The organism is Sphingomonas caeni, from assembly GCF_026013415.1.
In the GTDB taxonomy this organism is placed as follows: domain Bacteria; phylum Pseudomonadota; class Alphaproteobacteria; order Sphingomonadales; family Sphingomonadaceae; genus Sphingomonas; species Sphingomonas caeni.
The window spans coordinates 1-54,425 of record NZ_JAPDOK010000011.1 but is presented as its reverse complement, the minus strand read 5'-3'; the positions used below and the strand labels follow the sequence as shown (position 1 = coordinate 54,425).

Sequence of the window (54,425 nt, the reverse complement as noted above, 5' to 3'; positions counted from 1 at the left end):
GCATCGCCAGCGTATTCCGGATCGGCGGAATCGTCGCCTCGCCCACACCGATGATCGGTATCTCGGGCGATTCGATCAGCGTGATGCGCACGCCCCCGCCATGCCCCAGCCCCCATTGCAGGCGATGGTTGAGATGCGCCGCGGTCAGCCAGCCGGTGGTCCCGCCGCCGACGATGACGATGTCCCTGATCGGTGCGCCCATGAAGCTCCCCCGCGCCCCCCAATGCCCCGGATCAGGCGCCGGGGCGCTTCTGCAACGCGTCGCGGATTTCGCGCAACAGGGTAATGTCGGCGGGCTCGGCGGCGGGAGCCTCGGGCGCCTTGGGCATGGCGCGATTCATCGCGCGCACGATCAGGAAGATGACGAAGGCGATGATCGCGAAATTGACCGCCGCGGTCACGAACGCACCATAGCCGAACAGCGGCACGCCCGCCGCCTTGAGCGCGGCATAATCGGTCGATCCGGCGAGCTTGTCGGGGATCGGCCCCAGCGCGATGAAGTAGCTCGAAAAGTCGAGCCCGCCGAAAATCCAGCCGATCAGCGGCATCAGCAGATCCTCAGTCAGCGAGGTGACGATCTTGCCGAATGCCGCGCCGATGATCACCGCGACCGCGAGATCGAGGACATTGCCGCGCGCGATGAAGGTCTTGAATTCCTGGATCATGCCGCACCCCTATGCTTGGCGGGATCAAAGCACGAACATGCGCCGCGGCGACCGTCCCGTCAACAAAAGGCGGGCCTCATGCGTTCACGCCGAATGGATAGCGCCGCACGCCAGAGCGTATTGCACAGGCAACACACACTCCCCACATCGCCTGGCATGAAGGCCGCGCGACGCCGCAAGAACCCGCTGATCCGCTATGCGCTGATCGCCGCCGGGCTGTTCCTGATCGCGCTGACCCCGATCGTCGGGCCGATCCCGGGCCCCGGCGGCGTCTTCGTCTTTGCGGGCGGGCTGGTGCTGATCCTCCGGAATTCCGAATGGGCGCGGAAGCGGTTCGCCAGATTCAAGCGCCGCTGGCCGCGTTTCGGCCACTATGCCGATATGGCGCTGCGCCGCCGCAGCTTCCGCCGCCGCCAGGCGCGCGCCAAGGAAATGGCGCTCGCGGCCGCCGAAGCCGAGGCCATGGGTTTTGGCGGTCCCCCGCGTTGAGTTGGGGAGCGTTGACTTGGGATTGGGGCTTCTCTATGGGCACCCCACACAAGGCCGTCCGCGTGGCGGCCCTTTTACGTTCTAGACACTCGAGGATGAGCGATGAAGCGGACCTTTCAGCCGAGCAACCTGGTGCGTGCGCGCCGGCACGGCTTCCGCGCCCGGATGGCGACGCCCGGCGGCCGCAACGTGATCCGCGCGCGCCGCGCCCGCGGCCGCAACAAGCTGTCGGCGTAATTCCGGCAGCGGTTGCGCGGCTCACGCAGCGCAAGGACTATCTCGCGGCGAACGCCGGCAAGCGGGCCCCGATGCCGGGTTTCGTTCTGCTGCTTCGCGCGCGCGACGATGCCGATCCGGTCATGCGGGTCGGCATTACCGTCTCGAAGAAGGTCGGCAACGCCGTCACCCGCAACCGGATGAAGCGCCGCTTCCGCGCCCTGGTGCGCGAGGTGCTGCCCGAATCGGGGCTGCCCGGCGCCGATCATGTGCTGATCGGCCGGAACGGCGGGATCGAGCGCCCCTATGCCGATCTCAAGGCCGAACTGGCCAAGGCCTGCGCGAAGCTGAGCAAATGATCGCCAGGCTCCTCATCCTGATCGCGCGCGGCTGGCAATTGGGGCCGTCGCTGATCCTGCCGCCCAGCTGCCGCTACCAGCCCAGCTGTTCGGCCTATGCAATCGAGGCGCTTCGCCGCTATGGCGCGGCCAAAGGCAGCTGGCTCGCCATCCGGCGAATCGGGCGCTGCCATCCATGGGGCGGCCACGGCTACGATCCGGTGCCGTGAGCCAAAGAGAGTTTCCGGGGAAATTTCGGTGAAAGAAGACCAGAAGAATATCCTTATCTTCGCGCTGATCGCCGCGTTCGCGCTGTTCGCGTGGACGCCGATCATGAACTATTTCTTCCCGCCCGCGAATCCGCCGGTCACCAAGGTGGAGAATGGGAAGAGCGTTCCGCTGCCCGCCGGCCCCGGCACCGCGCCCACCGCGAACGCGCCCAAGGCGAATCGCGACCGTGCGATCGTGCTCCAGGAAACCCGGCGCGTCCTGATCGAGACCCCGCGCCTCAAGGGCTCGATCAACCTCCAGGGCGCGCGGTTCGACGATCTCGAGCTCAAGGACTATGCCGAGACGGTCAAGAAGGACTCGCCGCCGATCCGCCTGCTCTCGCCCGAGGGCGCGGCCGGCAGCTATTTCGCGCAATTCAACTGGAGCCGCGTCCAGGGCGACCAGCGCGTGCTGCTCGCCCCCGCCAATCTCGTCTGGCAGGCGAGCGCGCCGAAGCTGACCCCCGCCACCCCCGTCACGCTCACCGCGGTCAATGGCAGCCAGCGCTACACGATCGAGCTGTCGGTCGATGCCAACTACATGTTCACGGTGAAGCAGAGCATCGCCAATCTGGGCAGCGGCCCGATCGAAGCGGCGCCCTATGCCCAGATCGTCCGTTCGGAGAAATCGACCGATCTCGATCAGTTCGCGGCCAATGTCGGCCCGATGGTGGTCTCGGGCGGCAGCGCCGCCTATCTCAACTATGGCGATATCGAAAAGGCGCCCGCCAAGTTCGAGACCCGCGGCGGCTGGGCCGGCTTCACCGACCATTACTGGCTCACCTCGGTCATCCCGGCACAGGGTTCGGACGTCACGCTCACCCAGCTCCAAACGCCGAACAAGGCCTTCCTCGCCGATTACACGCTCAAGCCGCGCATCGTCGAAGCCGGCACCCAGATGACCTATACCAGCCACTTCTTCGCGGGCGCGAAGGAAGTGAAGGTGCTCGACGCCTATGAGAAGAATCTCGGCATCGTCCAGTTCGACCGGGCGATCGACTGGGGCTGGTTCGGACTGATCGAGGAACCGATCTTCTGGTATCTCGACCTGCTGTTCCACACCGTTGGCAATTTCGGCGTGGCGATCATCCTGCTGACCTTCACGATCCGCCTGCTGCTGTTCCCGATCGCCCAGCGCCAGTTCGCCTCGATGGCGAACATGCGCGCGATCCAGCCCAAGATGAAGGCGCTGCAGGAACGCTACAAGGACGACAAGCAGAAGCAGCAGACCGAGATCATGAAGCTCTACAAGGAGGAAAAGGTGAACCCGCTCGCGGGCTGCCTGCCGCTCCTGCTCCAGATCCCGATCATGTTCGCGCTCTACAAGGTGCTGCTGCTGACGATCGAGATGCGGCACCAGCCCTTCGCGCTGTGGATCCACGATCTTTCCGCGCCCGATCCGGCGACGATCATCAACCTGTTCGGCTATCTCCAGTTCACCCCGCCCTCGTTCCTGGCGATCGGGGTGATCCCGGTGCTGCTCGGCATCTCGATGTATTTCCAGATCCGCCTCAACCCGGCGCCGATGGACGAGATGCAGAAGCAGATATTCCAGATCATGCCGTGGATGCTGATGTTCGTGATGGCGCCGTTCGCGGTGGGCCTCCAGATCTACTGGATCACCTCGAACATCATCACCATCCTCCAGCAGACCTGGCTCTATTCGAAGCATCCGGCACTCAAGGAACCGGTGAAGAAGGACGTACCCGCCAAGTGAGCGACGAACCCGCCTTCGACGCGGAGACGATCGAGGCGGCGCGGAAGACCTTCGCCGGCCCGGTGACCTTCCTCAAGTCCGCCCCCGCGCTCGAGCATCTGCCGGAGCCGGACGTGCCCGAGGTCGCGTTCGCGGGCCGATCGAACGTCGGCAAATCGTCGCTGCTCAACGCGCTCACCGGGCGCAACAGCCTCGCGCGCACCTCGGTCACGCCGGGGCGCACGCAGGAGCTCAACTTCTTCGACGTGGGCGAGCCGCTCAGGTTCCGCCTCGTCGACATGCCCGGCTATGGCTTCGCCAAGGCGCCCAAGGACATGGTCCGCAAGTGGCGCTACCTGGTGAACGATTTCCTGCGCGGCCGCGACGTGCTCAAGCGCGTGCTCGTGCTGATCGACAGCCGCCACGGCATCAAGGAGGTCGACCGCGAGATCCTCGACATGCTCGATGGCGCCGCGGTCAGCTATCGCATCGTCCTCACCAAGACCGACAAGATCAAGGCCACCGAGCTCGCCGAGGTGTTCGCCCGCACCGAGGCGGAGGCCCGCAAGCGCCCCGCCGCACACCCCGACATCCTCGCCACCTCGAGCGAAAAGGGCGGCGGCATTCCCGAACTGCGCGCTGCGGTGATCGAAGCGGTCGGGTGAGCGCGCCCGTCCTGATCTTCTCCTACGGCACGCTCCAGATGCCCCGCGTCCAGCAAGAGCTGTTCGGGCGGCAGGTCGAGATGAAGGACGACGCGCTGCTCGGTTTCGAAACCGTCCCCGTCGAGATCGACCATCCCGACGTGATCGAGTTCAGCGGCAGTTCGACCCATCTCGGCCTCGTCCCCGGCGCACCCGATGCGCGGATCGCGGGCAAATTGCTCCATGTCACCGAAGCCGATCTCCCCGCGCTCGACGACTATGAGGGCCACGAGTATCGCCGGATCGAGGTCACCCTCGCCTCGGGCACGCGCGCCTGGGTCTATGTAAAGGCTTAGGGAAAAGCACCTAGTTAACGGTCTGTTAGGCATGATTGCCTAGGTCTTGCGCTGAACGGTCCCGAGAAGATCATGCGTCCAGTGCTTGAAAACCCGATTGCTGCGCTCAAGGCCCGCTGGGAGAAGATGTCCCCCGAGCTGACGCGCGAGCGCGTCAGGGCCGCCTCGCAAAACTATCCCCAGACGGTCATCGTGGTCGCCTTTGTCAGCACGGCGCTGCTGTTCCAGCTGAGCGACAGCCATGTCCATAAATGGATGGTCGCCGCCTATGCGCTCCACATGGCGATCTCGTTCGGCGTCCTGATCCATTGGCGCCGCCGCCGCGCAAGCGACTGGCGCGTGACGAATCCGGTGACGGCGATGCTCGCCGCGGTCGCCGAAGCGGTCGCGATCTCGTTCGGCTGGTTCACCTTTCTCTCACTCGGCGTCGCCGGTGCGGATCCCGCCGAACAGGTGGTCGTCGCGACGGTGATCACCGGCGTGCTCGCGGTCGGCGCGATGCGCTTCGCGCCGGTCCCCGTCGCGAGCATTGCGTGGCTCGTGACCGCGCTCGTCGTGCTCGTCGCGCTTTCGGCCTTCTCGCCGCTGCCGATGGGCGTGTTCGTTTTCCTCGGGGTGTTCATGCTGATGCTGGGCCGCGCCGTGCTCGGCCAATCGGCGATGATCGCCAAGCAGTTCAAGTCGGGCCGCCAGCTCGCCCAGGCCGCAGGCGAGCGCGATCTGCTGCTCGCCAACGCCCAGCGCGAGGAAGCCCAGCGCCTCGCCGCCTCCTCGCAGGAAGCCGCGCGCGTCCAGGCCGCCGGAGTCCAGGGCCGCCGCGAGGAAATCGACCGCGTCGCGCGCGATTTCGAAACCCATTTCGTCCAGACGATCCACCGCCTCGCCGAGGCCGCCGACCGCACCCGCGGCGCCGCCGACCGGCTCGTCTCGACCACGCTGACCACACACAACGAGATCGGCAGCGTCGCCGCCAGCGCCAACCAGGCCGATATGGGCGCGACCCAGCTTCTCGACGAATCGGCGCAGCTCGGCCGCAGCCTCGCGCTGGTCGAATCGCGCATCGCCGAACAGGAAACCATCACCCGCCGGATGCGCGAACTCTCGCGCCTCGCCGACGAGCGCTTCTCCAACCTCGTCACCTACGCCACCGGGATCGACGGCATCGCCGAGACGATCGGCGACGTCGCCGCGCGCACCAAATTGCTCGCGCTCAACGCCAGCATCGAGGCCGCGCGCGCGGGCGAGGCCGGCCGCGGCTTCTCGGTCGTCGCTTCCGAGGTCAAGGGCCTCGCCGCCCAGACCGCGAGCGCCACCGGCAGCATCCGCGAGCAATTGAGCGAGATCACCAAGGCCGTCACCTCGACCGCCTCGCTCGTCGCCGACATGCGCGCCAGCTTCGACCGGATCGGCGAGGTCGCGGGCGCGGTCGAGCAGGCCGTCTCCAGCCAGGGCGACGTGATCGGATCGATCCAGCGCTATGCCGGGGTCGCCGCCTCGCTCACCACCGATCTCCACGGCAGCGTCGCCAATGCCGGCGAAGCCTCGAACGCCGCCGCGCGCGTGACCGAGGAACTGGGCCGCTCCACCACCGATCTGGTCGCGCAGACCCAGGGGCTGATGAAGGAAACGCTCCACTTCCTGGGGAATTTGAAGGCCGCCTGACAACGCTCGGGATTTATCCCACCAGCGTGCTCCAAATTTCTCCGTCATGCTGAACTTGTTTCAGCATCCACCGTGCAACAAGCGACGACATCGCCCGTGGAGGGTTGGACCCTGAAACAAGTTGGCGCTTATCCCTTTCGGACATGTAAGTCCATATATGGGGTTTAGCGCCATCTTGTTCAGGAATGACAGATGGTTTGGATTATTGCTGTAGCGCTCGCGCTAGGTGGCGGTGCCAGCGAAGTGCTGCTTGTCGGCGAGCTTGACCGCTCGCAGGTCGTCACGGAAGTGAACCACGTCATCGGTGCGATGGTGTGTGTCTCGCATATCGAAAACGCGCACGGTAAAGTGGTCAATGTCGCTGAACGGCGATCGGTATCTCGCCGCGATCACCAGAACGGGACTACGCGTGGTGCATTCCTCCACCACAATAGCTCCCACCTTGCGCTCCCATTCATCGCCTTGGAAAAGGGTCTTGTCGCGCCAATCCTCTCCATCGACATCGAACCATCCCGCAACCTGGCTCAGCAGATGCTCCCGGTTCAATTCGCTGAAGACAATCGACGCACAATAGGAGAGCCCAATCGCCGGACTGTTGCCGATATTCTTGAAGGTCACGTCCGTTACGACGTCGTAACCGCCACCATCAATCTTCGTTATCCGGCCCCAAAGCGAGCCATCGATGGTGAATCTAATCCATGGCCGCAATTCGCCCTGAACCGCATCGCGGGCAATGGTGTTCGCCTCGCGCGTCGCCCGGAAAGTGGTCCAGACCAGCGCAACGCCCACCGCGCTCAGGAACATCCCAATCAGGGCGGCGACGCCCATAATGCTAGTCCACAGGGCGGACGTGCGTTGCGCGGCGAGATCCTCATACTCGCGCTGATTGTCGCGGGTCTTGAGGCGCTGTTCTGCGGCACCGTTCTCAAGGCATTTCGCCTGTTCGAGGCGGGTGCCGATGAGACAGGACTGGGCTATCTCGTCGGCGGACTTGCGGGCGTAATCGGCACTCCAGTACTTGGCTTCTTGCTCATATCGGGATTGCTCAGATAATCCGTATCCGATCCCACCGACCAAAGCGGCTAGGCCTCCGACGACTGCACAGATAACGCGCCAATTGATTTTAGGCATTTGACTGCCGCCCCGAATTTACCCCGGCTGATCTTGTCCACGAGATTTCAGGGCGAGTCCATGCTAAGGACCTGACATGACCGACGATACTAACGCCCGCTTTGACCGCCTCTTGAAGGCGATGGCGTCAGGCGAACCGCCTACCGCACGAAAGAGTAAAGCAGGCGGTCGAGCATCAGGTGCGGGGCCTGACGCATGTTCCAGCGAAACTCAAACTCGCCAAGGTACTTCGAAAGGTGCTGCGGGCTGACGTGAATGTGAGTGCCGTTGATCCCGCGCTTTAGCTGAGCCCAGAAGCCTTCAATCGCGTTGACGCCAGCGCCCGCCTTGGTCGCATAGACCTTGTTTGCGTGGTTCACGGTGACGTGACGGTAGCCGTTCTTGCTCAGGTCCTTGTAGCCGCCAAACTCATCGGTGTTGATCGTGGTGCCGGGAAGGACGTGCTCGTTGATGAGGGCGTGCATGGCGATCTTGTGGCGGGCGGGAGCAACGCGGGTGATGAGTTCGCCGCCACGCTCCAACATGCCGACAACGCAGGTCTTGTTGCCCTTGTAGCCCGAGCCCATGCCCGACACCGAACCGCCGATCAGCGTCTCATCGACTTCGACAGTTTCGCCGGGGCCGCCCAAGGGATCGTCGCTGTCGAGCGAGCCCATGTACTTCCGGATTTCGTGGCACATGCGCCAAGCGGTTTTGTAGGTCACGCCAAGCTGACGCTCGACTTCCTTGGCGGCCACACCGTTCCGGCTCGCGCAGAACTGGAACATCACAAAGAACCAGTCGCGCAGGCTGGTGCGGGTGCGCTCGAACGGCGTCCCGGCAGTCGGGTAGAGCTGGTTCGCGCACCAGTTGCACTGATACGAGCGCCGGGCCTTCACCCGCGAGTATTTCGCTGGGCGGTTGCACTTCGGGCAATCGAAGTTCGAGCCGTACCGAACCTGAAACAGGTGATCGAGGCAGCTTTCCTCAGTCGGGAAGCGGTCCTGAAACTGGCGAAGCGTGGGGGCTTTCGTGCTCATACATATTGTATAGCACTAACCCTTACATGTCGCAAGGGGATAAATGCCAAACAAGTTCAGGGTGACGCCAGCTTTGGGAAGGCCGTTGCCCCTTCCTCCCCCCATCGCTATCCCCCGCGCCCATGAAGCTCATCATCGGCAACAAGGCCTATTCGTCCTGGTCGCTCCGCGGCTGGCTCGCCTGCAAGCAATCGGGGCTGTCCTTCGAGGAAGTCGTCGTCCCCCTCTACGATGCCGAATGGGACAAGCGCCGCGAGGGCGACGAGTTCGCCCCCTCCTCGGGCAAGGTGCCGATCCTGTGGGACGGCGACGCGGTGGTGTGGGACAGCCTCGCCATCGTCGAATATCTGAACGACAAGACCGGCAACGAGAAATTCTGGCCCACCGATCCCGCCGCGCGCGCGATGGCGCGGTCGATGGCGGCGGAGATGCACTCCAGCTTCGCGGCGCTCAGGCGCAAGCACAGCATGAACATCCGTCAGGTCTATCCCCCCAAGACCCCCGACGCGGACGTCCTCCAGGACCTCGCCCGGCTCATGGAGCTATGGATGCAGGCCCGTGCCCGCTATGGCGGCGAGGGCGATTTCCTGTTCGGCGAATTCGGCGCGGCGGACATCATGTTCGCGCCGGTGGTGACGCGCCTCGTCACCTACTCCCTCCCCGTCCCCCGCTTCGCCCCGGCCTATATGCAGGCGGTGCTCCAGCATCCCTTCATGCAGGACTGGATCGCCGGCGCGCAGGAAGAGGATTGGGTGATCGAGCAGTTCGAGACGCCTGCGGGCACCTGACGCCTATTTCACACTGACGCCCATCGGCATCACGTCCGACCAGCAGGGTTTGAGTGCCTGGGTCAGGTCATGCGCCCAGCGCGCCAGATCGGTACCGACATTGCTTTCAATGCGGACCGGCCCGACCGATTGATCCCCCAGCACGCCCATCTGTACATTGAGCGTGTACCAGGTGCCATCGAGCACGCTGCCGCCCCAGGGCCGTCCGCCCTCCAGTGGAATGCGTGGGCTCGGCCCCGAGAGCATTTCAACGCGTTGCAGGACCGGCACGGCCGCCGGGCAGCGACGCCCATCGGTCCAGCGCCGCTTGGTATCCCCCGGATCGGCGCCTGAGAAATCAGCCGCGAACCAGATCAGGGACGCGTCCGGCAACCTGCCGACCTTTTCCGGCGGACGCTCGCGCAGCCCCACGTGCAACACCATGTTGGCGTGGGTTAGCGAAGGCATCACGCTGAGCGAAAGGAACTGGCCGGAGATCTCGGGCTCGGCCTGCTGTGCAACCGCACTCCCGCCCGAACCCGCCACAAGCACCAGAGCAAGAATCCCCTCGCGCATCAAAACTCGCTCCCGTCCTTCCGCCGAAACCCGACCCCCTCGAACAAATGCATGTCGATATCGGGATAGTGGCAGTCGGTCGCGCTCGGCTTGCCCACCGCGATGAACACGCAGTCCGCCTCGCTGCGGTTCACCAGCACATGCCCGTTGCCGTCCCCCTTCGGAAAGGCGGCCACATCGCCCGGCAGCATCGCGTGCTCGCCGTCATTATCGATCAGCACCGCCTCGCCCGCCAGCATCACCACGAACTCGTCCTCGCCGTCATGCCAGTGTCGCTGCGCGGACCAAGCGCCGGGCTTGAGCGTCACATGGCTATAGCCGAAATCGGTGATCCCGCTCGCGGGCGCCATGCGGCGATACCAGCGGCCCTGGACCTTGTCGGCATATTCGGGCGGATAGCCGGTGGTGTTGACCTGGGGGATCGCGGACAGATCGAGCTTGGGCATTCTAGTCCCTCCGGTCGCGGCACGCCTCGCCCGCGGCGACGACATCGTTCCATGCCATTGCATCGACTGTGGCGTTGCGGGCCGCATTGCCTGGATAGCGGGCGCGGATCGCTCTGGCGAGCACCTGCGCAGTGCGTACCTGCCCCACGCGCCGCAGGAATGCAGCGTCGCGCGCCGCCTGTGGCTCTGACGCATAATGCGTCTCGAGCTTGGTAACGGCGATGCGGCTGGTACGCTCGATCCGCAGCGCGATCGACCGGCACCGGCCGGCCACGTCCTGCGGAGGGGCCGCCATCAGGATCGCAATCGTCAATCCGATCATCGGCCGTCCTCGACGCGGGGAGCGGACATGCTATGGCCGGGCGCGGAGATTGGGAACCCCGGGATGAAACGCGGATGGACGTCGTCGAGCTCACCAAGGCGCTGATCGCCGCCGAAAGCGTCACCCCAGCGACGGGCAAGGTGTTCGACGTGCTCGAAGCCGCGCTGCTGCCGCTCGGCTTCGCGGTCGAGCGCTTCGTCGCAGGCGAGGCGCCCGACGGCCCGGTCGAGAATCTGCTCGCGGTGCGCGGCAGCGGCGGGCGGCACTTCGCCTTTGCCGGCCATCTCGACGTGGTGCCCCCCGGCAAGGGCTGGGCTAGCGATCCGTTCGGGCCCGAAATACGCGGCGACCTGCTCTACGGGCGCGGCGCAGTCGATATGAAGGGCTCGATCGCGGCTTTCGTCGAAGCGGCGGGCCGTATCGAGACCGACGGCACCGTCAGCCTGATCATCACCGGCGACGAGGAAGGTCCCGCCACCTACGGCACCCAAAAGCTGATCGAGCGGATGCGCGAACGCAGCCTGATCCCCGATCTCTGCCTCGTCGGCGAGCCCAGCTCGGCCAACCGGCTCGGCGACACGATCAAGATCGGGCGCCGGGGCTCGACGGTGATCTGGATCGACGTGCCCGGCAAGCAGGGCCATGTCGCCTATCCCCATCTCGCCGACAATCCGATCCCGCGCCTCGTGGGCGCGCTGGCGGAGATCGACGCGATCGTGCTCGACCAGGGCACCGACTGGTTCCAGCCCTCGAACATCGAGCCGATCGACCTGACCGTCGGCAACCCGGCGAGCAATGTCATCCCCGGCCATGCCTCGGCGCGGCTCTCGATTCGCTTCAACGACCGCCACAAGGGCGCCGATCTGGTCGCGCGGATCACCGAAATCGTGCAGCGCCACGCGCCGGCCGCGAGCGTGAAGGGCACCGTCTATGGCGAGGCCTTCCTCACCGAGCCCGGCGCGCTCTCGACGCTCGTCCAGGACGCCGCCGAGGCGCGGCTGGGCATCCGGCCCGAGCTGTCCACGACGGGCGGGACCTCCGACGCGCGCTTCCTCTCGAAGCTCTGCCCGGTGGTCGAATTCGGGCTGGTCAATGCGACGATGCACAAGCTCGACGAAGCGGTCGCGATCGCCGATCTCGAGGCATTGACGGGGGTTTACGAGGAAGTGCTGAGGCGGGTCTTCGAGTGATCGTCGGTGACCCGGAGTCGTTCGCGATCGAAAGCGCGATCACGATGGCAATCGCGGACACCTCCCAACGCGCACTGGGCTTCTTTATCGTTCACATCCGAGGAAGCGTCTTCGGCGTGAGAACGCCGGACGCATCGATGCTGGCATGTTCGTTCGACGAAGTGAAACGGCGTCTCGATGGGCGCGGAACGCATCGAATGCCGAACCTTTCGGGCATCGACGCCCCGCTTGTCGCCGAAGCTGTTCTGGACGCGATCTACGGGAATAGCGGGCGAAGCAGCTATTTCGGCATGACGTCATCCGAGTTCACCGACGCGATTTACGGCAACCGCCTGATATGGGCGCCGGATGGCGACGAGGCATTTGATGACGGATCGCATATCCTGCAATTCGACGTCGAAGACCGTGTCCGCCTGCTCGCATTCCGAAATCTGGATTGCCGCACCGATGCCATCAACTCCCTCCGGGAAGCATGGATCGAGGGAGACGCATTCTACCGCGTTCTTGCCGATTGGAGCGCGCTGTTCGCCGAAGAATGGACCGGCACATTACGTGAGGCGAATACCACCGGCCCGCACTGATCGATCACGCCCGCAGCCGGTCGGACCGGAGGCTTACCCCGCCGCCTGCTCGCGCCCTTCATCGCGCGCCCAGCCGAGGAACGCATCCTCGTCCATCGGCGCCGCGATCGAATAGCCCTGGAGCACGTCGCAGCCGATCACGCGCAGCACGGTCGCCTGCGCCTCGGTCTCGATCCCTTCGGCCACCGCCTCGCAGCCAAGGCCGTGCACCAGCGCGATCACCGCCTGGGCGATCGTCCTGGCCTCGGCCTGTTCGGCGACATGCTCGATCAGGCTGCGGTCGAGCTTGACGCGGTCGACCGGCAGATGCCGCAGCCGCGCGATGTTCGAATAGCCCGTCCCGAAATCGTCGATCGCGATCGTCGCCCCGTCGGCCCGCAGCGCCGCGATCGCGTCGATCACATCCTCGGAGCAATGCATCGCCAGCGTCTCGGTGATCTCGAGCTCGAGCAGCCGCGCCGGCGCCTTGGCCGCCAGCATCGCCTCCCGCAGCCGCCGGAAGAAACTCGCATGATCGAGCTGGCGCGGACTGATGTTCACCGCCAGCCGCTGCTGGATGCCCAGCCGGCCCCAGCGCGAGATCGTCTCGGCGACATTCTGCACCACCCATTCGCCGATCTCGACGATCAGCCCGGTCTCCTCGGCGCGCTGGATGAAGTTGGCGGGCAGGCGCACGCCCTCGGGGTGCCGCCAGCGCAACAGCGCCTCGGCCCCGACGATCGCGCCGTCCTGCGCGCGCACCTGCGGCTGGAAGGCGAGCGTGAACTCGTCCTTGTCGATCGCCTCGCGCAGGTCGCTCTCCAGCTTGGCGCGCTCGGCGATCTCGTTGGCCAGCGCCTCGGTGAAATGCTCGGTCCGCCCGCGGCCCTGCGCCTTGGCATGGTACATGGCGGCATCGGCGGCGCGCATCAGCTCGTGCAGCGTCGTACCATGCTCGGGACGCAGCGCAATGCCGATCGAGGCGCCGATCGACACTTCCTGATCGGCCAGGTCGAACGGCTCGGACAGCGCATAGAGCACCCCGCGCCCGATCCGCTCGGCGTCACGCAAACTCTTGAGTTCGGGGAAGAACATGGTGAACTCGTCACCCGCGAGCCGGCCGATCAGCGGCCGCCCCGCGCCTTCCGCCGCGAACCGGTCCGCGACCGCGCGCAGGCGGTTGGCAACCATGCCGAGCAGCACGTCGCCGGTCGCATGACCCATCGTGTCGTTGACATGCTTGAACCGGTCGAGATCGATGAAATAGAGGACCGCCTCGGCGCCCGGGGGCAACTCGGCGAGCATCCGCTCACAGGTGCGGCGGAAATTGGTGCGATTGGGCAGCCCGGTCACCGAATCGAACATGGCGAGCCGCTGGACGCTCTCCAGATTGGCATGGAGCTGGCGGAACAGCCCGTCCATGGCGTCGGCGAGCGGCGGCACGCATTCGTGCACCTCGAGCGGGATCTCGCTCTCCAGATCGCCATTGGCGGCGCGGCTGAGGCGGGCGATGGCGGCGTCGATCGCGCCCGCGGTCGAGGCGATGGTGCGCTCGGCCGAGGCCCAGCACATCGCGCCGCAGACGATCGCGGCGATCAGCGCGCGGGCGGCCCCGTCCATGGTGACGCTGCCATGCGACGTGGCGGCGAGCGCCAGGATGAACGCTACCGCCCCGGCGCACATCGCGAACGCGATGGCACGGCTCTTTAGCGAGAATCCTTCCACTGGCCCGCGCGATCCCCCGCACTGTCCAGGGCAAAACCTGCCCTGCTCCGAGCAACAATGTTGCAGCCAGAGGTTAAGATTTCGGTTTCGGAACGATCGATTTTGCGCGCCGCAGCACGATATAGAGTGCACCTGTCCCACCGTGACGCGGATGCGCCGCACGGACGGCGGCAATGCGGGAGGAATGCCGCGACGCCGCCAGCCAATCCCCCACCGCCGCCCGGATCGCGCCGCGCGCATAGGGGCGCTCGGAGGTCGGCCGCGGCGGCTTGCCGGTGACGAGGAGCAGGACGCGGTCGCCCCGCGCGATCGCTTCGGCAAGGCCGCGGTCGAGGCGGTCATATGCGCCCGCGAGGGTGAGCCCGTGGAGGTCGACCGAGCTTTCGGGGGAGATCAGGCCTCGGGAGAGGTTCTTGTCCCAGGAGCCATCGAGGGTGTTCCCGGGCGACTTGGTCGGCACGGGCTTCGGTGCTGCCCCGGCCGTTCCCCGGCGAAAACCGGGGTCCGGTTTCGGAGCGCTTGCAACTGGGCCCCGGCCTTCGCCGGGGAACGCTTTGGGTTCCGCGGCGGGCACCGCCACAGGCTTCGCCATCGGCGTCACCGTCGCGATCACGCGTTCCCACAGCGCCGCTTCCTCGGGCGCCAGCTTTCGGCGGGTCACCCCCACTCTCCCCGTTCGTGCTGAGCTTGTCGAAGCACCGTTCTTCTTCTCTGCCGAAGAGAAAAAGGCAGCCCCCTTCGACGCCGCCTGCGGCGTCGCTCAGGACAGGCTTCGACAAGCTCAGGGCGAACGGAATTTTGGAAGATCACTGGACCGGCGTCGCCGTGAGCCGATCGACCGTCCCCAGCGGCAGCAACAGCCACGCCGTCCCCCGCGCCGACATGCCCCCCGCGATCGCGCGCGCATCGTCGCCCGCGCCCCAGAAGGTGTCGAACCGGTTGGCGCCCTTGATCGCCCCCCCGGTATCCTGCGCCACCCACAGCCCCGTCGCATCGGTCCGGTCCATCGAGAGGAACACCGGCGCGCCCAGCGGCACGAACGCCGGATCGGCCGCCGCGCTCACCCAGCCGACTACCGGATGCCCCAGCGCGCCCAGCGGCCCCGCCCCGCGAAGCTCGCTGAAGAACACGAAGCTCTTATTCTCGCGCATGATCGCGCGGCCCTCGTCGGGATGGTCGCGCAGCCAGCCCATGATCCCCTGCATCGAGGCCTGGCCGGGGGCGAGCAGCCCGCGGTCGCGCATCAGCTTGCCGATGCCGGTATAGTCGCGGCCATTCTGCCCCGCATAGCCGATCCGCATCACCCCGCCGTCGGGCAGCCGCAGCCGCCCCGAACCCTGGACCTGGAGGAAGAACATCTCGACCGGATCGGCCGCCCAGGCGATCACCGGGGCGCGGCCGTGCAGCGCGCCTTCCTCGATCGCGGCGCGGTCATAATAGGGGACGAACGCCTGCCCCTCGACGCGCCCGCGGATGCGCTTCCCCTTGAGCGCGTCGGAAAAGAGCCCGAGATCGACTTCGACCAGATCGTCGGGCTTGCCGTAGATCGGCACCTCATAGCCCGGCCGCCGCTCGCGCGATCCGGCGATCTCGGGCTCGTAATAGCCGGTCGCGAAGGCCTTGCCGTCGCCGATCTGCACCGCCTCGAAATAGTGCGCGAAGAATGCGGGGGCGTCGCGCGCGGGCCAGCTCTGCGCGGCGGCGCACGATTCGGCCCAGTCGCTTCCGCGCGTCAGCCCCGACGCATCGGTCCGCCGCTGGAGCGTGCCGCAACTCAGCCGGTAGGCGGTCAGCGCGCGTTCGGCATTGGCCTGGTTGATCGGCAGGCTGTCGACCGGCGGTCCGGCGATCACCCCCGCCTTGGCGGCGCTCGCCGTTCCCGCCGCGACCGGCGGCGCGGTGACCGGCGCGAGCGGCACCGCCGGAGTCGGCTGGCGCGCGGGCAGATCGTTGGCGGGAATATCGGTGGAACGCTGAACCGGCGGCGCGCCGCGCTCGACATAGGGCGGCACCACGGTGCCGGCGCATCCGCTCAGCAGGACCCCCAGCGCGATCAAGCCCCAGACGCGCATAACTTCCTCCCGAACCGCCAGCCTCGCTTTGCCTATACCCGATCGTCATCCCGGCGAAAGCGCACTCGTGCTCCGGCGAAGGCCGGAGCGTTGGGTTGCGCGTAAGCCGGTTGCGGCCAGGGCTCCGGCCTTCGCCGGAGCACGGTGATTATCCGGGAGTGGAGAAGCCGAAGCCTCAGGCCTCGTCGGTCTCGACCAGCTTCCAGTTGGGATCGTCGCTCTTCAGGTGGCGCGCGAAGGTCCAGGCGTCGTGCGCCTCGACCGCGTCGGTCATCGAGCCGGCGACCAGATTGCCCTCCTGATCGCGCGTCACCGAAGCGATATCGGCGTCGAAGCGCACCGTGATCCGCGCCACCTTGCCCTCGACCGAGGCCTCGGCGATCAGCGCGCGCTCGATCACGATCAGGCGGTTCTCGAGGACATGACCCTGCGCCTCGCGCTCGGCGATCGCCTCGGAGAAGCCCTCGCGGACATCCTCCTCGACCAGCCAGGTCAGCGTCTCGACATCGCCCTTCCAAAAGGCTTCGAGGATCATGCGATAGGCGGCCTTGGCGCCATCGACGAACTGGGCGACGTCGAAGCTCGGATCGGCGGCGATCACCGCGCGCAGGCCGGTCTCGGCGCCCGATTCGATCGTGCGGCCGCCGGTCTCGCGGACCTCCGGGACCACGTCGATCGTGCGCGGCAATGGCGGCACCATGCGCTCGTCCGCGGGCTTGGGCAGGGGCTGCTCGTGACCGGTGCGCTTGCCGAGCACCGCGTAGAGACGCAGCGCCAGGAAACCGGCCACCATCGCGAACAGAACAATGTAAATCACCGGACCTCCAACGCTACGCGGGCACTATACATAGGGCTAAGCGCATATGGTTTCAAATAGCCTTGACCCAACACCTTTAACCGCCCGTTGAAACCCTGCCGCACCCCTGCTAGGCGCGGCGCTCGCACGAACGCGCGGGAAGCGCGAATTATCCGTAAACGAAGGACGAATTACGATGGCCGACGAGACCGCTGCCGAGCCCTATGCCAATGGCGAAGATACCGCCCCGGCGGTCGGCGTTATCACGCAATATGTGAAGGATTTCTCGTTCGAGAACCCGAACGCGCCCGCCATCTATCAGACCCAGATCACCCCGAAGGTGGACGTGCAGTTCAACATTGCTTCGGCCCAGGTCGGCGAGGAAGTGTTCGAGGTGGTCCTCAAGATCGAGGTCAAGGCCGAGCATGAGGGTCAGGTCGCCTTCCTGGTCGATCTCTCCTATGCCGGGCTTTTCGGGCTGCGCAACGTGCCCGCCGAGGCGATCGAACCCTTCCTGCTCTCGGAAGGCCCGCGCATCCTCTTCCCCTTCGCGCGCCGCGTCCTCGCCGACGCCGTCCGCGACGGCAGCTTCCCGCCGCTGATGCTCGAGCCGCTCGATTTCAACGGCATCTATCAGGCGCAGCTCGAGCAGCGCGCCGCCGCCGAGGCCGCCGGGGCCGAAGGCACGGCCTGAAACGGATGGGGGGAGTATCCGTCATGCGGGCCTCCCCCCCAACCGTTCGCCCTGAGCTTGTCGAAGGGCGGTTCTCCACGGGCGAAACCCTCGCGAGCGGAGGGGCGGGCTTCGACAAGCTCAGCCCGAACGGGGTTTGAGTTGAGCACCACGCCATGAAACTCGTCCGCACGCTTGGATCGGTTGGCGGGCTCACGCTCGCCAGCCGTTTGCTCGCTTTGGTCCGCGATTCGCTCCAGGCGCGCTATGTCGGGGCGAATTTCGCGTCGGACGCGTTCACCGTCGCCTTCCGCCTGCCCAACATGTTCCGCGCCCTCTTCGCGGAGGGCGCCTTCTCCGCCGCCTTCATCCCGATGTTCAACCGCAAGGTGAACGAGGACGGTGGCCTCCCCGCCGGCCTCGCCTTTGCCGAGCAGGCGCTGGCGGTGCTGTTCGTGATCCTGCTGGTGCTGACCGCGGTGATGCTCGCCGCGGCCTGGCCGCTCACCTGGGCGATCTCGGGCGGCTTCACCAAGCAGCACCCCACCCCGGACCAGTTCGCCTTCGCGGTCCAGCTGTCGCGGATCACCATCCCCTATCTGATGCTGATCAGCCTCGCCTCGCTGCTCGGCGGGATCCTCAATTCGCTCGACAAATTCTGGGTGAATGCCGCCGCGCCGGTGCTGCTCAACATCGCGATGGTCACTGCCCTCATCTTCTTCAACGGCGACCCGTATGAAACCGCGCGCGCCCAGGCGATCGCGATTCCCGTGGGCGGCGCGATGCAGCTCGCCTGGCTCGCCTGGGCCTGCCGCGGCACCGGCATTTCGCTCCGCCCGCGCCGCCCGCGCCTCAATCCCGAGGTCAGGAGCCTGATGAAGCAGATCCTCCCCGCCGCGGCGGGCGCGGGCGCGTCGCAGATCAACCTGCTGATCTCGAGCGCGCTCGCGGGCTATCTGCTGACCGCGGGCTCGCTCAGCTACATCTATTATGCCGACCGGGTGAACCAGCTCCCGCTGGGCATGATCGGCATCGGGCTCGGCACCATCCTGCTCCCCACCGTCTCGCGCCTGCTCACCACGGGCCGCGAGGCCGAGGCGATGGAGACGCAGAATCGCGGGATCGAGCTCGCGCTGTTCTTGACGCTCCCCGCGATGGTCGCGCTGATCGTCGCCGCCGAGCCGATCGTGCGCGGCCTGTTCCAGTACGGCCAGTTCGATGCCGAGGACGCGCGCCTCTGCTCGCTCGCGCTCGCGGGCTTCTCGCTCGGCCTGCCCTCCTATGTCATGGTGAAGGTCCTCACCCCCGGTTACTACGCGCGCCACGATACCCGTACGCCGGTGCGCTACGCGATCTGGTCGGTCGGGGTGAACATCGCGGCCAATGCGATCCTCATCCCCACCATCGGCCATGTCGGCCCGCCGCTCGCGACCGCGCTCTCATCGTCGGTCAATGTCTGGATGCTGTACGTCACGCTGGTGAAGCGCGGCCATTTCAAGGCCGATGCGCAGCTCCGCCGCCGCCTCCCCCGCCTCGCGCTCGCGGCGCTGCTGATGGGCGGCGCGGTCTGGGGCTTCGACCGGCTGCTCGATCCGTGGCTGTCGGGCATGATGTGGCAGCGCTACGCCGCTTTGGCGGCGCTGGTATCGGGCGGCGTCGCCATCTATGGCGTCGCCTGCTTCGTCACCCGCGCCTTCCTGATCAGCGACATCACCGCGCTGATCAGGCGTCGCAAACCCAGCGATGGGATACAGGAATAAGCATGCGAGTCGTTTCAGGCATCCAGACCACCGGCAATCTGCATCTCGGCAACTATCTGGGGGCGATCAAGAACTGGGTGGCGATGCAGGACCAGGGGGAATGCCTGTTCTTCCTGGCCGATCTCCATGCGCTGACCGGCACCGTCAGCCCGCAGGAACTCGCCAATTCGACGATCGAGATGGCAGCGACCCTGCTCGCCGCCGGCATCGACGACCGCTCGATCCTGTTCAACCAGGCGCGCGTCCCCGCGCATGCCGAATTGTGCTGGATCCTCAACGGCACCGCCCGGATGGGCTGGCTGAGCCGCATGACGCAGTGGAAGGACAAGGCCGGCAAGAACCGCGAGGGCGCGAGCGTCGCCCTGTTCGACTATCCGGTGCTCCAGGCCGCCGACGTGCTCGTCTACAAGGCGACCCATGTGCCGGTGGGCGAGGACCAGCGCCAGCATCTCGAGCTCGCGCGCGACATCGCCACCAAGTTCAACCTCGACTTCAATGTCGATCTCTTCCCGCTGCCCGACGCGCTGATCAGCAAGGCCGCGCCCAGGATCATGAGCCTGCGCGACGGCAGCGCGAAGATGTCCAAGTCCGACCCGTCGGACCTGTCGCGCGTCAACCTCAGCGACGATGACGACACGATCGCCGCCAAGTTCCGCAAGGCCAAGTCGGACCCCGACGTCCTCCCCGACAGCTTCGACGCGCTCGAAGGCCGCCCCGAGGCGAAGAACCTCGTGACGATCTTCGCCGCGCTATCGGACCGCGAGCCGCAATCGGTGGTCGAGGAGTTCGCCGGCAAGGGCTTCGGCGCGCTCAAGCCCGCATTGGCGGACCTCGCCATCTCGGTGCTGGGGCCGATCCGCGATCGGCTGGTGCGCATGCACAATGACCGGGCGCACGTCGGCGCGGAGCTCGCCAAGGGGGCGGCAAAGGCCCAAACGCTCGCCGCCCCAACCCTCCGCGCCGCGCAGGAGGCGGTCGGGCTGCAGGTCTGAATAACGTTCGTCATCCCGGCGAAAGCCGGGATGACGACATTTGGAACCATCACCAGCCCCAAGCGCTTCATCGCATCGAGAGTATCGATGCGTAAACTCGTCCCCCTGCTGCTTGCCTCCTTCGCCGTCGCGTGCAGCGGCGGGAGCGGTTCTCTCGAGAGCGGCGGCGGCGGAGGTGGCGTGATCGTCACCCCGACGCCCACCCCCACGCCGACCCCGGGCGCAACCCCGACCCCAACGCCCTCCTCGACCGAGCCCGCCAACGGGTCCGAATTCTTCGGCTCGATCGCGACGCTCTATTCGGTCCAGCCCGATCTCTCGATCTGCCGCGCGGGCATCCTCAAGCCCGAGGTCGGCCAGCGGGTGCTCGCGGTGCTCAACAATATCCGCGCCTTTCACCGCCTGCCCCCGGTCGCCTACGCCACCGCCGAGGAGGCCGACGAGATGCAGTCGGCGCTGATGCAGGCCGCAAATGGCGCGCTCAGCCACACGCCCCCGACCAGCTGGAACTGCTACACCGCCGCCGGCGCCAACGCCTCGGCGCAGAGCAACCTCTATATCGGGCTCGGCTCGGGCCTGTCCTACACGCGCAACGACGATATCGTGATCGGCTGGCTGACCGACGTCGATAATCTCGTCCTCAACAGCGTCGGCCACAGGCGGTGGCTGCTCTATCCGTTCCTGAGCACTATCGCCTATGGCCGCGTCGCCGGGCGCTACCAGCTCTCGAACAAGGCCGACGCCTCCGCGCTCAAGGTGATCAACACCAGCCAGGCCACCCCCGCGAGCCTGCCCGACTTCGTCGCCTATCCCTATGAGGACTACCCGGCGCGCTATTTCGCCAACGGCGCGCTCTTCTCCTTCGGCGTCCTCGCCAACAAGAACAGCGCCTTCGGCACCAACGCCACCGTCAACTTCTCCGCCGCCACGATCACCGTCCGCGAACGCGGCGCCGGCACGCTCGCGGTCAGCCAGATCGCCTTCGACAATGACGGCTTCGGCCTGCCCAACAATCTCCAGTGGAAGGTGACGGGGCTCAAGACCAACACCTTCTACGACGTGACGATCGCGAACGTCGGCGTGAACGGGTCCGCGCGCAGCTACACCTATTTCTTCCGGATCATTCCCTGAGGCCAAGGGGCGCGGTTGCGTCGAGATTCAGGTCAGGGCGAGTCGAAAATGGTGGTTGGCCGTGACCCGGAGCGCAGCGTGCTCAAGCACGTGAGCACCGGAAGCGCGGACAACCGCCATTTGCAGGCCGCCCTGGGCTGAATATCGATGCAACCGGCAGCGGGGTGGAGGCGTGACCCTAGCGTTGCCCCGCTCTCGTCTCCTCCACCCCGCCCCCACCCCCGGAGGGGCAGGAAGGCAGTCGGCGCCTCAGGCGCTCTCGAGCTGCCGCATCAGCGTGCGCACCGCGCTGTCGATCTCGCTGTCCTTGCCGCGCAGATCCTCGATCCGGCGGACGGCATGGATCACCGTCGAATGGTCGCGGTTGCCGAACTTGCGCCCGATCTCGGGAAGTGAGCGAGTCGTCAGCCGCTTCGCCAGATACATCGCAATCTGGCGCGGGCGCGCGATCGCAACGGCGCGGCGTTCCGAAATCAGGTCGATCTGCTTGACCGCGAAATGGGCGGAGACCGCGCGCTGGATCTCGTCGATGGTGATGCGGCGCTGAACGCTGCGCAGCACCTCGCCCAGCGTCACCGTCGCAAAGTCGATCGTGATCGCCTCGCTGTTGAGCTGGGCATAGGCGACGAGCCGGTTGAGCGCGCCTTCGAGTTCGCGGACATTGGTGGTGATCCGCGCGGCGAGCAGCTCGATCACTTCCGCCGGCATCGCGACCCGCGGCATGTCCTCGAGCTTGCGCTGCACGATCGCGCGGCGCAGGTCGAGCTCGGGCACCTTGATGTCGGCGACCAGCCCCGAGCCCAGCCGGCCCGCGAGCCGCGTCTCGAAACCCTCGAGCGCCTGGGGCGCGCGGTCCGCGGCGATCACCAGACGCTTGCCCGAGTTCATGAACTCATTGACCGTGTGGAAGAATTCCTCCTGCGTCGAATCCTTGCCGCCGATGAACTGGAGGTCGTCGATCATCAGCAGATCGACCCCGCGAAGCCGCGTCTTGAAAGCATGCGTGTCCTTCGCGCGCAGCGCCTGGACGAACTCGAACATGAAGCGCTCGGCGGGCATGTAGATCGCGGTCGCCATCGGATTGGCGGCGAGGAACTCGTGCCCGATCGCGTGCATCAGATGGGTCTTGCCCTGCCCGGTACCCGAATGGAGATAGAGCGGGCTGAACACCGGATCGCCCGCGCCGGCGAGCGAACGCGCGGCGTTGAACGCCACCCGGTTCGAGGCGTCGGTCACGAACCGGTCGAAGGTGAAGCGCGGATCGAAGACCGGACGCTCGGCGGGCGGCGCGAGCGGGATCGCGGGCCGGTCCTCGGCGGTCACCACGCGCTTCGGCTCGTCCGAGATCGTGTCGATCGACACGGCGGTCACCGACGGCAGCACCGCCTTGAATTCGAGCAGCAGCCGCTCGGCATAATGGTTGCGCACCCACTGCGTCAGGAAGGCGGACGGCAGGCCGAGGCGAATCGAGTCGATGGTGCTCGATTCGACCAGCACCACCGGCTTGAGCCACTGGTCGAACAGCCGCTGGCCCGCCGAGCGGCGCAGATTCGCGCGCACATGCGTCCAGGCCTTCGATACCGCCGTCACTTCACCCGCTTCCAAGACCCGCGCTTCCGCCATTTGCCGATTCACCCCTCCTTATCCGCGGAAACCATTGCCCCTTCCGCGCGCCTGTTTCGTTGCGACAAAGCTCCCTCACGCGGGAATCACGAGACCCGCGGGGCGCTGCCACACATCGATTGACCCCGGCGAGACTGCGTGCCGGGGAGGGGCATTTAGAAAGCGAAATCTGAGTCGGGCAAGAGCGCGGGGCGTAAAAAAATTGAAATAGTTTTGTTGACTCAATGCAATCAAAGGAAATGCGTGGGGCATTCTTTCATCGCATTGAAATCATGGGGTTAATCTTGGTTAACGCAGCTGCGAACCCCGCGACTCGCGGGATTCCGTCATGTCCCCGATTCGTTCTAGGCTAGCCCTTCGCACACGCGAAAAACCCCGCCGAAGCAGCTCCGGCGGGGTGATCGTTACGAAAAAGTGACGCTTATGCGAGCGCTTCGAGACGCTTGTTGAGACGCGAATATTTCCGCGACGCGGTATTCTTGTGCAGCACGCCCTTGGCGACGCCGCGCGCCAACTCGGGCTGGACGACCGCGAGCGCGGCGGAGGCCGCGGCCTTGTCGCCGGCTTCCAGCGCGGCTTCCGCCTTCTTCACATAGGTGCGGATGCGGCTGACCCGCGCACCATTGATCTCGGCGCGGCGCTCGTTGCGCCGGATACGCTTCTTCGCTTGCGGCGTATTCGCCATGCGTCTGTCGTCCTGCTCAAAATAGAAAGGCGTGGAAGCGGGTCCACGCCGGAAAGAGGGGCCCCTTAGCGGCAGAGGTGAGTCGGGTCAACCATTAGCGCTGGCATTTGGGGCACCAGAAGGTCGAGCGCCCGCCATCGGCGCGCCGCGCCACCTTCTCCCCGCATTCGCACGGCTCACCCTCGCGCCCATAAACCCGCCACTGCTTGGCGAAATAGCCGAGCTCGCCATCGGGCCGGGCATAGTCGCGCAGGGTCGATCCCCCCGCCTCGATCGCCGCGGCCAATACCTCGCGAATCGCATCAACCAGCTTCACCAGCCGCGCCCTGGCCACCTGGCCCGAGGGCCGGGTCGGCGCGATCCCCGCCATGAACAGCGCCTCGCACACATAGATATTGCCCAGCCCCGCCACGACGCGCTGATCGAGCAGCAGCGCCTTCACCGGCGCCACGCGATCCTCGAAGGCCCGCGCCAGATAGGCGGCGTCGAATTCCGGACCCAGCGGCTCCGGCCCAAGCGCCGCGAAGGCGGGCCACGCCGCCAGCGCCTCGGTCGGCACCAGATCGACCGACCCGAATCGCCGCGCATCGTTGAGCGCCAGCCGGTGCGCCGCGGTCTCGATCAGCAGGTGATCGTGCGTCAGCAGCTCCCCCGGATCGATTCGCCACCGCCCCGACATGCCGAGATGGAAGATCATCGTGTCGCCGCGATCGGTGTCGATCAGCCCATATTTTGCGCGCCGCCCCAGGCTCGTCACCCGCGCGCCGGTCAGCCTTTGCCCCAGCCCCGCGGGAAAGGGCCGCCTCAGATCGGGGCGGCGCAGCGTCACCCGCGCGATCACCTGCCCCTCGAGCACGGGGGCCAGGCCGCGAACGGTGGTTTCGACTTCGGGAAGCTCGGGCATGTATTAAATCCGATCCGTATCCAAGCCCGCTACCTTCAGGCGCTCGACGATCTTGCGCATCTTGACGAACTCGGTGCCCCACGCAGGAGTGAGTCCGACATTCTCAGAGAATTCCCGCCCCGAAATCCCCTCCAGAACATCAGCGTATTTGATGCACTGCAGATGGAGTTCTGCCACATAAGCATTTCTGGGAGCGCGATCGATGGCGCGCTTGATCCGCTCGTAAGCCTCTTTCTTCGTCATTACCGCCTCCAATCCGCCCCTCAATGCCACCCGCATATCAGATAAAAAGCAAAATGCAATATTATTTATGCATAATGCTAGGCGGAGGTCACTAGCCTTGTTCTTGGGGTGGCGCTACAGCCCCTCGCATGCCCGATACCGTCTCCTTCGGCTACGAAGACGTCGCCCCCGAGGAGAAGACCGCCCGCGTCCGCGGGGTCTTCTCGAACGTCGCCGCCAAATACGACCTGATGAACGACGCCATGTCGGGCGGGCTCCACCGCGTCTGGAAGGACGCATTCGTCCGCCGCGTGAAGCCGCGCGCGGGCGAGCACATCCTCGACATGGCCGGCGGCACCGGCGACATCGCCTTCCGCATGGCCGAATCGGGCGCGAGCATCACCGTCGCCGACATCAACCCCGAGATGCTCGCCGTCGGCATCGAGCGCGCCGCCGAGCGCGGGCGAGCCAACGGGCGCAAGCCCGATATCGGGAGCCTGGTGTGGAGCGAGGCCAATGCCGAGACGCTCCAATGGCCCGACAGATTCTTCGACGCCTACACCATCGCCTTCGGCATCCGGAACGTGACCGACATCCCCGCGGCGCTCCGCGAGGCGCACCGCGTGCTCAAGCGCGGCGGCCGCTTCTTCTGCCTCGAATTCTCGACCAATGTCTGGCCCGGCTTCGCGCAGGTCTATGACGCCTATTCGCACCATGTCGTGCCCAAGCTCGGCAAGCTCCTCGCGAACGACGAGGACAGCTATCGCTACCTGATCGAATCGATCCGCCGCTTCCCCGACATGCCCAGCTTCCAGCGGATGATCGGCGAGGCCGGCTTCGTCCAGACCCGGGTCGAGCCGATGCTCGGCGGGCTCGTCGCGATCCACAGCGGCTGGAAGGTCTGACGCCCAAGTGACCGCCCCCGCGATCCACCTGTTCCGCCTGCTCAAATGGGGCCGCATCCTCGCGCGCCACGGCGCCTTGCGCGGTATCGAGCGCGATCCGAATACGCCGAAACCCGTTCGCCGCCTCGCGCGCATCGCCCGGTTCGGCGCGCGCGTGCCAGCCGTGCCTACCTACGCCACCGCCTTCCAGGAAATCGGCCCCGCCGCGATCAAGCTCGGCCAGACGCTCGCCACGCGCCCCGACCTGGTCGGCGAGGAGGCCGCGCACGACCTGCTCCGCCTCCAGGACGCGCTGCCCCCCGTCCCCTTCGAGACGATCCGCGCCCGGATCGAGGCGAGCCTTGGCCGCCCGATCGAGAGTTTCTTCGCCTCGATCGACCCCGAGCCGATCGGCGCCGCCTCGATCGCGCAGGTCCATGGCGCGATGACCACCGACGGCCGCCATGTCGCCATCAAGGTGCTCCGCCCCGGCATCGAGACCGAGTTCGCCAAGGCGATCGACACCTATGAATGGGCCGCCGCGCAGATCGAGGCGATGGGCGGCGAGGCCGCGCGGCTGCGCCCCCGCCTCGTCATCGAAACCTTCAAGCGCTGGACCGCGCGCGAACTCGATCTGCGCCGCGAGGCCGCCTCGGCCTCCGAGCTCGCCGAGCATATGGCCGCCGAGCCCAATTACTATGTCCCCGCGATCGACTGGCAGCGCACCACCGGCAAGGTCCTGACCCTCGAATGGCTCGATGGCATCAAGCTCTCCAAGCGCGAGAAGCTGATCGAAGCTGGCCACGATCCGCGCCAGCTCGCCGAGACGATGATCCGCGCCTTCCTCCGTCAGGCGATCTCGGACGGCTTCTTCCACGCCGATATGCACCAGGGGAATCTCTTCGCGCTCCCCGATGGCCGCGTCGCCGCGATCGATTTCGGCATCATGGGCCGGATCGATCGCCGCGCGAGGGTCTGGCTCGCCGAGATCCTCTATGGCCTGATCACCGGCAATTATGCCCGCGTCGCCGAAATCCACTTCGAGGCGGGATACGTGCCCCCGCACCATAATGTCGCCGAGTTCGCGACCGCGCTGCGTGCGGTGGGCGAGCCGATGCGCGGCCAGCCGGTCAAGGACATGTCGATGGGCGCGATGCTCGACGGCCTCTTCTCGATCACCCGCGATTTCGACATGCAGACCCAGCCGCATTTGCTGCTGCTGCAAAAGACGATGGTGATGGTCGAGGGCGTCGCGCGCACGCTCGATCCCGACATCAATTTGTGGGACGTCTCCGCCCCGTTCGTGCGCGAATGGATCCGCACCGAGCTGGGGCCCGAAGCCAAGATCGCCGACCGCCTCGTCGAGGATTTCCGCACCCTCGCCCGCCTGCCCCAGCTGATCCGCAACATCGAGGCGCGCTTCCCCACCCCGGGCGGCGCCCCCCCCGCTCCGCCGCTCAAGGAGATCGAGAGGATCACCGTCGTCGGCGGCTGGCGCTATGTCGCGGTCGCGGTGCTCAGCGCCGCGGTGACCGCCGCCGCGACGGTGTGGCTCCTGGGCTGAGCCCCGGTCAATCGGCGCCCACCGGCCGCCACCATTGATTGTCCCCGCCGTTCCAGGGGAATGCGTTGATCAGCGCACCCTGACTGATGTCGCTCTCGAACACATCGACGACATGGTCGCGGTCGTAATTGTTCAGCGCGATCCAGGGATCGGGGTCCAGCGGATCGGCCCAGAAACGCGTAAACCCGGTGAGGTTAGGCGCCACCCTGTAATCACCATAACTGTCCCATGACAGGGTCAGGATTTGGGGCTGGAGCGGAGTAGGCTGAGTCAGGAACAGTCCGAAGGAACCGTCGTCGTTCGTCTGCACCTCGAAAACCGTCGCCTCGGGAGCAGGCCCGTTCGCAAGGCGATGGACGTAGCAGCAGATATCCGATGGACCGGGTTGCGGGGTGAAGTCGGTGTACTTGCCCAGAGTGGCCGCGAGCACGACATCGGTGCCGAGCTTTGAAAAGAAGCGAAAACGCTGCCCGTCCTGCGGTATCCAGACCATGTCAGACTTCCTTGTGCGCGAACCCCACCCAGCCCGGCCCCGGGACCCCGAGATCGCCGCCAGTGTTCTGGAGGAACCCCTGCTGGATCGAATCGAGCGTGTCGAACTCCTCGGGCGGGACGATCAGGTTCCAGCCACCCTCCTGCGCCATCTGGACGACGTTATCCGAGGTAGGGCCATAGAAAACGCAGCAGATGTGCATGGTATTTCCTCCCGAATCGCCTGCGGCACGATCTCATCGCGAGCGCGTAACCCCAACCGGATTCCGCGGCACTAGCCCCGGTATCGGCGCCCCAACCCAACCCATCTCGACTTGAGGGCCGCGCCCCCTATAGCTGACCCCATGGCCGATCGCACGACCTTCTGGACCGCCGCCCCGACGCGCTTCGCCGCGCTGCGCAGCGGCCGCGCGCGGCTGGGGCTGGTGCTGCTCATCGCCCTGCTCGCCGCGTGCATGCTCGCTTTGTTCGTCCCCGAGCCGCCCGCGCTGGGCGCCGCGGCGGAGGGGGCGCGGCCGCAGACTGACCTGATGCTCTACGAGACGATCGTCGCGGGGGTGCGCGGCGGCGGCAATTATTATCAGGTCGCCGCCGATGCCCTGCGCGCCGGCGGCTATCCGCTGCGGCCCTTCCTCACCTTCCGGATGCCGGGACTCGCGGTGATCCTCGCCGCTTTGCCCGAGGGCTGGCCCGCCAAGGCGCTGCTCGCTTTGGTCCTGCTCGGCATGGCGTGGAGCTGGGCCAAGCGGCTGCGCGAGGCGCTCTCGGGGCGGATCGCGCTGCTTGCGGCGGCGATCCTCGGCGCGGGCTCGATCCTCGCCTTCATCCAGGGCGACCTGATCGCATTCCACGAAATCTGGGCGGGGCCGCTGATCGCCTGGTCGCTCGCGCTCAGGCGCCCCGGCCGCTGGGTCGAGGCCGTGGCGATCGCGCTCGCGGCGATGCTGATCCGCGAGACCGCCGCGCTCTATGTCGTCCTCATGGCGATCTTCGCCTGGCTCGAGGGCGAGCGGAAGGAAGCGCTGGGCTGGGGCGTCGCGCTCGCGCTGTTCGGCGCCGCGCTCGGCGTCCATGCCTGGGCCGTCGCAGGCGTCACCGGCCCGCTCGATCCGATGTCGCCCGGCTGGGCCGGGCTCCAGGGCTTCGGCCTGTTCGTCAAATCGATGACGCTCGCGACCGGCCTCCAGCTCTTCCCGCTCGCCGCCGGTGCGCTGCTCGTCGGGCTCGCCCTGTTCGGCTGGGCGGCATGGGACGATCCGCTGGCGCTGCGCATGGTCACGATCCTCGCCGCCTATGCCGCTGCGATCGGCCTGTTCGCGCGGCTCGACACCTTCTACTGGGGCCTGATGGCCGCGCCGGTGTTCCTCGTCGGACTGGTTTTCGTCCCCGATGCCTTACGCGACCTGATCCGCCAGTCGCTCGACAAGCGCCGGATCACCGTGACAAGAGTAGCGCGATGAGCGAAGCGCCTTCCCTGCCCGCGCCGCGCCCCTTGCTCCTCGCCGTGCTGGCGGGTGGGCTCGCGGCCCATCTGCTCGGCGCGATGCTGATCGAGAGCTGGATGTCCGCGGCGAACGCGGCCACCTTGCCCCAGCCGGCCTGGACCCTTGCGGGTTATGCGTCGAGCGTCTCGATCGTCCTGACGCAACTCGCCTTTGTCGGCATCCCCTGCGTGGTCCTGTTCGCCATCGCCATGGCGATCGCCGAGCGCCGCGAGGCCAAGCCCCTTCCGGCCTGGCTGCTCGCCGGCCTCTTCGCGACCTCGCCTTTCGCCCTGGTCCTATGGATCGCAATGCACATGGGCGACTGCTTCGGCAAATGCGCGCCCGTAACGGCGGCCGCCTATCTGGTGCCGCTGCTGTGGATTTACGGCGTCGGCCTGCTGGGCGCGACGATCGCCTATGGCGTGCGCCACTGGCGGTGGCGATGACCCGGCGCATCCTCCTGATCGTCGGCGGCGGGATCGCCGCGTACAAGGCGTGCGAGCTGATCCGCCTGTGCCGCAAGGCCGGCATCGCGGTGAAATGCGTCCTCACCGGCGGCGGCAGCCATTTCGTCACCCCGATGACCCTCGCCGCGCTCTCGGAAAACCAGGTCCACACCACACTCTGGGACCTCAAGGACGAGGCCGAGATGGGGCATATCCAGCTCAGCCGCGAGGCCGACCTCGTCGTTGTCGCCCCCGCCACCGCCGATCTGCTGGCGAAAATGGCCGCAGGTATCGCCGACGATCTCGCCACCACCCTCCTGCTCGCCACCGACAAGCCCGTCCTTGCCGCCCCGGCGATGAACGTCCGCATGTGGCAGCACGCCGCCACGCGCCGCAACGTCGCCCGGCTGCGCGGCGACGGCGTCACCGTGCTCGAGCCCGACGAGGGCCCGATGGCGTGCGGCGAGTACGGCCCCGGCCGCCTCCCCGAACCCGAGGCGATCCTCGTCGCGATCGAGCGCGCGCTGGGCGGTCCCCCCGATCGCGGCCGCCTCGCTGGCAAGCACATCCTCGTCACCGCCGGCCCCACCCACGAGCCGATCGACCCGGTCCGCTACATCGCCAACCGCTCCTCGGGCCGCCAGGGCTTCGCCATCGCCGAGGCGCTCGCCGCCTTGGGTGCCCGCGTCACCCTCGTCGCCGGCCCGGTTTCGATCCCAACCCCGGCCGGGGTCATCCGAATCGATGTCGAGACCGCGCGCGAGATGGCCGAGGCGGTCGCCGCCGCGCTTCCCGCCGACGCCGCGGTGATGGTCGCCGCGGTCGCCGACTGGCGCGCCGAGGCCGCCGCCGGACAGAAGATCAAGAAGGGCGAAGGCGGTCCGCCGTCGCTCACCCTCTCCGAAAACCCCGATATCCTCGCCGCCCTCGCCGCCTCGCCCAAACGTCCCAGGCTGGTGATCGGCTTCGCGGCCGAAACCGAGCGCGTCGTCGAACACGCCACCGCCAAGCGCCAGCGCAAGAATGCCGACTGGATCGTCGCCAACGACGTTTCCGGGGACGTGATGGGGGGCGAGGCCAACACTGTCCATCTCGTCACCGCCGAGGGCGTCGAGCATTGGGAACGCCTCCCCAAGAGCGAAGTCGCCGCGCGTCTGGCTGCACGGATCGCCGATGCGCTTTAGGCCCCTCATCCTCGCGCTCGCGCTCGCCGCCTGCACCGCGACGCCGCGCCCCAATGTCTCGGGCCATGACGATCCGCCGCTCTATGCCGAAACCCATGGCCGGATCACGCAGGAGCCGCCCGCGACGCTGATCCTGGTCATCCACGACGATGGCGATCCCGGCACCCGCAGCGACGAGGCCGCCTTCGCCGATGCAGTAATCCGCGCCGTGCCGAACGCACTCGCGATGACCCTGCTCCGCCCCGGCAGCGCCGACGCGAAAGGCAACCGCTCGAGCGGCGAGCGCGGCACCGACACCGGCGACAATTTCACGCTCGACCGGCTGATCCGCTTCGGCCGCCAGATCCAGGAGATCAAGCACCGCTTCCCGCACGCGAACCTGATCCTGGTCGGCGACGGCGGCGGCGCGGCGCTGGTCGCGGACCTGGCCGGGCTCCACCCCGATCTCGCCGATGGCATCCTGCTGGTCGGCTGCCCCTGCGCGCTTCCCGAATGGCGCAAGCATATGGCGGCGAAGACCGGAAACCCGGCCTGGGCCGCTGCCGTCGCCAGCCTCGATCCGCTCAAATTCGCAGGAGGGGTCTCGACCGATCTGCACGTCGCGGTGCTGGTCGGCGGCGATGATGCGGTGACCCCCGTCGCCCTGTCGCGCGCCTATGTCGAGGCGCTCACCTTGCGCGGCATCGGCACGGATTACCGCATCGTCCCCGGCAAGGGGCACGATCTGCTCGGCGACCCCGAGACGATGTCCGCCCTCACCCGGCTCGCCGCCGGCCTTCCGGAGAAATCATGACGCCCGCCCCCATCCGTATCGCGCTCCTCCGGCTTCCGCATGGCGAGGGCCTGCCGCCCCCCGCCTATGCGACCGACGGCGCCGCAGGGATGGATGTCGTGGCCGCCGAGGCCGTCACCCTCGCCCCCGGCGCGCGCCATGCGGTGGCGACCGGCTATGCGATGGCGATCCCCGAAGGCTATGAGGTCCAGGTCCGCCCGCGCTCGGGCCTCGCGCTCAAGCATGGCGTCACCTGCCTCAACACGCCGGGCACGATCGACAGCGATTATCGCGGCGAGGTGAAGGTGATCCTCGCCAATCTCGGCGAGGCGCCCTTCGTCGTGAACCGCGGCGACCGCATCGCCCAACTCGTCCCCGCCCCGGTCCAACGCGCGACGCTCGACATGGTCGAAACGCTCGACGAAACCTCGCGCGGCAGCGGGGGTTTCGGGTCGACGGGCAGATGATCGCGATTGCCCTCCTGCTGGCGACGGCGCCCCCCCTCACGCTCCAGGTGGGCAGCATCGACTGGGCGGCGCTCCCCGCCCTGCCCTATCGCGCGCAGCCCGCCGTCACCACGAGCATGAGCCAGTTCGCCGCCCGCGAAGCCCGCGCGCGCCGCTGCCCGCTCCCCATCGCACGCGGCCCGACCCAGCGCCTGACGGTTGAACTCGCGGTGCTCGTCACCGGCGAGGGCGACGTGCGCACCGTGATCCCCCGCGCGATCCAGTGCGCCACCGTCGAGCAATATGCCGCAGGGCTCGCCGCGGGCTTCGCGCGCAACAACCTCCTTCCGCGCAGCGCCGCGGCCGATCAATGGTACAAGACCAGCCTCACCTTCAGCTGGCGCAAGTGAGCCTCTCCGACGAAGAGCTGGAGCGCTATGCCCGCCACATCGTGCTGCGCGAGATCGGCGGCGCGGGGCAGGTGCGGCTCAAGGCGGCGCGGGTGCTGGTGATCGGCGCGGGCGGGATCGGATCTCCCACGATCCAGTATCTCGTCGCGGCCGGCGTCGGGCGGATCACTGTCGTTGATGACGATCTGATCGATCTCTCGAATCTCCAGCGCCAGACGCTGTTCGCCACCGACGATATCGGAGACTTCAAGGGGCTGGTGGCGTCGGTGCGCGCCATTGCCCTGAACCCCAACGTCGACGTCTCTGCCGCGATTGAGCGTATCGACACCGCCAACGCCGACCAGGTCCGCAACTTCGACGTGGTGGTGGACGGCACGGATAATTTCGCCACGCGCCTGCTCGTCGCCGATGCGTGCCTGCGCCACCGCATCCCTCTCGTCTCCGCCGCCGTCGCCGAATTCGAAGGCCAGCTCGGCGTGTTCCGCGGCTGGGAAGCGGACAAGCCCTGCTATCGCTGCTTCGTCGGCCACGATCCCGAGCGCGAAGGCGTGAGCTGCGCCGAGCAGGGCGTGCTCGGCGCGCTCACCGGCGTGATGGGCAGCCTCGCCGCGCTCGAGGCGATCCGCGCGATCGTCCCCTTCGGCGAGGACAGCGCCGGCAAGCTGCTGCTGGTCGACGCCCTCAACCTGCGCTTCCGCACCCTCAGCCTTCCCAAGGACCCCGGATGCCCGTCATGCGCGGCCTGACGCTCCTGATCGCCACCCGCGACCCGGCGCGCCTCCGCGCCGCGCTCACGCTCGCCGCCGCCAATGCCGCGCTGGGCGGCCGCACCCGCGTCTATTTCCATGAGGAAGCGGTCCCGCTGCTCGCGAACCCCGATCCGCTGATCGCCACCGCGATCGAAACCGGCGCCACGCTGATCGCCTGCCAGACCGGCCTCGCCGCCGCAGGGCTCAGCGCGGAGGAGCTTCCGGAAGGCGTCGAAACCGGCGGCCTGATCGGCCTCCTCGCCGATCTCGGCGACGACCGGCTGGATACGGTCTAGCTTCCGTTCCCCGGCGAGCCCCTAAAGCTTCCCGATGAACGCCCGCACCGCCGGCGCGATATCCTCGCGCTCCAGCGCCACCGCGATGTTCGCCTGGATGAAACCGGCCTTGTCGCCGCAATCGTAGCGCACGCCGTTGAAGGTCACGCCGTGGAACGCCTGGCCGCCGATCATCTTGGCCATCGCGTCGGTCAGCTGGATTTCGCCGCCCGCGCCCTTTTCCTGCCCCTCGAGCACGCGCATCACCTCGGGCTGGAGGATGTAGCGGCCGATCACCGACAGGTTCGACGGCGCCGTCCCCGGCGCGGGCTTCTCGACCAGCCCCTTCACCTCGGTCAGCGCGCCTTCGGCGGCGCCCGGCGTGATGATGCCATAGCGGTGCGTCTGGTCGTCGGGCACGATCTCGGCACAGATCAGGTTGCCGCCCACCTTGTTGTACGCATCGACCATCTGCTTGAGGCAGCCCGGCCGCCCGAGCATGAAATCGTCGGCGAGCAGCACCGCGAACGGCTCGTCGCCGACAATGTCGCGCGCGCACCATACGGCATGGCCCAGCCCCATCGGCTCCTGCTGGCGGACATAGGCGACCGCACCGGGCTTGAGCCGGGTCGCATCGAGCACCTCGAGCGACTTGCCGCGCGACGACATCGTCGTCTCGAGCTCATAGGCGATGTCGAAATGATCCTCGATCGCGCTCTTGCCGCGGCCGGTGACGAAGATCATCTGCTCGATCCCGGCCTCCAGCGCCTCGTCGACGGCGTACTGGATCAGCGGGCGGTCGACGACCGGCAGCATCTCCTTGGGCATCGCCTTGGTCGCGGGCAAAAAGCGCGTTCCGAGTCCCCCGACCGGGAATACGGCCTTGCGCAGCGGCTTGATCGTCATGTGTTGCTCCCTCGCTGGGGCGCGCTGATACGGCGCGGCGTGCTGCGGCGCAACAAGCAGATGTCAGTCGAGTGGCTGCGCCGCCCGCGATCCGCGCTGAACCGGCACGATCGACATCATCGGCGGACGCGCCGGGGCGGCCTGCACAGGGGCCGGAGCCTGCACCGGCGCGGTAATGGCAGGCGCGGGCGCGGCTGGCTCCTGGACAATCGCCGCGGGCGCCACCGCGGTCGTAACCCTGCCGCTGGTGGCCCCCGGGACAAGCGGCGGGATGATCCCGGCAAGCCCGGCCACCACGCCGTTGAGCGTATAGGTCCCGCGAATTCCCATCGTGAACGCCTCGAAGGTCACGCTCGTCGAAATCGGCGCATTGGCGAGGGTTTCGGCGCTGGCCCAGGGCACGAAACCGCTGAACGCAAGCGCCGTGGCACCAGCGCCGAACAGGACTTGTCTGCGGTTCATGGGCGTGCTCCGTGCGGATTGCAGGCGAACCTGTATTGGCTCGCAGCCAATGTCAAATCGGACCCAATCCCGGCATTGCGGCAGTGTTGCGACAAAGTTGCGACAATTTGTTACACCAACGTTATCGACATCCGGATACGCCTTGCCTACGTAACTATACGTAAAGAGGGTAGCTGATGGCTGGTTTCGACATCTTGAACATCGTGGGCGACCCGTGGAACGACGCGGAGGCGGTGTTCGGCGGAATCGAGGTCGCGATCACCGATACCGCCTCGCGTGCCGATTCCAAATTCCTCGAATTCCTGCTCAACGGTGCGCCGGTCTATACGGTGCTCAAGACCGGCGAGACCTATCTCAGCAACCCGGCGGGCACCTCGCGCGGCGGCATGGCGCTTGCCGGCGCCTCGGGCGAGATGGGGCTCACCTCGCAGATCGATACCAACACGGGCGCGGGCGCGCATGTGCTCCGCTATTATTGGGAAGACGCCAATCATATCGGCAGCGACCCGGACAGCGTTGCCGTATTGCGCGGCATGGGCAACAACCGCCTCTCGATCGAGAGCAACGGCACGATGGTCCACATCGCCAATAACGGCCGCTACGAGTTCGAGACCCAGACCTACGGCACCCCCATCCAGTTCGTCGGCTATGAGGCGTCGGGCTCGTCGGGCGTGCCGATCATGTTCAACAACCACAATCAGACGGTCTATGCCGAGTCGGTGGTCCAGGTCGCGGTTGATGTATCTACCCAGATCGCGTTGCAGATCGGCCTTTGGAACAATGGCAGCTTCAGCACGACCGCCTATTTCGACGGATCGGGCGGCCTCTATGCGCGCAGCCTCTCCGCCTATGGCGCCACGGGCGTGTTCCGTGGAGTATCGACACGCGTGACCGGCGAATTGACGGCGCGCGTGTTCCAGGGGCTCGACCGCAACGATAACGGCTTTATCGGTTTCGGCACGGGCAATTCGGCGCTCGATGCCTATATCTACCGTGCCGGTCCCAATCTCTTTTCGATCGGCGGCGCTGCGGCGCCCGATCGCCCGGCGATCAAGGGCATCGGCACCGCGATCCAGGGCCGCCTCGCCGACGACAGCGATTTCTGCACGGTGCAGGGCAAGCTGACCACCGATCAGATCGCGGTTAGCGAGACGATAACCCCGGATTCGACCCTGACGCTCTATGACGCCGCCGGCACGGCTTATAAGGTTCCCTGCGTTGCCGCGTAGACACGAGAAGAAAATGTCGGAGAAGATCACCGTGGTGCTCGACGAGGCCGAATTCCGGGCGCTCGCCGGGTTGCTCGATGCCGCGGTGCGCGCTGGGGGGCTTCGCGCCGCCAAGGACGCACTCTCGATCACCGCCAAGATGGAAGCCGCCTATAACGAAGCGCATCCCGAAGCCGCCGAGACCAACGCATAGCGTTTCCGTTGCGGTAAACGGGGGCCCCGCTTAAGGCAAAGCCAAGACTGGCAGGGCGAATCCGAATCCATGTGCGGAATCAACGGCATTTTCGCCTGGCGCGACGGCGCGGTCGACCGCGGCGAACTGATCCGCACCCGCGACCGTATGGCCGCGCGCGGGCCCGACGGCACCGGCGAATGGGTCTCGGACGATGGCCGCATGGGGATGGGCCACCGCCGCCTCGCCTTTATCGACCTGTCCGACGGCGGGCTGCAGCCGATGGCGGGCGCCGCGGGCAGGCTGATGCTCGTCTTCAACGGCGAGATCTACAATTACCGTGCGCTCCGCGCCGATCTCGAGGCCCAGGGCGTCGTCTTCCGCACCCAGTCGGACAGCGAAGTCATCCTCGAACTCTATGCCCGCAAGGGCGCGGCGATGGTCAGGGACCTGCGCGGCATGTTCGCGTTCGCGATCTGGGACCGGCAAAAGCGCGAGCTTTTCCTCGCCCGCGACCCGCTCGGCATCAAGCCGCTCTACACTCATGACGATGGCCGCAGCTTCCGTTTCGCCAGCCAGGTCAAGGCGCTGGTGGCGGGCGGCGCGGTCAAGGGAGGGATCGAGCCCGCCGCGCTCACCGGCTTCTATCTCTGGGGCAGTGTCCCCGAGCCCTGGACGATCCGCGAGGGCGTGTTCGCCCTTCCCGCGGGATGTACGATGCTGGTCACCGAGGCCGGCGCGGGCGAGCCCCAGCGCTACCATTCGGTCGCCGAGATCTACGCCGCCGCCGAACGCGAACCACACAAGCTGAGCGAAGGGGAGATCGCCGCCGCGCTCGCCGACAGCGTCGCCCACCACCTCGTCTCGGACGTCCCGATCGGCTGCTTCCTCTCGGCGGGCGTCGATTCGGGCGCCTTGCTCGGGCTGATGCGCGATGCCGGGGCGAGCAACGTCCAGACGGTCACGCTCGGCTTCGAGGAATTCGCCGGCCGCCACGACGACGAAACCACCCTCGCGGCGGAGGTCGCCCGCCATTACGAGATGCCGCACCATATCCGGCTGATCTCGGAAACCGAGTTCCAGTCGGACCTCCCGAAGATCCTCGACGCGATGGACCAGCCTTCCATCGACGGGGTCAATAGCTGGTTCGTCAGCAAGGCCGCGACCGAGATCGGCTGCAAGGGCGCGGTCTCGGGGCTCGGCGGCGACGAGCTGTTCGGCGGCTATCCCTCGTTCCGCGACCTGCCGAGCTGGACCGCCAAATTCGCCCGCGCGCGCCCCATCGGCACGCTCGCAAGGCAAGTGCTCAGCGGCTTCGGCGCCGAGATGCTGGGGATCAACCCCAAGGCCGCCGGGATGCTCGAATATGGCGGCAGCTGGACCGGCGCCTATCTGCTCCGCCGCGGCCTGTTCATGCCCTGGGAGCTGACCGACCTGCTCGACCGCGACGTGCTCCAGACCGGCCTCGATCGGCTCGGCGCCGAGTTCGGCGCCGCGCGCGCCTTCGATCCGCAACCCGCCACGCCCTTCGGCAAGGTCGCGACGCTCGAAACATCGCTGTACATGCGCAACCAGCTGCTCCGGGACACCGACTGGGCGAGCATGGCGCACAGCCTCGAGGTCCGCGTGCCGCTGGTCGATGCCAAGCTTCTCGAGACGATCGCCCCCGCGATGGTCGGCCCGGGCGCGGTCACCGGCAAGGGGGCGCTCGCGCGCGCCCCGAAAAAGCCGCTCCCCGACGCGATCCTCCACCGCGCCAAGACCGGCTTCGGCACCCCCGTCGGCAACTGGGTCGAGGCGATGATCGCGGGCAGCCGCGCCCCCGGGCTCGTCGCCAATCCCAAGGCGCCCTGGGCGCGCCGCTGGGCTTTCCATATCGCCTCGCAACAGGCATGGGGCGGTTCCGCCCCCGCCGCCCGCGCGGCCGCCTGACCATCGGACCCACCTTGAGCAACTCCAAGCATCTCCTCGTCATCGAACCGGGCGGCAGCAAGCTGCGCTACTGGCGCGACGTCTGGTCGTACCGCGAGCTGCTCGCGATCCTCGCCTGGCGCGACGTCGCGGTTCGCTACAAGCAAGCGGTGCTGGGCAGCGGCTGGGCGATCATCCGCCCGCTGCTGACGATGCTGATCTTCACCTTCATCTTCGGCGTGCTGGCCAAGCTGCCGAGCGAGGGCTCGACCCCCTATCCGCTGCTCGTCCTCGCCGGCATGCTCCCCTGGCTGCTCTTCGCCGGGATCATGAACGAGGCATCGAACAGCCTGATCAACAACGCGCCCCTGGTGGGCAAGATCTACTTCCCGCGCATCATCATCCCCGTCGCGACCTGCCTGGTCGCGCTGATCGATTTCGTGATCAGCATCGCCATCTTCGTGGTGATGGCCGCCTGGTACGGCTTCCTGCCCGATTGGCGGGTGATCTTCTTCCCGGTGTTCACGCTGCTCGCGCTGTTCGTGTCGATGGGTCCGGCGCTACTGATCTCGGCGCTCAACGTGAAGTATCGCGATTTCCGCTACATCGTGCCCTTCATGATCCAGATCGGCATGTATGTGACGCCGGTCGGCTTCAGCAGCACCATCGTGCCCGAGAAATACCAGCTCGCCTTCTCGCTCAATCCGATGGTGGGGGTGATCGACGCCTTCCGCTGGAGCCTGTTGCGCGGCGCCAATCCGCTCGACTGGGTCTCGCTGTCGATCAGCATCGGCGTCGCACTGGTGATGATGCTGCTCGGGATCGCCTATTTCCGCGGCACCGAAAAGACCTTCGCGGACATCATCTGATGACCAGCGCCCCCGTCATCCACGCCGAAGGCCTCGGTAAATCCTATCGGCTACTCCACCGCGACGAGGGGATGCGCTACCAGGCGCTGCGCGACACGATCGCCCGCGCTCCCGCCGCGCTCGCCCGCAGGCTGACCGGCAAGGCCGCCGGCAATGTCGAGACCTTCTGGGCGCTCAAGGATCTCGATTTCGAGGTCCAGCAGGGCCAGGTGCTCGGCGTGCTCGGGCGCAACGGCGCAGGCAAGTCGACCCTGCTCAAGCTGCTGTCGCGCGTCACCGATCCGAGCGCAGGCCGTGCCACGATCCGCGGCCGCGTCGCCAGCCTGCTCGAGGTCGGCACCGGCTTCCACCCCGAGCTGACCGGCCGCGAGAATATCTTCCTCAACGGCGCAATCCTCGGCATGAAGCGCGAAGAAACGAAGCGCCGCTTCGACGAGATCGTCGCTTTCGCCGAGGTCGAGCGTTTCCTCGATACCCCGGTCAAGCGCTACTCGAGCGGCATGTATGTCCGCCTCGCATTCTCGGTCGCAGCGCATCTCGAGCCCGAAATCCTGATCGTCGACGAGGTGCTGGCGGTCGGCGACCGCGACTTCCAGAAGAAGTGCATCGGCCGGATGAGCGACGTCGCGGGCGAGGGCCGCACGGTGATCTTCGTCAGCCACAATATCCATGTGCTGCGCGACCTGTGCACCCACGGCCTCGTCCTCCAGAACGGCCGCAACGCCTTTTCGGGCACCATCGCCGGCGCGATCGAGCATTACACCAACGCCAGCGCCCAGGCGGGCGAGAAACTCTACCCGAACGGCAAGCTCGTGAAGCGCGTCGCGGTGCGGCAGGAGGGCGGCAATATCGTCCTCGAATGCGATTATGACGATGCGGACAAGCAGCTCGACATTCCGAGCTTCGGCTACATCATCCACGATGCCGATGGCCGCCCGATCCTCGGCCACAATCCGGTGATCGAGGGCAGCTATGCCGGGCTCGAATTCCCCCGCACCGGCACCGTCCGCGCGACGATCTCGCAGCCGCGGTTGCTCGACGGCTCGTACCTCGTCTCGATCTTCCTCGGCGACGCCTACACCACCTATTTCTCGGAGGATCATTGCGTGACCCTGGCCATCGAGGGGATGGTGAGCGCGGTCCAGCTCCCCGCGGCGCGGGTGGGGCCGGTCTATCCGCAGGTCGATTACGAATTCATCGGCGAAGGGCTCCACACCCGCCTCACCGCCGCGCGGGGGGAAGGCTGATGCAGTTCGACAAATCCGCCGATCCCTTCATCACCGGCGCCGAATTCTCGCCTTCGCTCAAGGCCAGGATCATCGGCGCGAACACCGCCGCCACCGCCCGGATCGACTATCTGGAGGAAATCGCGCGCGGCAAGAATGTGCTGCACATCGGCTTCACCGATCACCAGGAATCGATCGAGGCCAAGATCCCGATCGACCAGTGGCTCCACGCCCGCCTGATCAAGGCCGCCACCCGCGTGCTCGGGGTCGACATCAACGCCGACGCCGTCGCCTATTGCCGCGACATGCTCGGCATCTCGGACATCCATGTCCACGACATCATCGCCGACGCGGCCCTGCCCGAGATCCGGGACACGCAATGGGACATCGCAATCCTCGGCGAGATCCTCGAACATGTCCCCAACCCGGTCGCCTTCCTCGCCGCGCTGCGCGAGAAATACGGGGCGAACATCGGCCACCTCGTGGTCACCGTGCCCAACGCCTTCTTCCTCGAGAATTTCGCGATGGCGCGGAAGGATGTCGAGTTCATCAACACCGACCATCGCTACTGGTTCACCCCCTTCACCCTTGCAAAGGTCGCGCATGACGCGGGCTGGCGGCTCGACAGCTTCCACTATGTCGATTGGCCGGGGGTGCGCGGGATCAAGGGCTGGCTCCAGCGCCGCCACCCGATGCTGCGCGAGACGCTGATCGGATTGCTCGCGCCGTGACCGGCAGGGTGACCCGGCTGGTGATGTTCACCGATTGCTACCCCTATGCGCGGGCCGACGAATGGAAGCGGTTCGAGCTGGAGCTGTTCGCCGAGCGGTTCGACGAGGTCCATGTCGCCGCGCGGCTGGCGCTGTGCGACGATCCGGACCCGAACCTGCCGGTAAACGTCAACATCCTTCCCCCGATCTTCGCCCCCGGCCAGGCGCCCGGCGGCCGGCTGGGCCTTGGCGATTTCGCGAGCCTGATCACCCACCCGTCGCTCAACGACGCCGGCCTCGCTCCCGCGCGGATCAAGTATCTCGCCCGCTCGTGGCGCGATCTCAACGCGCTGATGGCGAGCGATACCTATCGCAACCATGTCGCGCCGCTGCTTCCGGGCAGCCATCTCTACTTCTTCTGGGGCCGCGGCTACGCCGACATCCTCCCCCTGCTCCCGCGCGAACAACAGGCCGCGGCGCTGGTGCGGATGCACCGCTACGACCTCTATCCCGAGACCAATGGCGGCTACATGCCCTTCCACTCGGCGATCGTCCGCGCGGCGGGCCGGATCGCCCCGGTCTCGCAGGACGGCGTCGATGATCTCGCCCGCCGCTTCCCGGCGCAGGCGCACAAGATCGCCTGCCTCCGCCTCGGCACCCTCCCGCGCCCGCCGGGCCCGCATGCCGAGGACGGCGTGCTCAAGCTCATCTCCTGCGCCCACGCCAAGCCCGTCAAGCGCCTCCACCTGATCGCCGAGGCGCTCGCCGCCGCCGCCATCCCGGTCCGCTGGACGCATATCGGCGACGGCCCCGAACTCGCGCGCCTGCGCGAGCTCGCTGCCAAGCTCCCCGCCAATGTCACGGTCGAACTCAAGGGCGCGATGCTCCCGCCCGAGGTTCCCGAACACTATCAATCAACGCCTTACGACCTGTTCCTCAACGTCAGCGAGAGCGAGGGCGTCCCCGTCGCGATCATGGAGGCGATGGCCGCGGGCGTCCCCACACTCGCCACCGATGTCGGCGGCACGCGCGAGCTTGTCACCGATGCCACGGGATGCCTGATCCCCGCCGATGCCAGCCCCGCCGCCATCTGGGCAACGATCGCCGCTTTCGCCTCGGCGGACCCTGCGATGAGGCTCGCCAAGCGCCACGCCAGCGCCGAGCTGGTCCGCACCCAATACGATATCCGCGCCAACGCCGCGAAGGTCGCCGACGCCATCGCCAGCCTGCCGGTGACGCCATGATCGTCATCGTCGATTATGACGCCGGCAATATCGGCTCGGTCGCCAACATCTGTAAAAAGGCGGGCGGCAAGGCCGAGATCTCCGCCGACCCCGAACGCATCGCCGCCGCCGCCAAGCTGATCCTCCCCGGCGTCGGCCATTTCGGCCGCGCGATGGAGCGGTTGAACGCCAGCGGCATCCGCGCCGCGCTCGACGCGGCCCACACCCGCGGCGCCCCGATCCTCGGCATCTGCCTCGGCATGCAGCTGCTGCTGAGCCACAGCGAGGAGGGCGATGCCGCCGGGCTGGGCTGGATCGCGGGCGAGGTCCGCCGCTTCGTCCTGCCCGCCCCGCTCAAGGTCCCGCACATGGGCTGGAACGACCTTCACTTCACCCGGCCGGACGTCCTCACCCAGGGCCTCGAGGACGAAGCCCGCTTCTATTTTGTCCACAGCTACTACGCTGAAGCTACTGATCGCGCGGACGTTCTCGCGCGCACCGATTATGGCGGCGAGTTCGATTCGGTGGTCCGCCGCGGCAATGTCTGGGGCATCCAGTGCCACCCCGAGAAGAGCCACAAATACGGCCTCACCTTCATCCGCAACTTCATCGAGAAGGTGCCCGGCCTGTGATCGGCAACAGCGCCCGCGTGATCCCCGCGCTTCTGTTGCGCGGCGAGGGGCTGGTGAAGACGGTCCGCTTCAAGGACGCCAAATATATCGGCGACCCGATCAACGCCGTCCGCCTGTTCAACGATCTCGAGGTCGACGAGCTGATCTTCCTCGATATCGACGCGACCCCCAGGGGCCGGGAGCCCCAGTACGAACGCATCGCCGAGATCGCCGGCGAGGCGTTCATGCCGATCTGCTATGGCGGCGGAGTGACGAGCTTCGAACAAGCCGCGCGCCTGTTCAAATCCGGCGTCGAGAAGGTCGCGCTCACCACCGCTTTGGTCGAAAAGCCCGAGCTGGTCCGCGAGATCGCCGACACGTTCGGCGAGCAGGCGGTGGTCGCCGGGATCGACGTCCGCAAGGACTGGCTCGGCAAGCCCCGCACGATGATCCGCAGCGGCAGCCGCAAGACCGCGTACGATCCGGTCGAGCTGGCCAAGCGCGCCGCCGATCTCGGCGCGGGCGAGATCCTGCTCACCTCGGTCGATCGCGAGGGCACCTACCAGGGCTACGACCTCGATCTGGTCCGCGCGGTCAGCGCCGCCGTCCCGATCCCCGTCATCGCGCATGGCGGCGCGGGCGAGCTGCCGCATATCCGCCAGGCGATCGACGCCGGCGCTTCGGCGGCCGCCGCCGGCAGCCTGTTCATCTACAAGGGACCCCACCGCGCGGTGCTGGTCAACTATCCCAAGCGTCCGCGATTGCGGGAATTGCTCGCCGCACCTACGAGCGCCTGATGGCCGGCCTCTCCTACCGCGTCTGCGCGCGCTGCGTGATGGACACCACCGATCCGGACATCGTCTTCGACGCCGACGGCGTGTGCAACCATTGCCACGAGCATCTCCGCGCGATCGCCACCGACGTGTTTCACGGGGAAGACGGCCGCAACCGGCTCGAAGCCATCGCCGAGGACATCAAGCGCCAGAACCGCGACAAGCCGTACGACTGCATCATCGGCGTCAGCGGCGGCGTCGACAGCAGCTACACCGCCTGGCTGGTCAAGGACCTCGGCCTGCGCCCGCTCGCGGTCCATCTCGACAATGGCTGGAACTCGGTGATCGCGGTCAGCAACATCGCCCACCAGATCGAGGCGCTCGATATCGACCTCTACACCCATGTCATCGACTGGGAGGAGTATAAGGACATCCAGCGCGCCTTCCTCAAGGCGTCGGTCCCCGATGTCGAGGTCCCCACCGATCACGCGATCAACGCGATCATGTTCAGCGTCGCGCAGAAGTTCGGCATCCGCACCGTGATGCGCGGCGGCAACGTCAACACCGAAAGCCACCATCCCCCGCGCTGGTCGCAGGGGCACATGGATTATGGCTATATCCACGACGTCCACGCCAAATTCGGATCGGGCAAGGTCAAGACCTTCCCCCACCTCAACTTCCTGCAATTCCTCCAGCTGTTCCGCGGCGGCTTCGTCGACACGATCGATATCCTCAACTTCGCCGATTACAGCCGCGAAAAGGCGCTCGCCCGGATCGAGAGCGATCTCGGCTGGAAGGATTATGGCGGCAAGCATCACGAGAGCGTGTTCACGCGCTGGTTCCAGGGCGTCTACCTCCCGCGCAAGTTCGATTTCGACAAGCGCAAGATGCACCTCTCCAGCCTGATCTCGACCGGCCAGATCAGCCGCGATCAGGCCCGCGCGCAGCTCCAGCAGCCGACCTATGACGAGGCGCTGCAGGAGGAGGATTGCGATTTCGTCGCCAAAAAACTGGGCTTCACCCGCGCCGAGCTCGACGCGATCATGGCCGCGCCGCCCGCCTTCTTCGACGATTTCGACAGCTGGGGGAAACGGCTCGAAGGCCCGGTCGCCCGCGCCGCCAAGAATGTCTATCGCAGCGTCAAGCGCGCGCGCGGCTGATGCGCATCGCCTATCTCACCGAATGGCCGCCCTATGCCGAAAGCGGCGTGTTGCGGAAGATGGTCGGCCAGATCGCAGCGTGGCGCGCGGCGGGCCACGATGCGGAGATCTTCACCGTCGTCCCGCCCCGCGACGCCCCCACTGCGCCGGGCTTCGCCGAGCACGGCCGGGTGATCGGCAGCTTCACCCAGGCGCAGCTCGACCGTTATCCCAAAGCCCGGCTCGGCTTCCTCAACAAGATCGTCAGCGTGCCGAAACTCCGCGCGGCGCTGAAGGCGTTCGCGCCCGACATCGTCTATTACCGCCAGAACGGCCCCTGGTATCCGGGGCTCGGCTCCATCCTGCGTGCCTGGCCCTCGGTCGCCGAGATCAACACGTATGAGGGCGCCGAGAATGCACTGTGGGGCGGCACCTTCCGCCGCTTCCAGGAAGCGACCCGCCGCCGCGTGCTCGGCTCGGTCGGCGGCTTCGTCTGCATGACGCAGGAGATCGCCGACCACGAGGCCTGGGCGAAAAAGCCCGCCGCGATCATCGGCAACCCGCTCTGGGCCGATCCGCTCGACCCCGTCCCCACCGGCAATAGCGAGCCCGAATTCGTCTTCACCGGATCGCCGATGACCCTGGGGACCGACGCCAATTGGCACGGCGTCGACAAACTCTTTCCGCTGGCGGCGGCAATGCCGAAGAGCCGCTTCAACATCGCGGGCATGGAGGCGAAGGACTTTCCCGGCGCCCCCGCCAACATGGCCTTCCACGGCATGCTCGATGCGGCGGCCCTTTCGACGCTCTACGCCCGCTGCGACATCGGCTTCGGCACGCTCGCGCTCCACCGCAAGACAATGGAAGAGGCCTGCCCGCTCAAGGTCCGCGACTATCTGATGCACCGGCTCGCGGTGGTGATCGGCTATCGCGAGGCGCAGGCCGAGCTCAACACCGCGCCCTATGTCCTCCCGATCGGCAACGCCGAGGACAATGTCGCCGCCAATATCGGCCGCATCATCGCCTTCGCGCGGGAGTGGACCAACCGGCGCGTGATCGACGACCTGACCTTCCTCACCGGCACGGCGATCGAGGCCCATCGCCTCGAATTCCTCGCGAGCGTTGCCGCCCGCCACGGTCTGCACTCGACTGGCGTTGCAGGGGGCGGTTAATCGAGGCCGGCCCCAAGCCCTTGCAATGTAGGATTTCGCCTGCTTGGCTCGCGCGGCCGGTCGCCCCGGCCGCTCTTTGACCCTGTCGGTCCGCACCTGCCGAACCTGGAGTTCCCCCCGGGAAACCGCGCGGTGGGAAACATGCGCGATCAGTGTAAAGTTAGTGTCAACTTTCACATACTGGGACGTGTACTGACAAGGCTGGGGCCCCGCCTTCGCAGGGGCGCAACTAGGTCAAAGCTTCCCGATAAATCTCCGCCAGCCGCTCCCCATGCGCGGCAGGATCATGCTGCGCCCGAATCCGCGCCAATGACGCCGCACCTTTTGCCGCAATCACCCCCGGATCGGTCAGAATCGCCCGCAGCTTCGCCTCGATGCCCGCCTCGAGCAGCTCCGCGAACACCGCCCGCTCCGCCGCCGTCCCGATCACCCCATTGCCGTTCGCCAGTTTCGGCACCGCGATTACCCAGCCGGCCGCGTCGTCATTGATCTCGGTCAGCGCGCGGATGTCGGTGGTGAGCACGGGGCACCCCGCCGCCTGCGCCTCAAGCACCGAATAGCCATAGGTCTCCGCCCAGGTCGGCAGCAGTGCGACATGGCTGCGGCGGAACAGGTCGAGCACCGCATCATTGGACAAGCGCGCGATACGCTCGATCGCGCCGGGCCATTTCGCGATCACCCGCCTCGCCTCGGCCAGATCCTCTGCCGTCGCATGCGTCGCATAGTCCCCGATCGCCATGGTCGAGACGATCGTCAGGTGCAGCGGTGCGCCCTCTGCCAGCAAGCGATCGACCGCGCGCAGCACCTCGCGCCCCCCCTTGCGGAAAAAATCGGCCCCGACAATCGCCAGCCGGATCGTCGCTTCCGCCGCCGCAGGCGCATCCGCCAGCAACCGCTGCGGCGGATGGAGCACCGTCACCTTCGCCCGGATCGCCTCGGCCATATCGGGCGTGTCGGCGAGAAACCCCCGCTGAAAATCCGCCGCACATTGCGAAAGCGCGATCAGCCGCCGGCAAGGCTTCCCCGCAAGCAGCCTGAGCCCCGGCCGCACCGCCCAGCCGCGTGTCTCGGTCCAGCGCGGCAGGATGGTTTCGAACGTCGTCACCCACGGCGTCCGGCCCAGGCTCATCGTGTTGAAGAAATGGAGCAGATCGACCCCGCCCCCGCCCCAATGCAGGTTCCCCAGCAGCGGATCGACATGTCCGAACGCCTTGAACAGCGCGTAATCGGGATAGCGAAACACATTCCCCGCGCGCACCAGCTCGACGCCCGGCGTCTGCGCCTCGACGAAGTTGCGCGCCGCGGCATAGTGGCGCTGGGTATAGCCGACCCGGATCATGGCGCGGCAGATAGCGGGGCCATGCGGGCCGCGCATAGTCCTTTCTCCACGGACACTTCCTGACTATAGCGCCCCTGCCGGGCCGTTCGCGCCGCGGGGCCAGCCAGAGGATCACATGCAGCGAGTTCTTGTTACCGGCGGTGCGGGGTTCATCGGGTCGCATGTCGTGGACGAGCTGATGGCGCGCGGTGACGAGGTTCATGTCATCGACAATTTCTTCAACGGGCGGCGCGAGCATCTGCCCGGCCTGCCCGTGAAGCAGGTTCATGAGGGCGACCTGCGCGACGCGGCTTGGATGGCGAAGACCGTCGCCGGGCTCGCGCCCGAGCGGGTCTTCCACCTCGCCGCGATCCACTTCATCCCCTATTGCAACGAGCACCCGACCGAATCGGTGATGATCAACATCCAGGGCACGCAGAACCTGCTCGATGCGCTGGCCGGCACGCCCGCGGAACGCCTGTTCTTCGCCTCGACCGCGGCGGTCTATCCCCCCAAGGAAGGCGAGCATCTCGAGACCGACCCGATCGACCCGATGGACGTCTATGGCGCCACCAAGGCCGCGGGCGAGGCGCTGGTGCGCGGCTGGGGCGCCGCGCACCGCAAGGCGGTCGCGGTCGGCCGCCTGTTCAACGCGGTCGGCCACCGCGAGACCAACCCGCATCTGCTGCCCGACATCATGGTCCAGCTGATCGCGGGCAAGCGCACGATCGCGCTCGGCAATCTCGATCCGCGCCGCGACTATATCGACGCGCGCGACATGGCCCGCGCGATCCTCGCCGCGAGCGACCATGTCGCAACCGGCTCCGACGTGTTCAACATCGGCGCGAACCGGCAGTACAGCGTCGTGGACGTGGTCGACATGTTCTCGGCCGCGCTCGGCGAGAAGATCGAGATCGTCCAGGACCAGGCCCGTGTCCGCAAGGTCGAGCGCCCCAGCCTGCTCGCGGGCATCGCCAAGCTCAACCATGCGACCGGCTGGAAGCCCGAAATCCCCCTCGAACGCACCCTTGCCGAGCTGGTGGCCTGACTCCGGCGATGCGCGTCGCGATCATCAATCACGGCATCTTTCCGTTCCTGATGGGCGGGATGGAGCGCCATACCCATTTCCTGGCGACGCACATGGCGGCCCTGGGAGCGGAGGTTGAGGTGGTGATCCCCGCGCTGGAGCCCGATCAGGCGGCGGCCTTCGCCGCGGCGGGCAACCCGTACAAACTCACCCAATTCCCCTGGCCGCAATCGCGCCTCTGGCTGCGCGCCAACTATCTTTTCTCGAAGCTCGCCGCGCCGCATCTCGCTGCGGGGAACTTCGACGCGGTCTATTGCCAGGGCTTCAACGGCTGGGCCTATCTGGCCGGCAAGGGTCCCAAGGCGCTCACGCTCTACAATCCCCACGGGCTGGAGATGTTCAAGACCGTCGGCCTCACCCAGACGCTCAAGTCGCTCCCGATGCGCTGGGCCGGGCGCAAACAGGCGCGGCTGGCGGACCGCACCGTCTCGCTGGGCGGGGGCATGACCCAAGAGGTGCGCGATTTCCTCGGCGTCCCCGACGACAAGGTCGATGTCCTGCCCAACGCGGTCGACCTCGACTACATCGACAGCTTTCCCGCCGGCACCAGACCCGAACCCGGCCCGGCCCGCTTCGTCTTTGTCGGGCGGCTCGAACACAACAAGGGCGTCGCCTATCTCTGCGAGGCGTTCGCCGGGATCGAGGGCGCGCACCTCACCATCGTCGGTTCGGGGCCCCTCGGCGACGATCTCAAGGCGCGCTTCGCCGGCCCGAGCATCGAATTCGCCGGCCGCCTCGACGATGCCGAGCTGTTCGCGCGCTACCACGCCAGCGACGGCTTCATCTTTGCCAGCCTCTATGAAGGCATGCCGACGGTGATCCTCGAGGCGATGGCCTGTCGCCTGCCGGTGATCGCGACCGATATCGGCGCGGTGACGACGATGGTCGGCAAGGATAATGGTTTCGTCGTTGCCCCGGGATCGAGCGAAGCGCTCGCGCAGGCGATCCGCGCCTTCCTCGCGCTCCCCACCGATGCCCGGGAAGGCATGGGCGAAGTCTCGCGCCGCCGCGTCGAGGCGCGCTTCACCTGGCAGCAGGTCGCTCGCGCCACGCTCGACACGATCGAGCGCCGGCTTAGGGTGCGCGCATGACGGGCAAGCGCCTCTACTATCTCGACGATATCCCCACGCCCTATCGGCTGGGCGTCCAGAAGCGCGTCGCCGACGAATGGCCCGGCGCATTCCGCCTCGCCTATTGCGCACGAAGCGAACCCGGGCGCGACTGGACGCTCGATTTCGGCGATTTGAAGCCCGATATCCTCGAAGGCCATCAGTGGCGCCCCGCCGGACAGGTCAATCCCTTCTCGATCAAATGGAACCCCGGCGTCGGCAATGCGCTCGCGGCATTCAAGCCCGACGTCGTGATCCTTTCCGGCTATGTCCATCCGACGATGTGGGCGGCGGCGCGCTGGTGCCGCCGCAACGGCGTCCCCTACGGCATCAGCTGCGAGACCAGCGCGCGCAGCTCCTCGACCAGCGGCTGGCGCTGGTTCGTCAAGCGCGTGGTGGCGGGCTGGATGGTGCGCGGCATGGCGTTCGGCCTTCCGGTCGGGCGTGAGGCGGGCGATTATCTCGCGCGTTTCGGCCCGAGCAACGCGCCGATGCATTTCTTCCCGAACACCCCCGACACCAGCACGATCGTCGCCGAGGCAAAGCGCCTGGCCGAGGTCGGCGGCGAGGGACCGCTCCGCGCCGAACTCGGCATCCCCTCGAACGCGCCGATCCTGCTCTTCGTCGGCCGGCTGATCGACGCCAAGCGCCCGCTCGATGCGATCAAGGCCTTCCGCCGGGCGAGGAGCGCCGAGGATGCGGTGCTCGTCATCGTCGGCGATGGCGACCAGATGGGCGTGCTGCGCGAGGCCTCGGCGGGCGATCCGCGCGTGATCTTTACCGGCTGGCTCAAGGATCCGGCGTTGATCGCCGGGCTGATGTCGATCGCCACCGCGATGATCCTGCCCTCGTCGCACGAGCCCTGGGGCGCGGTGGTGAACGAGGCGATGGCGGCGGGCACGCCGGTCATCTCCTCCGACCGTGTCGGCGCGGCGACCGAGCTCGTCCAGGATGGCGAGAATGGCTATCTCGTGCCCGTAGGCGAGATCGGCGGCTATGCCCAGGCGATCGAGAAACTGCTCGCCGATCCCGCGCTCGCCGCCGGCCTCGGCGCCGCCGCGCGCGCGACCGCGATCGCCCAGGGCGAGGAATTCGCCGCGAACAACTTGATTTCGGGCGCATTGGCGGCGACGAAGCAGCGGACCGAGGAAAGCTTGAATGGCTGACGCCGCCACCAATCGTTTCGTTCAATATGGCTGCGGGCTTTCGGCGCCCGCCGGCTGGCGCAACTTCGACGCCTCGCCGACGCTGCGCGCCAAAAGGCTGCCGCTGCTCGGGCTGCTGCTGCGCCGGGTGGGCGCGCCCTTTCCGGAGAATGCCGAGTTCGGCGATGTCACCCGCCGCCTGCCGGTCGCGGACAATGCCGCGGAGCTGGTCTATTGCTCGCATGTGCTCGAGCATCTCCCGCTCGACGGCTTCCGCGCCGCGCTCGCCGAGACCTTCCGCATCCTCCAGCCCGGCGGCATCTTCCGGCTGGTCGTCCCCGATCTCGAGGTGCTGATCGATCAGTACAAGGCGAGCAACGACGACGATGCCGCGGTCAAGTTCGTCCGCGATACGATCATGGGCCAGGAAACCCGCCCGCGCGGACTCGGCGCCTCGATCCGCGACATGCTGGGCAACGCGCAGCATCGCTGGATGTGGGATTACAGGTCGCTCGCGAGCGAACTGGCCGCCACGGGTTTCATCGCGATCCGGCGCGCGCAGTTCGGCGACAACGCCAACCCCGCCCTCTCCGCCATCGAGGATGAGAGCCGCTGGATCGACTGTCTCGGAATCGAGTGCCGCAAGCCGTGAGCAACAAGCTGTTCCCCACCTTGCTCGGTCTCGATCAGGCCGTGCAGCGGTCCCCGCGGATGCCGCCGCGTTTCCTGGCGGTGTTGGTGTTGACGCTGATCGCCTTCTATCTCGCCAACGCCTTCTCGTCGCCGCTCACCGCGCTGCTGATCCAGGCCAAGTGGGTGCCGCTCATCCTGCTGCTGATGACCTCGGCCTATATCCTCGCGGCGCGCCCCTCTCCGACGCTTCCGGTGGCTGTGATGCTGCCGATGTCGGCACTGTTCGTCGTCGGGGTGATGACCATCTGGAGCAGCGTCGATCGCGGCTTCAGCCTGCTTTCGCTCATCACCGTCGGTGGCACGATCCTTGTCGGCTATGTCGTCTCGGCGCTGGTCGTCGCGACCGATTCGCGCCGCGCCTATTTCGAGCTGCTGGCGACCTTCGGGCGGGTCATGATCGTCATCACCGTGCTCTTCGTCCTCGCCGGATTGAACCTCGGGCGCGGAGCGGGCCTGACCGCCTGGACCGACAATCCCAACACGCTCGGCATGATCCTGGCGCCGTCGCTGGTGATCTTCCTCGCCGGTTGCATCGAGCGGCGGCCAGGCTGGGTGGTCTGGCACGCGGCCTTCTTCATTGTCGGCTTCTTCCTCGTCTGGGCGACCAATTCGCGCGCCGCGGTGATCTGGATCGGCCTGTCGATGGGCGCCTTCTGGATGTACCGGCGCGGGCCCGGATTCACCGTGCTGCTGGCGATGGTGGGGCTGATCATCCTGATCGGCTGGTGGTATCCGATCAAGATCTACATGATCCAGACCCTGGGCCTCAACTGGTCGATCCGCGACGTCGGCATCAGCCCCTTGAGCGGCCGCGAAGAGGTCTGGCGGATCGGCTGGGACCTGTTCCAGAAACGGCCCGTGACCGGCTATGGGCTGGGCACCTCGCAGGATCTGATTAGGGCGGAGGCCTATAAGTTCGTGCGGCACCAGGGGCTGCACTTCCACTCCTCCTACATCATGGCGATGGTCGAGCTCGGCATCTTCGGGCTGATCAGCCTCCTCACCGCCATCGGCTTCACGCTCATCCGCGCGATCGCCCATTCGGGCCGCGCCCGCGTGCTCCCGCGCGAGAGCTGGCCGCTCGCCGCCCTGCCCTTCGCGCTGGTGGTCGGTGCGCTCGGCCATGCCGTATTCGAATCCTGGCTGCTGGCGGCCGGCAATGCGAACATGCTGCTGTTCTGGACCTGGGTGTGGATGATCCACCATCAGACCCAGGTGAAGATCCGCGCGGTGATCCGCCGCGAGGTCCCGCCGATGCCGTACCCCGCCGGCGCCGCGCTGCCGGCGCGATGAGGCTGTTCCTCGCGGGCGCGAGCTTCGATCCGGATACCGGAGGTCCCGCTTATTCGGTTCCTGCACTCGGCGCGGCGCTGGCCCGGCGCGGGATCGCGGTCGGCCTCTGGTCGCCCGACGGCACCGCCACCGCCTCGCCCACCGTCCCCGCCGAGCCCGGCCTGACCCCGCTTTCCGGCACGCTGGGCGAGGCGCTGGACCGGTTCGGCACGCCCGACATCATTCACGACAACGGCATCTGGCTCCCCCACAACCACGCCATCGCCGGCGTTGCCCGCAGGCGCCGCATCCCGCGCGCGGTGAGCCTCAGGGGCATGCTCGAACCCTGGGCGATCAACCATCGCCGCCTCAAGAAGCGCATCGCCTGGGCGCTCTACCAGCGCCGCGATCTCGCCACCGCCGATCTGCTCCACGCCACTGCCGAGGCGGAAGAGACCAACGCCCGCGCGCTCGGCCTCAAGGGCAATTTCGCCGTGGTCGCCAACGGCGTCTCGCTCCCCGATCACGCCGCGACGGACCGCGTCGCTCCCACCCCGCGCGGACTGCGCACCGCGTTGTTCGTCAGCCGCATCCACCCGAAAAAGGGCCTGCCGATGCTGGTCCGCGCCTGGGGCCGCCTTGGCCCCCGGGGCTGGCAGCTCGTCATTGCGGGCCCCGACGAGGACGGCCACGCCGCCGAGATCGCCGCGCTGATCGCCGAACTGGGCCTCGGCGCCGAGGTCCATCTGCGCGGCCCCGTCTATGGGGCCGAAAAGGACGCGCTGTTCCAGACCGCGGACCTGTTCGTCCTCCCCACCCATAGCGAGAATTTCGGCGTGGCGGTGGCGGAAGCGCTCGCCTATGAGGTCCCGGTGCTCACCACGCGGGGCGCGCCCTGGGAGCTGCTGGTTACGCAGGATTGCGGCTGGTGGGTCGATCCGGAGGAGGATGCGATCCTCGAAGGGCTCCGCGCCGCGATCGCCTGTCCGGTCGCGACGCGGCGCGCGATGGGCGAAAGGGGCGCCGCCATGGTGGCGGAGCGGTTCGAATGGGGCGGTATCGCAATGCAGTTTCACCGCCATTACGACGCGCTGCTGGCGCCCTGACGCGTGGCCGACCCCGTCCCCGATCTCGGCGCCTATCGCCCGCCCGCGGATTTCACGCGCGGCCGTCCGGCGCTGGTCGAACTGCTGTGGATTCTCGTCGAGGCGATCTTCGTCTCCTCATTCCTGCCCGGCAGCTGGCACCGCCGCGCGCTGCTTTCGCTGTTCGGCGCGAAGATCGGCGCGAAGGTCGTCCTCAAGCCCGGCGTTCGCGTCAAATTCCCGTGGCGGCTGGCGATCGGCGACAATAGCTGGATCGGCGAGCGGGCGTGGATCGACAATCTCGCCCCCGTGACCATCGGCGCCGACTGCTGCGTGTCGCAGGGCGCCTATCTGTGCACCGGCAGCCATGACTGGTCCGCCCGGGGCTTCGACCTGATCACGCGCCCCATCACGCTCGAGCCCGGCGCCTGGGTCGCGGCCAGGGCGGTGGTCGGCCCGGGCGTCACCATCGGCCGCGGTGCCGTTCTCGGACTCGGCAGCGTCGCGACGCGCGACCTCGACGCATGGACCGTCTATGCGGGGGCCCCCGCCCTCCCCATCAAGCAGCGCGCGATCGCGCCATGACGCAAGGAACCCCTGCCCCGATGCTCGACCGGCTTCTCGAGAAGGTGGACCAGCGCGACTTCACCATCGGCATCATCGGCCTCGGCTATGTCG

63 protein-coding genes (1 of these 63 running past the window's edge) are annotated in these 54,425 nt (G+C 67.1%); 43 read left to right on the top strand and 20 right to left on the bottom strand.

Going from position 1 to position 54,425, the window contains the following annotated elements:
• Together OF829_RS19365 and mscL are read right to left on the bottom strand one after the other, a co-directional pair.
• Positions 1–202 carry the 5' portion of a tryptophan halogenase family protein gene (locus OF829_RS19365; RefSeq protein ID WP_264941843.1) on the bottom strand. The gene continues 1,457 nt to the left of window position 1, outside the view, so 202 of the gene's 1,659 nt are visible here — the first part of the coding sequence; its start codon is at positions 200–202; its stop codon lies off the left edge, out of view.
• A gap of 31 nt (positions 203–233) precedes the next feature.
• On the bottom strand, positions 234–665 hold the full coding sequence (gene mscL, locus OF829_RS19360; protein WP_264941842.1) for a large conductance mechanosensitive channel protein MscL: 432 nt from the start codon (positions 663–665) through the stop codon (positions 234–236).
• Between the two features lie 156 nt (positions 666–821).
• Between mscL and OF829_RS19355 the strand changes: the two genes are divergently transcribed.
• The 8 genes from OF829_RS19355 to OF829_RS19320 all read left to right on the top strand — a co-directional run bounded on the left by OF829_RS19355 (position 822) and on the right by OF829_RS19320 (position 6,335).
• Positions 822–1,154, top strand: a complete 333-nt coding sequence (locus tag OF829_RS19355; protein ID WP_264941840.1) for a hypothetical protein — start codon at positions 822–824, stop codon at positions 1,152–1,154.
• Between the two features lie 102 nt (positions 1,155–1,256).
• Positions 1,257–1,391 (top strand): 50S ribosomal protein L34, encoded by a 135-nt coding sequence (gene rpmH, locus OF829_RS19350; RefSeq protein WP_044332822.1) that lies wholly within the window; start codon positions 1,257–1,259, stop codon positions 1,389–1,391.
• Positions 1,391–1,729 (top strand): ribonuclease P protein component, encoded by a 339-nt coding sequence (gene rnpA / locus OF829_RS19345; protein ID WP_264941876.1) that lies wholly within the window; start codon positions 1,391–1,393, stop codon positions 1,727–1,729. The genes rpmH and rnpA overlap by 1 nt, the downstream gene beginning before the upstream one ends.
• Positions 1,726–1,938 carry a membrane protein insertion efficiency factor YidD gene (yidD, locus tag OF829_RS19340; RefSeq protein ID WP_264941839.1) on the top strand — a complete coding sequence of 71 codons (213 nt, stop codon included), beginning with the start codon at positions 1,726–1,728 and terminating at the stop codon, positions 1,936–1,938. Before rnpA ends, yidD begins: the two co-directional genes overlap by 4 nt.
• 28 nt (positions 1,939–1,966) lie before the next feature.
• A complete protein-coding gene (gene yidC, locus OF829_RS19335; RefSeq protein ID WP_264941838.1) occupies positions 1,967–3,694 on the top strand; it encodes a membrane protein insertase YidC in 1,728 nt (575 codons plus the stop codon).
• A complete protein-coding gene (gene yihA, locus OF829_RS19330; RefSeq protein ID WP_264941837.1) occupies positions 3,691–4,338 on the top strand; it encodes a ribosome biogenesis GTP-binding protein YihA/YsxC in 648 nt (215 codons plus the stop codon). The genes yidC and yihA overlap by 4 nt, the downstream gene beginning before the upstream one ends.
• Positions 4,335–4,673: a gamma-glutamylcyclotransferase family protein gene (locus tag OF829_RS19325; protein WP_264941836.1), complete on the top strand. Its 339-nt coding sequence runs from the start codon at positions 4,335–4,337 to the stop codon at positions 4,671–4,673. Before yihA ends, OF829_RS19325 begins: the two co-directional genes overlap by 4 nt.
• Before the next feature lie 72 nt (positions 4,674–4,745).
• Positions 4,746–6,335: a methyl-accepting chemotaxis protein gene (locus OF829_RS19320; RefSeq protein ID WP_264941835.1), complete on the top strand. Its 1,590-nt coding sequence runs from the start codon at positions 4,746–4,748 to the stop codon at positions 6,333–6,335.
• 222 nt (positions 6,336–6,557) lie between these two features.
• Here OF829_RS19320 and OF829_RS19315 read toward each other — a convergent pair whose 3' ends face one another.
• Together OF829_RS19315 and OF829_RS19310 are read right to left on the bottom strand one after the other, a co-directional pair.
• Positions 6,558–7,466 carry a hypothetical protein gene (locus OF829_RS19315; protein WP_264941834.1) on the bottom strand — a complete coding sequence of 303 codons (909 nt, stop codon included), beginning with the start codon at positions 7,464–7,466 and terminating at the stop codon, positions 6,558–6,560.
• A gap of 140 nt (positions 7,467–7,606) precedes the next feature.
• Entirely contained in the window at positions 7,607–8,485 is an 879-nt protein-coding gene (locus tag OF829_RS19310; RefSeq protein ID WP_264941833.1) for an IS1595 family transposase, read from the bottom strand.
• Between the two features lie 122 nt (positions 8,486–8,607).
• On the opposite strand from OF829_RS19310, the gene OF829_RS19305 reads away from it, so the two are divergent.
• On the top strand, positions 8,608–9,273 hold the full coding sequence (locus tag OF829_RS19305; protein WP_264941832.1) for a glutathione S-transferase family protein: 666 nt from the start codon (positions 8,608–8,610) through the stop codon (positions 9,271–9,273).
• Between the two features lie 3 nt (positions 9,274–9,276).
• On the opposite strand, the gene OF829_RS19300 is transcribed toward OF829_RS19305, so the two are convergent.
• The 3 genes from OF829_RS19300 to OF829_RS19290 are packed head-to-tail and all read right to left on the bottom strand — an operon-like array spanning position 9,277 to position 10,596.
• On the bottom strand, positions 9,277–9,828 hold the full coding sequence (locus OF829_RS19300; RefSeq protein ID WP_264941830.1) for a hypothetical protein: 552 nt from the start codon (positions 9,826–9,828) through the stop codon (positions 9,277–9,279).
• Positions 9,828–10,274 (bottom strand): cupin domain-containing protein, encoded by a 447-nt coding sequence (locus OF829_RS19295; RefSeq protein ID WP_264941829.1) that lies wholly within the window; start codon positions 10,272–10,274, stop codon positions 9,828–9,830. The genes OF829_RS19300 and OF829_RS19295 overlap by 1 nt, the downstream gene beginning before the upstream one ends.
• 1 nt (position 10,275) lies before the next feature.
• Positions 10,276–10,596, bottom strand: a complete 321-nt coding sequence (locus OF829_RS19290; RefSeq protein ID WP_264941828.1) for a hypothetical protein — start codon at positions 10,594–10,596, stop codon at positions 10,276–10,278.
• A gap of 74 nt (positions 10,597–10,670) precedes the next feature.
• Here OF829_RS19290 and dapE point away from each other — a divergent pair, with 74 nt between their 5' ends.
• Together dapE and OF829_RS19280 are read left to right on the top strand one after the other, a co-directional pair.
• Positions 10,671–11,786 carry a succinyl-diaminopimelate desuccinylase gene (gene dapE, locus OF829_RS19285; RefSeq protein WP_264941827.1) on the top strand — a complete coding sequence of 372 codons (1,116 nt, stop codon included), beginning with the start codon at positions 10,671–10,673 and terminating at the stop codon, positions 11,784–11,786.
• Positions 11,783–12,367 carry an immunity 42 family protein gene (locus OF829_RS19280; protein WP_264941826.1) on the top strand — a complete coding sequence of 195 codons (585 nt, stop codon included), beginning with the start codon at positions 11,783–11,785 and terminating at the stop codon, positions 12,365–12,367. Before dapE ends, OF829_RS19280 begins: the two co-directional genes overlap by 4 nt.
• Positions 12,368–12,400: 33 nt before the next feature.
• On the opposite strand, the gene OF829_RS19275 is transcribed toward OF829_RS19280, so the two are convergent.
• The 4 genes from OF829_RS19275 to OF829_RS19260 form a co-directional block, all read right to left on the bottom strand.
• Complete coding sequence (locus tag OF829_RS19275) at positions 12,401–14,071, bottom strand: putative bifunctional diguanylate cyclase/phosphodiesterase (RefSeq protein ID WP_264941825.1); 1,671 nt, start codon at positions 14,069–14,071, stop codon at positions 12,401–12,403.
• Between the two features lie 73 nt (positions 14,072–14,144).
• Complete coding sequence (locus OF829_RS19270; RefSeq protein WP_264941824.1) at positions 14,145–14,732, bottom strand: Smr/MutS family protein; 588 nt, start codon at positions 14,730–14,732, stop codon at positions 14,145–14,147.
• Between the two features lie 145 nt (positions 14,733–14,877).
• Entirely contained in the window at positions 14,878–16,143 is a 1,266-nt protein-coding gene (mltA, locus tag OF829_RS19265; RefSeq protein WP_264941823.1) for a murein transglycosylase A, read from the bottom strand.
• 175 nt (positions 16,144–16,318) lie between these two features.
• Positions 16,319–16,960: a Tim44/TimA family putative adaptor protein gene (locus OF829_RS19260; protein WP_264941822.1), complete on the bottom strand. Its 642-nt coding sequence runs from the start codon at positions 16,958–16,960 to the stop codon at positions 16,319–16,321.
• Positions 16,961–17,135: 175 nt separating this feature from the next.
• Between OF829_RS19260 and secB the strand changes: the two genes are divergently transcribed.
• From secB to OF829_RS19240, 4 genes are all read left to right on the top strand, one after another.
• The gene (gene secB, locus OF829_RS19255) at positions 17,136–17,633 is read left to right on the top strand and encodes a protein-export chaperone SecB (RefSeq protein ID WP_264941821.1); all 498 of its coding nucleotides are present in this window, start codon (positions 17,136–17,138) and stop codon (positions 17,631–17,633) included.
• Between the two features lie 155 nt (positions 17,634–17,788).
• Positions 17,789–19,372, top strand: a complete 1,584-nt coding sequence (murJ, locus tag OF829_RS19250; RefSeq protein WP_264941820.1) for a murein biosynthesis integral membrane protein MurJ — start codon at positions 17,789–17,791, stop codon at positions 19,370–19,372.
• 2 nt (positions 19,373–19,374) lie between these two features.
• Entirely contained in the window at positions 19,375–20,364 is a 990-nt protein-coding gene (gene trpS, locus OF829_RS19245; RefSeq protein WP_264941819.1) for a tryptophan--tRNA ligase, read from the top strand.
• An 87-nt stretch (positions 20,365–20,451) separates the two neighbouring features.
• Positions 20,452–21,495 (top strand): CAP domain-containing protein, encoded by a 1,044-nt coding sequence (locus OF829_RS19240; RefSeq protein ID WP_264941817.1) that lies wholly within the window; start codon positions 20,452–20,454, stop codon positions 21,493–21,495.
• Between the two features lie 249 nt (positions 21,496–21,744).
• On the opposite strand, the gene dnaA is transcribed toward OF829_RS19240, so the two are convergent.
• The 4 genes from dnaA to OF829_RS19220 all read right to left on the bottom strand — a co-directional run bounded on the left by dnaA (position 21,745) and on the right by OF829_RS19220 (position 24,950).
• Complete coding sequence (dnaA, locus tag OF829_RS19235) at positions 21,745–23,118, bottom strand: chromosomal replication initiator protein DnaA (RefSeq protein ID WP_264941816.1); 1,374 nt, start codon at positions 23,116–23,118, stop codon at positions 21,745–21,747.
• A 421-nt stretch (positions 23,119–23,539) separates the two neighbouring features.
• On the bottom strand, positions 23,540–23,803 hold the full coding sequence (rpsT, locus tag OF829_RS19230; RefSeq protein ID WP_264941815.1) for a 30S ribosomal protein S20: 264 nt from the start codon (positions 23,801–23,803) through the stop codon (positions 23,540–23,542).
• A gap of 94 nt (positions 23,804–23,897) precedes the next feature.
• Positions 23,898–24,707 carry a bifunctional DNA-formamidopyrimidine glycosylase/DNA-(apurinic or apyrimidinic site) lyase gene (gene mutM / locus OF829_RS19225; protein ID WP_264941814.1) on the bottom strand — a complete coding sequence of 270 codons (810 nt, stop codon included), beginning with the start codon at positions 24,705–24,707 and terminating at the stop codon, positions 23,898–23,900.
• 3 nt (positions 24,708–24,710) lie between these two features.
• A complete protein-coding gene (locus OF829_RS19220; RefSeq protein WP_264941813.1) occupies positions 24,711–24,950 on the bottom strand; it encodes an HTH-like domain-containing protein in 240 nt (79 codons plus the stop codon).
• A gap of 128 nt (positions 24,951–25,078) precedes the next feature.
• Between OF829_RS19220 and OF829_RS19215 the strand changes: the two genes are divergently transcribed.
• Positions 25,079–25,834, top strand: coding sequence for a class I SAM-dependent methyltransferase (locus OF829_RS19215; protein ID WP_264941811.1), 756 nt, complete (start codon positions 25,079–25,081; stop codon positions 25,832–25,834).
• 7 nt (positions 25,835–25,841) lie between these two features.
• Entirely contained in the window at positions 25,842–27,377 is a 1,536-nt protein-coding gene (gene ubiB / locus OF829_RS19210; protein WP_264941810.1) for a 2-polyprenylphenol 6-hydroxylase, read from the top strand.
• Positions 27,378–27,384: 7 nt separating this feature from the next.
• On the opposite strand, the gene OF829_RS19205 is transcribed toward ubiB, so the two are convergent.
• Entirely contained in the window at positions 27,385–27,870 is a 486-nt protein-coding gene (locus tag OF829_RS19205; RefSeq protein ID WP_264941809.1) for a hypothetical protein, read from the bottom strand.
• Between the two features lies 1 nt (position 27,871).
• Positions 27,872–28,072, bottom strand: coding sequence for a hypothetical protein (locus tag OF829_RS19200; protein WP_264941808.1), 201 nt, complete (start codon positions 28,070–28,072; stop codon positions 27,872–27,874).
• Between the two features lie 141 nt (positions 28,073–28,213).
• Here OF829_RS19200 and OF829_RS19195 point away from each other — a divergent pair, with 141 nt between their 5' ends.
• From OF829_RS19195 to OF829_RS19160, 8 genes are read left to right on the top strand one after another with little or no spacing between them, the layout of a single operon-like run.
• Positions 28,214–29,329: a hypothetical protein gene (locus OF829_RS19195; protein ID WP_264941807.1), complete on the top strand. Its 1,116-nt coding sequence runs from the start codon at positions 28,214–28,216 to the stop codon at positions 29,327–29,329.
• The gene (locus tag OF829_RS19190) at positions 29,326–29,799 is read left to right on the top strand and encodes a hypothetical protein (protein WP_264941806.1); all 474 of its coding nucleotides are present in this window, start codon (positions 29,326–29,328) and stop codon (positions 29,797–29,799) included. The genes OF829_RS19195 and OF829_RS19190 overlap by 4 nt, the downstream gene beginning before the upstream one ends.
• Positions 29,796–30,983 carry a bifunctional phosphopantothenoylcysteine decarboxylase/phosphopantothenate--cysteine ligase CoaBC gene (gene coaBC / locus OF829_RS19185; RefSeq protein ID WP_264941805.1) on the top strand — a complete coding sequence of 396 codons (1,188 nt, stop codon included), beginning with the start codon at positions 29,796–29,798 and terminating at the stop codon, positions 30,981–30,983. The genes OF829_RS19190 and coaBC overlap by 4 nt, the downstream gene beginning before the upstream one ends.
• A complete protein-coding gene (locus OF829_RS19180; RefSeq protein ID WP_264941804.1) occupies positions 30,973–31,776 on the top strand; it encodes an alpha/beta hydrolase in 804 nt (267 codons plus the stop codon). Before coaBC ends, OF829_RS19180 begins: the two co-directional genes overlap by 11 nt.
• Entirely contained in the window at positions 31,773–32,222 is a 450-nt protein-coding gene (gene dut, locus OF829_RS19175; RefSeq protein WP_264941803.1) for a dUTP diphosphatase, read from the top strand. The genes OF829_RS19180 and dut overlap by 4 nt, the downstream gene beginning before the upstream one ends.
• The gene (locus tag OF829_RS19170) at positions 32,219–32,611 is read left to right on the top strand and encodes a hypothetical protein (RefSeq protein WP_264941802.1); all 393 of its coding nucleotides are present in this window, start codon (positions 32,219–32,221) and stop codon (positions 32,609–32,611) included. The genes dut and OF829_RS19170 overlap by 4 nt, the downstream gene beginning before the upstream one ends.
• On the top strand, positions 32,608–33,357 hold the full coding sequence (locus OF829_RS19165) for a HesA/MoeB/ThiF family protein (protein ID WP_264941801.1): 750 nt from the start codon (positions 32,608–32,610) through the stop codon (positions 33,355–33,357). Before OF829_RS19170 ends, OF829_RS19165 begins: the two co-directional genes overlap by 4 nt.
• On the top strand, positions 33,336–33,656 hold the full coding sequence (locus tag OF829_RS19160) for a DsrE family protein (protein WP_319951566.1): 321 nt from the start codon (positions 33,336–33,338) through the stop codon (positions 33,654–33,656). The genes OF829_RS19165 and OF829_RS19160 overlap by 22 nt, the downstream gene beginning before the upstream one ends.
• Before the next feature lie 21 nt (positions 33,657–33,677).
• On the opposite strand, the gene galU is transcribed toward OF829_RS19160, so the two are convergent.
• Together galU and OF829_RS19150 are read right to left on the bottom strand one after the other, a co-directional pair.
• Entirely contained in the window at positions 33,678–34,541 is an 864-nt protein-coding gene (galU, locus tag OF829_RS19155) for a UTP--glucose-1-phosphate uridylyltransferase GalU (RefSeq protein ID WP_264941800.1), read from the bottom strand.
• A gap of 63 nt (positions 34,542–34,604) precedes the next feature.
• Positions 34,605–35,003, bottom strand: coding sequence for a hypothetical protein (locus tag OF829_RS19150; RefSeq protein ID WP_264941799.1), 399 nt, complete (start codon positions 35,001–35,003; stop codon positions 34,605–34,607).
• Positions 35,004–35,179: 176 nt separating this feature from the next.
• On the opposite strand from OF829_RS19150, the gene OF829_RS19145 reads away from it, so the two are divergent.
• The 11 genes from OF829_RS19145 to OF829_RS19095 all read left to right on the top strand — a co-directional run bounded on the left by OF829_RS19145 (position 35,180) and on the right by OF829_RS19095 (position 46,038).
• Positions 35,180–36,232 (top strand): hypothetical protein, encoded by a 1,053-nt coding sequence (locus tag OF829_RS19145; RefSeq protein WP_264941798.1) that lies wholly within the window; start codon positions 35,180–35,182, stop codon positions 36,230–36,232.
• A 13-nt stretch (positions 36,233–36,245) separates the two neighbouring features.
• Positions 36,246–36,425, top strand: a complete 180-nt coding sequence (locus OF829_RS19140) for a hypothetical protein (protein ID WP_264941797.1) — start codon at positions 36,246–36,248, stop codon at positions 36,423–36,425.
• Between the two features lie 69 nt (positions 36,426–36,494).
• A complete protein-coding gene (gene asnB, locus OF829_RS19135) occupies positions 36,495–38,336 on the top strand; it encodes an asparagine synthase (glutamine-hydrolyzing) (protein WP_264941795.1) in 1,842 nt (613 codons plus the stop codon).
• Positions 38,297–39,184: an ABC transporter permease gene (locus OF829_RS19130; RefSeq protein ID WP_264941794.1), complete on the top strand. Its 888-nt coding sequence runs from the start codon at positions 38,297–38,299 to the stop codon at positions 39,182–39,184. Before asnB ends, OF829_RS19130 begins: the two co-directional genes overlap by 40 nt.
• Complete coding sequence (locus OF829_RS19125) at positions 39,184–40,431, top strand: ABC transporter ATP-binding protein (protein WP_264941793.1); 1,248 nt, start codon at positions 39,184–39,186, stop codon at positions 40,429–40,431. Before OF829_RS19130 ends, OF829_RS19125 begins: the two co-directional genes overlap by 1 nt.
• Complete coding sequence (locus OF829_RS19120) at positions 40,431–41,141, top strand: class I SAM-dependent methyltransferase (RefSeq protein WP_264941792.1); 711 nt, start codon at positions 40,431–40,433, stop codon at positions 41,139–41,141. Before OF829_RS19125 ends, OF829_RS19120 begins: the two co-directional genes overlap by 1 nt.
• Positions 41,138–42,364, top strand: coding sequence for a glycosyltransferase (locus tag OF829_RS19115; protein WP_264941791.1), 1,227 nt, complete (start codon positions 41,138–41,140; stop codon positions 42,362–42,364). The genes OF829_RS19120 and OF829_RS19115 overlap by 4 nt, the downstream gene beginning before the upstream one ends.
• A complete protein-coding gene (gene hisH / locus OF829_RS19110; RefSeq protein ID WP_264941790.1) occupies positions 42,361–42,975 on the top strand; it encodes an imidazole glycerol phosphate synthase subunit HisH in 615 nt (204 codons plus the stop codon). The genes OF829_RS19115 and hisH overlap by 4 nt, the downstream gene beginning before the upstream one ends.
• Positions 42,972–43,751 carry an AglZ/HisF2 family acetamidino modification protein gene (locus tag OF829_RS19105; RefSeq protein ID WP_264941789.1) on the top strand — a complete coding sequence of 260 codons (780 nt, stop codon included), beginning with the start codon at positions 42,972–42,974 and terminating at the stop codon, positions 43,749–43,751. Before hisH ends, OF829_RS19105 begins: the two co-directional genes overlap by 4 nt.
• Entirely contained in the window at positions 43,751–44,887 is a 1,137-nt protein-coding gene (locus tag OF829_RS19100) for an N-acetyl sugar amidotransferase (RefSeq protein ID WP_264941788.1), read from the top strand. The genes OF829_RS19105 and OF829_RS19100 overlap by 1 nt, the downstream gene beginning before the upstream one ends.
• The gene (locus OF829_RS19095) at positions 44,887–46,038 is read left to right on the top strand and encodes a glycosyltransferase (RefSeq protein ID WP_264941787.1); all 1,152 of its coding nucleotides are present in this window, start codon (positions 44,887–44,889) and stop codon (positions 46,036–46,038) included. Before OF829_RS19100 ends, OF829_RS19095 begins: the two co-directional genes overlap by 1 nt.
• Before the next feature lie 229 nt (positions 46,039–46,267).
• On the opposite strand, the gene OF829_RS19090 is transcribed toward OF829_RS19095, so the two are convergent.
• The gene (locus tag OF829_RS19090; protein ID WP_264941786.1) at positions 46,268–47,377 is read right to left on the bottom strand and encodes a glycosyltransferase family 4 protein; all 1,110 of its coding nucleotides are present in this window, start codon (positions 47,375–47,377) and stop codon (positions 46,268–46,270) included.
• A gap of 115 nt (positions 47,378–47,492) precedes the next feature.
• On the opposite strand from OF829_RS19090, the gene OF829_RS19085 reads away from it, so the two are divergent.
• From OF829_RS19085 to OF829_RS19055, 7 genes are read left to right on the top strand one after another with little or no spacing between them, the layout of a single operon-like run.
• On the top strand, positions 47,493–48,404 hold the full coding sequence (locus OF829_RS19085) for an NAD-dependent epimerase/dehydratase family protein (RefSeq protein WP_264941785.1): 912 nt from the start codon (positions 47,493–47,495) through the stop codon (positions 48,402–48,404).
• An 8-nt stretch (positions 48,405–48,412) separates the two neighbouring features.
• On the top strand, positions 48,413–49,534 hold the full coding sequence (locus tag OF829_RS19080; protein ID WP_264941784.1) for a glycosyltransferase family 4 protein: 1,122 nt from the start codon (positions 48,413–48,415) through the stop codon (positions 49,532–49,534).
• Positions 49,531–50,718 carry a glycosyltransferase family 4 protein gene (locus OF829_RS19075; RefSeq protein WP_264941783.1) on the top strand — a complete coding sequence of 396 codons (1,188 nt, stop codon included), beginning with the start codon at positions 49,531–49,533 and terminating at the stop codon, positions 50,716–50,718. The genes OF829_RS19080 and OF829_RS19075 overlap by 4 nt, the downstream gene beginning before the upstream one ends.
• On the top strand, positions 50,711–51,349 hold the full coding sequence (locus tag OF829_RS19070; RefSeq protein ID WP_264941782.1) for a class I SAM-dependent methyltransferase: 639 nt from the start codon (positions 50,711–50,713) through the stop codon (positions 51,347–51,349). The genes OF829_RS19075 and OF829_RS19070 overlap by 8 nt, the downstream gene beginning before the upstream one ends.
• On the top strand, positions 51,346–52,683 hold the full coding sequence (locus tag OF829_RS19065) for an O-antigen ligase family protein (RefSeq protein ID WP_264941781.1): 1,338 nt from the start codon (positions 51,346–51,348) through the stop codon (positions 52,681–52,683). Before OF829_RS19070 ends, OF829_RS19065 begins: the two co-directional genes overlap by 4 nt.
• Positions 52,680–53,768 carry a glycosyltransferase gene (locus OF829_RS19060; RefSeq protein WP_264941780.1) on the top strand — a complete coding sequence of 363 codons (1,089 nt, stop codon included), beginning with the start codon at positions 52,680–52,682 and terminating at the stop codon, positions 53,766–53,768. Before OF829_RS19065 ends, OF829_RS19060 begins: the two co-directional genes overlap by 4 nt.
• A 3-nt stretch (positions 53,769–53,771) precedes the next feature.
• The gene (locus tag OF829_RS19055) at positions 53,772–54,332 is read left to right on the top strand and encodes a WcaF family extracellular polysaccharide biosynthesis acetyltransferase (RefSeq protein ID WP_264941779.1); all 561 of its coding nucleotides are present in this window, start codon (positions 53,772–53,774) and stop codon (positions 54,330–54,332) included.
• The last annotated feature ends 93 nt before the right edge of the window (positions 54,333–54,425 follow it).

Bases quoted from the DNA above. Each gene is read 5' to 3' on its own strand.
- dapE (WP_264941827.1), top strand. From the start codon at position 10,671: ATGGACGTCGTCGAGCTCACCAAGGCGCTGATCGCCGCCGAAAGCGTC.
- OF829_RS19200 (WP_264941808.1), bottom strand. From the start codon at position 28,072: ATGCACATCTGCTGCGTTTTCTATGGCCCTACCTCGGATAACGTCGTC.
- OF829_RS19290 (WP_264941828.1), bottom strand. From the start codon at position 10,596: ATGATCGGATTGACGATTGCGATCCTGATGGCGGCCCCTCCGCAGGAC.
- OF829_RS19295 (WP_264941829.1), bottom strand. From the start codon at position 10,274: ATGCCCAAGCTCGATCTGTCCGCGATCCCCCAGGTCAACACCACCGGC.
- OF829_RS19240 (WP_264941817.1), top strand. From the start codon at position 20,452: ATGCGTAAACTCGTCCCCCTGCTGCTTGCCTCCTTCGCCGTCGCGTGC.
- OF829_RS19095 (WP_264941787.1), top strand. From the start codon at position 44,887: ATGCGCATCGCCTATCTCACCGAATGGCCGCCCTATGCCGAAAGCGGC.
- OF829_RS19150 (WP_264941799.1), bottom strand. From the start codon at position 35,003: ATGAACCGCAGACAAGTCCTGTTCGGCGCTGGTGCCACGGCGCTTGCG.
- yidD (WP_264941839.1), top strand. From the start codon at position 1,726: ATGATCGCCAGGCTCCTCATCCTGATCGCGCGCGGCTGGCAATTGGGG.
- OF829_RS19140 (WP_264941797.1), top strand. From the start codon at position 36,246: ATGTCGGAGAAGATCACCGTGGTGCTCGACGAGGCCGAATTCCGGGCG.
- OF829_RS19305 (WP_264941832.1), top strand. From the start codon at position 8,608: ATGAAGCTCATCATCGGCAACAAGGCCTATTCGTCCTGGTCGCTCCGC.
- rpmH (WP_044332822.1), top strand. From the start codon at position 1,257: ATGAAGCGGACCTTTCAGCCGAGCAACCTGGTGCGTGCGCGCCGGCAC.
- OF829_RS19310 (WP_264941833.1), bottom strand. From the start codon at position 8,485: ATGAGCACGAAAGCCCCCACGCTTCGCCAGTTTCAGGACCGCTTCCCG.
- murJ (WP_264941820.1), top strand. From the start codon at position 17,789: ATGAAACTCGTCCGCACGCTTGGATCGGTTGGCGGGCTCACGCTCGCC.
- OF829_RS19100 (WP_264941788.1), top strand. From the start codon at position 43,751: ATGGCCGGCCTCTCCTACCGCGTCTGCGCGCGCTGCGTGATGGACACC.
- OF829_RS19125 (WP_264941793.1), top strand. From the start codon at position 39,184: ATGACCAGCGCCCCCGTCATCCACGCCGAAGGCCTCGGTAAATCCTAT.
- OF829_RS19170 (WP_264941802.1), top strand. From the start codon at position 32,219: ATGATCGCGATTGCCCTCCTGCTGGCGACGGCGCCCCCCCTCACGCTC.
- OF829_RS19180 (WP_264941804.1), top strand. From the start codon at position 30,973: ATGCGCTTTAGGCCCCTCATCCTCGCGCTCGCGCTCGCCGCCTGCACC.
- OF829_RS19315 (WP_264941834.1), bottom strand. From the start codon at position 7,466: ATGCCTAAAATCAATTGGCGCGTTATCTGTGCAGTCGTCGGAGGCCTA.
- OF829_RS19160 (WP_319951566.1), top strand. From the start codon at position 33,336: ATGCCCGTCATGCGCGGCCTGACGCTCCTGATCGCCACCCGCGACCCG.
- galU (WP_264941800.1), bottom strand. From the start codon at position 34,541: ATGACGATCAAGCCGCTGCGCAAGGCCGTATTCCCGGTCGGGGGACTC.
- dnaA (WP_264941816.1), bottom strand. From the start codon at position 23,118: ATGGCGGAAGCGCGGGTCTTGGAAGCGGGTGAAGTGACGGCGGTATCG.
- mscL (WP_264941842.1), bottom strand. From the start codon at position 665: ATGATCCAGGAATTCAAGACCTTCATCGCGCGCGGCAATGTCCTCGAT.
- OF829_RS19120 (WP_264941792.1), top strand. From the start codon at position 40,431: ATGCAGTTCGACAAATCCGCCGATCCCTTCATCACCGGCGCCGAATTC.
- OF829_RS19355 (WP_264941840.1), top strand. From the start codon at position 822: ATGAAGGCCGCGCGACGCCGCAAGAACCCGCTGATCCGCTATGCGCTG.
- OF829_RS19190 (WP_264941806.1), top strand. From the start codon at position 29,326: ATGAGCGAAGCGCCTTCCCTGCCCGCGCCGCGCCCCTTGCTCCTCGCC.
- mltA (WP_264941823.1), bottom strand. From the start codon at position 16,143: ATGCGCGTCTGGGGCTTGATCGCGCTGGGGGTCCTGCTGAGCGGATGC.
- OF829_RS19085 (WP_264941785.1), top strand. From the start codon at position 47,493: ATGCAGCGAGTTCTTGTTACCGGCGGTGCGGGGTTCATCGGGTCGCAT.
- secB (WP_264941821.1), top strand. From the start codon at position 17,136: ATGGCCGACGAGACCGCTGCCGAGCCCTATGCCAATGGCGAAGATACC.
- OF829_RS19060 (WP_264941780.1), top strand. From the start codon at position 52,680: ATGAGGCTGTTCCTCGCGGGCGCGAGCTTCGATCCGGATACCGGAGGT.
- OF829_RS19145 (WP_264941798.1), top strand. From the start codon at position 35,180: ATGGCTGGTTTCGACATCTTGAACATCGTGGGCGACCCGTGGAACGAC.
- asnB (WP_264941795.1), top strand. From the start codon at position 36,495: ATGTGCGGAATCAACGGCATTTTCGCCTGGCGCGACGGCGCGGTCGAC.
- OF829_RS19130 (WP_264941794.1), top strand. From the start codon at position 38,297: ATGGGGCGGTTCCGCCCCCGCCGCCCGCGCGGCCGCCTGACCATCGGA.
- OF829_RS19220 (WP_264941813.1), bottom strand. From the start codon at position 24,950: ATGACGAAGAAAGAGGCTTACGAGCGGATCAAGCGCGCCATCGATCGC.
- rpsT (WP_264941815.1), bottom strand. From the start codon at position 23,803: ATGGCGAATACGCCGCAAGCGAAGAAGCGTATCCGGCGCAACGAGCGC.
- hisH (WP_264941790.1), top strand. From the start codon at position 42,361: ATGATCGTCATCGTCGATTATGACGCCGGCAATATCGGCTCGGTCGCC.
- OF829_RS19075 (WP_264941783.1), top strand. From the start codon at position 49,531: ATGACGGGCAAGCGCCTCTACTATCTCGACGATATCCCCACGCCCTAT.
- OF829_RS19320 (WP_264941835.1), top strand. From the start codon at position 4,746: ATGCGTCCAGTGCTTGAAAACCCGATTGCTGCGCTCAAGGCCCGCTGG.
- OF829_RS19300 (WP_264941830.1), bottom strand. From the start codon at position 9,828: ATGCGCGAGGGGATTCTTGCTCTGGTGCTTGTGGCGGGTTCGGGCGGG.
- OF829_RS19205 (WP_264941809.1), bottom strand. From the start codon at position 27,870: ATGGTCTGGATACCGCAGGACGGGCAGCGTTTTCGCTTCTTTTCAAAG.
- coaBC (WP_264941805.1), top strand. From the start codon at position 29,796: ATGACCCGGCGCATCCTCCTGATCGTCGGCGGCGGGATCGCCGCGTAC.
- trpS (WP_264941819.1), top strand. From the start codon at position 19,375: ATGCGAGTCGTTTCAGGCATCCAGACCACCGGCAATCTGCATCTCGGC.
- OF829_RS19215 (WP_264941811.1), top strand. From the start codon at position 25,079: ATGCCCGATACCGTCTCCTTCGGCTACGAAGACGTCGCCCCCGAGGAG.
- OF829_RS19070 (WP_264941782.1), top strand. From the start codon at position 50,711: ATGGCTGACGCCGCCACCAATCGTTTCGTTCAATATGGCTGCGGGCTT.
- dut (WP_264941803.1), top strand. From the start codon at position 31,773: ATGACGCCCGCCCCCATCCGTATCGCGCTCCTCCGGCTTCCGCATGGC.
- OF829_RS19080 (WP_264941784.1), top strand. From the start codon at position 48,413: ATGCGCGTCGCGATCATCAATCACGGCATCTTTCCGTTCCTGATGGGC.
- mutM (WP_264941814.1), bottom strand. From the start codon at position 24,707: ATGCCCGAGCTTCCCGAAGTCGAAACCACCGTTCGCGGCCTGGCCCCC.
- OF829_RS19195 (WP_264941807.1), top strand. From the start codon at position 28,214: ATGGCCGATCGCACGACCTTCTGGACCGCCGCCCCGACGCGCTTCGCC.
- OF829_RS19090 (WP_264941786.1), bottom strand. From the start codon at position 47,377: ATGATCCGGGTCGGCTATACCCAGCGCCACTATGCCGCGGCGCGCAAC.